This window comes from Streptomyces sp. DS1-CR2, from assembly GCF_055760475.1.
On sequence record NZ_CM147085.1, the window covers coordinates 1 to 56,240 of the forward strand.

The window sequence follows — 56,240 nt, forward strand, 5'->3', positions numbered from 1 at the left end:
CTGCCATGACTCGATCCTCTCAAATGATCGAGTCCCTATCGAACCCGGAACGGTTCAGTTCGAGAGCGGTGAGGACGGCCAGGGTGCGCTGCCGTTCGTCGAGTCTGGTCCTGCGGCGTTCCCAGTCGGTGCGGGCGGATTCGGTGGCAGACTCCTTGAGAAGAGAAGGAGTTGCCATGGGCTTTGGCTTCCGGGTCGGTGTGCCGGGAATGAGTGTGCGGGTCTCAACACGAGGTGTGCGTACGTCGGTCGGTCCCCGCGCGGCACGCATCAGCGTCGGCAGCGGCGGAGCCCGTATCTCGTCCGGCCTCGGCCCCTTCTACGCCTCAAGCTCGCTGCGCGGCGGAGGCAGCCGCCGCGGCACGAGTACCCGCCGCACAGCCTCGCGCCCCAGATCCGTGGCACCTTCGGCGGCGCAGCTCGACCGGGCACGTCGACAGGCGGAGCGCGCACAGCAAGATGCCCAGCGGGATGCAGCTATTGCCCAGTTGACGGAGCTTCGCCGGCAGATGACCAGCGTGCATCTGCAGTCCTTCCCAATGGCGCACCAGCCCGTCGTGCCTGGGCCTCCCTCGCTGGGCCTGCCCTGGGCCCAAGCCGAGGCTCAGGCGTTCCATCTGCAAGGAGTGAGCCATTTCGCCCGCGCCGAACGCAGCGCGGCCAAGTCCCGTGCGGCCTTGGAGGCGCCCTCCTTCCTGTCCGCCGAACAGGCACGCCTGCGTGCGGCGCACGCATCACTGTGCGCCGAGGCGGAACACTGGTGGCAGGCGCTCACGGCGAACGACGAGGAGACCGTCTGCGAGGCGGTGAACACCGCATTCTCCGACAATCCGGCCGCTGGGTGCGCGGTCGGGGTCGACGGCTCGGTGCTGTCGGTCGTCATGCGCCAGCAGGATCTCGACGCGATGCCCACCCAGACCCCGGGCCTCACGCCCAGCGGGCGCCCCACCCTCAAGAACCTCACCAAACGAGACCGGACCCTGTGGTGGCTCACCTCCATGGGCTCCAACATCGTCGCCACCCTCAAGGAAGGATTCGCCACCGCACCCGGCATCACTGCCGTCGATCTCGCTGTTCTCACCCGCCTCCCTGACACCCAGCTCCTCGGCTTTGTGGCCTACGGGCGCTGGACCCGCCAAGCCGTCGCGTCGACACCTTGGCACGAACCCGAGGACGCCCTGCGGTTCTTGGACATCGGGCAGGACGTGGCGTGTTCGGTCACCACGACGGCCTCCGGGACCTTCTCCAGCACAATCAAGCCGCTCGACATCAGCCGCACCTCCGGACTCCAGGACCTGCTCGATCACGCCCAAGAAGACCCGGACACACCGGAACCTTCCCTGGCCGACCTGGACATCAGCCTCGGTGCCAACAGCACGCCAAGTGGCCGTACGCCGGCCACTGGATCTGATCCGTATCGAATCCGCACCTTCGCGGAATGGCAAAGCGACACGGGGACTTCATCGATCTCCCCTCGTCCTCCGAACTCGGCCCCGCAACCACACCGCGAGCCGGCCACGTCTCTCATCCCCGGCCAGACAGTGGTGCTGCCGGAAGAGGCCTGGCAAGGAATGCTCATCGCGTTCACCTTTGCCGGAGCGGACGCCGACCTGACCCTCTTCCTTACCGGCACGGACGGCCGCGTGTCCGACGACCAGGACTTCGTCTTCTACAACCAGCCCTCTGCCGCCAACGGCGCGTCCCGCCTCCTGGGCAAGCAGGCCGAAGGCCCTCACGTCACCGAGAAGGCTGCCGTACACCTCACTGCCCTGCCCGAGCACGTGCAACGCGTCGTCGTCTCGATCAACATGGACGTGGATACCGGCCTGACCTGTGCCGCCCTCACCCACGCGGCGCTCTACATGGACTGTGCCACCGGCGCCGCCTGGACCTTCCGGCCCCCAGCAGATCCCAACGTCCGCGCCATGGTCATCGCCGAGCTCTACCGCCACCACTCAAACGGCCAACCCATCTGGAAACTACGGGCTATCGGGCAAGGCTGGGCTGACGGCCTCGACGGACTCGCCCGCGCACACGGAGTCGACATCGAGTAACCAGCCCCGCTCCACCGTCGAGACGCTCGAAGCCGTCCTCCCTGAAGCCCAAGCGAAGGATCGACGACACCCGGTGGGTCCTCACCGCACCAGCACTACTGCAACATCAAACGCCCCCTTGAGAACCAGGCCGTGGGGGTTCTCCGTACCAGCCGTGAGGTTCAAGGCCCGAGCCCTTACCCACGGTCGCCAAGACCAGGACCGTCAAGACACCCGGCCCGACCGTCACCGTCCGCCAGGCCGCCGGGACCAGCAACAGCCATGGCAGCAGCGGCAGGCGCTCCATCGTCTCCCACGCGGGCAACGGCTACCAGGCGGGACAGTTCTGCCGGAACAGCGATCACGGAACCCTGACGACCACCGCCAGCGGTGCACGGATCAAGTGCGCCTACAGCGCGAACGCGTGGCATTGGACGTACTCCTGAAGGGGCACGGGCGAACGGACAGGCCTTCGGTCCGGACGGAATACCCCTGGCCCGCGATCACTCCCAGGTGCAGCCGACGTCTTGGTGATCGGTGTGATGCCGCATCCAGACCACGACATCGCAGACCCGCAGCACGCTGACCGCCTCGGTTAGTCCGGCAGCCTGCCTCAGGATCAGCAGCTCACGTTGGAGGGCGTAGCCGTCGGCGCGTAGGGCGCTGTGCATGGCGTGCCAGAAGGAGCGTGGCTGGCCAACGGCGCAGCGTACGACGCGGTCGTAGACGGGCAGTAGTCGGGGTCGTTTGCGGGCGAGGAGTTTGCCGGCGGTGACCCATCCGATGCCTGGCTGGTCACGGAGTACGTGCCATGCTTTGTGTGCCGGTGAGCCGGGAGCCAGGTCGGCTTCCGTGGCGTCGGCCATGTCCAGGTCCCGGGGAATGGCACGAAGCAGCGTGGAAAGTTGTGTCCCGGCGTGGCCTTCCAGAAGATCCAGTGCGGCAGCCGCGGGAACGGTGACTGACAGGGTCTGCACTGCGATGAGGTCCTCGGCAGTTACCGTGTCGGCGACTGCTGGGTGGTCACCTCCACCGCCCAGGGCCTGGAATCGGGCTCCTGTGAACGCAGCGGCCCCTGGAGGTCGGTCCATGCCGAAGTAGCGGCGCAGGTCCGCGACGGAGCCCGCGGCGGCGACAAGGGCATGGAGCCGTTCCGCAAAAGGATGGGGAAGGTCGGGCAAGGACACCAGCGGCTCCAGATCAGGCAGGTCGACGTGCAGCACTCGGAGCCACTTCATCTCTTTCGCGACGGTCGCATTGGGTAAACGCTGCTTTTGGTCAGCAGCGAGGCGTCACCATGAGGGGATGACCGAGACGAACGGCATGCAGCGAGCACCAGCCATCAGCCTGTCCAAGGTGCAAGAACGTGCGCCTGACCTGGTCAGCCTGTACAAGGTCGCGGGCGACAGTATCCGCGGGCACGGGCTGGAGGGCGTGCGGGCCGCGGTGTATCTCGTGCTGGACCGGTCCGGGTCGATGCGGCCCTACTACCGGGACGGGACCATGCAGCATCTGGCCGAGCAGGTCCTGTCGCTGTCGGCTCATCTCGACGACGATGGGATCGTGCCGGTGGTGTTCTTCTCCACGGATGTCGACGGGTCCACTGACCTGGCGCTCGGCGGGCACCGCGGCCGCGTCAACAAGCTGCACGAGAACCTCGGTCATATGGGGCGCACCAACTACCACTGGGCCATGGACGAGGTCATCGACCACTACACGAAGTCCGGCAGCCGCTCCCCCGCCCTGGTCATCTTCCAGACCGACGGCGGGCCCACCAGCAAGCTCGCCGCCGAACGCTACCTATGCAAAGCAGCACGCCTCCCCCTTTTCTGGCAGTTCGTTGGCTTCGGTGACCCTGACAGCAACGAGTTCACGTTCTTGCGAAAGCTGGATACTCTTGCCGTGCCAACTTGCCGCGTCGTCGACAACGCCGGCTTTTTCCACGCCGGCCGCGCCCCGAAGGCCACTGCCGACCACCGGCTCTTCGACCAGTTGCTCCAGGAATTTCCCGACTGGCTGGCCGCCGCCCGAACCGCCCGCATCGTGCAGTGAAGTCTCAGACGGCGCCAGCCCTTACCGGCTGGGCAGGAGGCAGTCAGCCCCAACGACGGCGCGCCGCCCGTGAGCTTGAACTCGGGACCATCCCCGCGGGTGCGGGGAGCACTTCGGATTGCCGGGCGTGAGCACGCCGTCGGCGGGACCATCCCCGCGGGTGCGGGGAGCACCTCGTCCCGCGCTCCATGCCCAAGGTGGGGGAGGGACCATCCCCGCGGGTGCGGGGAGCACCCGAGGTAGTGGACTCCGTTGCCGTCGCCGATGGGACCATCCCCGCGGGTGAGGGGAGCACATCGTCTGGGACCTGCTCATCCCGTACTCGTGGGGACCATCCCCGCGGGTGCGGGGAGCACCTGTTCCGCTCGATCGTGAGTCGGGCCCGGCCGGGACCATCCCCGCGGGTGCGGGGAGCACTTCACGGCCCACGGCATGAGCGAGCGCGTCTTGGGACCATCCCCGCGGGTGCGGGGAGCACCAGCGATGAACGGCAGTTACCGCCCCCGCCCAGGGACCATCCCCGCGGGTGCGGGGAGCACCAGAACCGGGCCTACTTGGGCGCGCTCCTGGTGGGACCATCCCCGCGGGTGCGGGGAGCACGCTCGCGCGGACTGCGCTCGGCCGCCGTCTGCAGGACCATCCCCGCGGGTGCGGGGAGCACCGGTGGTGCCCGTCGACCAGCCACGGCTGCCCGGGACCATCCCCGCGGGTGCGGGGAGCACCCGACCCGCCCCGGACTTCCCCGCCCGTGGCCGGGGACCATCCCCGCGGGTGCGGGGAGCACAGGATCTGCACCGCGCGGCGCTGCCACTGCTCGGGACCATCCCCGCGGGTGCGGGGAGCACCCTGGGAGTTCGTCATCGTCGCCCTCAGCAGCGGGACCATCCCCGCGGGTGCGGGGAGCACAGCAGGCGGGCCCGTGCGCTTATCGGCGACCCGGGACCATCCCCGCGGGTGCGGGGAGCACGAACTCCTGGAGGCGGACAAGGCCCCGCCTGGGGGACCATCCCCGCGGGTGCGGGGAGCACGACGGACAGCCGAGCCTGAATAAGGACGGTTCGGGACCATCCCCGCGGGGTGCGGGGAGCACGGGCCCAGTACAACGTCGGGCCCGGTGCCGTATGGACCATCCCCGCGGGTGCGGGGAGCACCTCCGCAACCGGATTGACGTGATCCGGTACCCGGGACCATCCCCGCGGGTGCGGGGAGCACTCGCCCCGCCGCTGGTGCTGTGCGCGGCCTGGAGGACCATCCCCGCGGGTGCGGGGAGCACCCGAGCACGAGCGCGGAGCCGAACACCGTGAAGGGACCATCCCCGCGGGTGCGGGGAGCACTGAATCGGGTTCCGGTGATGTCCGCGGCCCTGAGGACCATCCCCGCGGGTGCGGGGAGCACGGACCGAAGGTCTTGCCTGTGGCGCTGTCCCGGGGACCATCCCCGCGGGTGCGGGGAGCACACCGCCAGCAACGGCCCAGACAAGCCCGCCACGGGACCATCCCCGCGGGTGCGGGGAGCACGGGGACATTGAAAGAGACCTCTCTCACGGCGTGGGACCATCCCCGCGGGTGCGGGGAGCACGAGCCATGACTACGCCGCAGCCTGATCAGGAGGGGACCATCCCCGCGGGTGCGGGGAGCACGGGCGGGCGAACGAGTCGGAGGTGCTCGCCTCGGGACCATCCCCGCGGGTGCGGGGAGCACTCTTCGCGACCTGCGGCTTTGCTTTGGCGGCAGGCTGTTCTGAGATAGTTTCAGCGAGTCCGACATAGCACGCAAAGGCCCTATCTGGCTGGCTATCCCTTGCCGAAGCGGCGTCGTTTGGACGCGTTGCTCCAGCCCTTCTTCAGCGCTGGTGTGCTCGAAGTACCGTTCTGGCTCGGGCGGCGGATCAGGCTCAGGCCTTCGTGGTCGACCAGTTGCCAGGCATGGTCATGGGTGCGGAAGGTGAAGCCTTGCTCGTTGTTGGTTGTGTGGGCGAGGAGGCCACGGCCTTGATCTGCGTATTGCTGTACCTCGTCCCACAGCAGGTCGCGGATTCTGGCGGAGGGGTTGCCGATGAAGACGCCGGCAGAGATCTCGAGGAGCCAGCGGGTGAGAAAGCCGCGTAGTCCGGCCGGACAGTTGGTGAGAACGATGACAGTCACCAGACCGTCTCCACCCCGTCAGGGAATTCGTCGGTTCCGCCGTAGTTGCGGCCTGCCGCAACTACGCGGTCGTGGTCGGTTTGTAGCGTGACGACGTCCGTGGTGTCGCTGGTGGGGGATGTTTGAGGCGCGTGAGGGATGAGAAGGCGCTTGATGTCGTTGACGCAGCGGTCGAGCAGGGCGGTTTCGTTGAGTCGATCACGCAGTGCGCGACGCGTGCGGGGGCCGACGTCCTCTTCGTCCTCGGCTGCGGTGTCGAAGGCGACGGGGATGCCGATCTCGGTCTTGTAGAGGTCGGCGATGTCGAGGACGAAGGACAGTTCGTGGCCGGAGTGTACGAAGCCGAGTGCGGGGCTGCACCCGAGGGACGTGACGACGGCATGGGCGATGCCGTACATGCATTGGGCTGCGGCGGTGATGGCCTGGTTGACGGGGTCGCCGCTGGTGAAGTCACCTGGGGTGTAGCGGCGGCCGTGCCAGGGGATGCCGGTGCGTGCTGACTGGGTGCGGTAGCAGTCTTTGAGGCGGCGTCCTTCGTGGCCGAGGAGTTCTTTGCGGGTGAGGTCGGAGGGGTCCTCGTCGGGGAAGCGCAGGCGGTACATGGCGCGGGCGACGGCGAGTCGGCTGCGTGTGTTGGCCCATTGCGTGGCTTGTGCTTCGGCGAGGGCGGATGAGCGGGTCAGGGCGCGGCCGGAGGCGTAGTAGCGCACGCCGTGTTCACCCACCCAGCAGACGGCGGCGCCTGTTTCTCCAAGGACGCTCATCGCCTGGTGGGTGATGCGGGTGCCGGGACCAAGAAGCAGGGTGCTGATGGTGGCCGAGGGGATGTGGGTGGTGCCGTCTGCGTCTTGGGCGGTGATGGCGTTGGCGTCGCGGTGGACGGTGCAGCGTTCGAGGTAGACGAAGGACAGTCGCTCGCCGGTGCGCGTGAGTTGGCGCGGGGTGAGGGCGGTGCGGCGGGAGACGGTGGTCATGGTGTCGCCTGTCGGGGCAGGGGTGCGAGGGTGAGCAGGCCGCAGCCGTAGGCCTTTGCTTTGCCGAGTCCTTGGGTGAGGGTGCGGCGCAGGAGGTCGGGGTCGGTGACCTCGAGGCGGCCGTCGAAGGTGACGGTGACGAGGCTGACGGGCGGTTTACGGCCGGCGGGTGCGGTGGCTCGGGTCTTGTCGAAGGCGAGGTTGCGCTTGTCGTGGACGGTGAGTTCGTAGCGGTCACCGTGGTGCGGTTGTTGGGTGTGAGTGGTGCCGTGCGGCAGAAGACGCCGGTCGTCGGGCTTTTGCAGGATGCGGAAGCCGCAGGGTTCCTGGCGTTTGAGGAGCCAGCCCATTTGGTGCACGGGGGTGAGGTGGGCGGTGCGTTTGGTCGGCTCGTCGTCCTTGCGGCGGATGTGGTGGACGGGGTTGGCCGTGAGGCGGAACGCCCACTGACCGCCGACTGTGAGGCGGTCGAGGAAGGGGACGTAAGGGCGGCTCTCCCATCCGGGGGCAGCGGGTTCGGCGGCGGCGGGCCAGCCGGCCTGTTCGACGAGGTGGGTCAGGTCCGGCCGGTCGGGGCTGACGAGGTAGAGCATGACCTCGGCGTGTTGGGTGTGGTCCAGGCGCCACAGGACGCGTGGGCCGCCGCGCTGGGGGGTGCTGGGCAGCAGGGTGGGGAAGGACGACATGACGGCGGCGTGCATCACCTGCGGTGAGGACAGGAGCCGGCGGGCTCCGGGGCGTGCGGTGTTCACGCGGAAGCGGGTGAGGAACATCAGGCGCTCTCTTCCTCGAGGCCGTCGAACGGGTCGTGCGCGGGCAGTTGGCGTCCGGTGGCGATGGTGAGGTGCACGCGGTCGGTGACGACGGTGCGCAGGGCGTGGCGGCGGTGGGCGGCGGCGAAGCTGAGGGGCTGGTCGCGCAGGGTGTCGGTGTCGGTTTCGTTGCTGTGTGCCTCGCGCAGCACGGTCAGTTCGATGCCGCTCTGGTCGCGGTGCTGCCTGCGGTACCAGCCGGAGGCTTGCCAGGGCTCGGTGCGCAGGGCGTCCTCGAGGGTGGTGTCCGTGTGGAGGTTGAGGTCGACGGGTTGGGCGGGTGGGCAGGAGCGGCGGCCGAGGAAGGGTGCGTAGACGGGGTTGCGCAGTGCGGCGTGGAGGGTGGCGAGGAGGGTGGTGTCGTTGCCTTCGAGGGCGGCGACGAAGACGGCGTCGGCGAGGTAAAAGCGTTCGGACAGGGGCATGGATTTGCCGCTGACGGCGTGGTTGGCGGTGTGGAAGTCGCGTGTGCGGGTGCCGGGTTGGTCGATGCGGACGCCGAATCTGAGGGCTGCCAGGGGCTGCAGCCGGGCGTCGTCGCCGCGTTCGATGCCGGCGGCTGCGGCGAGCATGCCGATGATGCCGCTTTTGGTGGGGGCGGATTCGGTGGTGCGCCGGGTGAAGCGGGCGGAGGCCCCCCAGGACTGCAGGGGGCCTGCGAGGCGGAGGGTGAGCACGCTCATGCGGGCTTCTCCAGGCGGTCGGTGACGGTCTGGCCCACCGCGGTCAGGAGTGCGCTGAGGCTGGGTGTTTCGGTGCCGATGCCGGAGAGTTCGGTGGTGTTCGGGCCGACGCGCAGGACCCAGGTATGGGTGGAGTCGGCGTTGCCGTAGGCGCGTTCGAGGTCGGGGATGTACTGCGCGAGGCGGTCGCAGGCCTCGCGGACGTGGCCGCCCAGGTCGCCGCGGACGGGCTCTTCGAATGCGGCGACGAAGCTGACGGGGCGGGTGGTGCGCAGAGTGACGATCACGGCGTCGGGCAGGGTGTGGTGACCGAAGGTGTTGATCTTCCCGGTGGGCAGGGAGGCGATGAAGCCGTGGACAAAGGCTTCGACGGCCCGGCGCACCAGGGTGGTGGGGTGTTCTTCTTCGCGCAGGCCGTGGCCGAGGTTGGCGGCGAGCTGGTGGACGGAGAGGGCGGCGTAGCGGTAGAGGGTGGCGGAGTTGAAGTCGACGGTGCCGATCATTCCAGCGCCGGTCTCGGCGTCGGTGTTGGTGTCATCGACGGCGGTGTAGTAGTCGGATTCGGCCTCAACGCGGTGCACGCTGAGGGCGTGGGCGACCTGGACTGCGGCATCGACGCCGAGGTCGGCGGCGTCGGCAACCATGCGGCCGAACAAGGAGATGTCGACCGAGTGGTGAGTATCGGCGATCTCCTTGGCGCGGTCCTTGTTCTTCTTCTCCTTGAGGAAGCCGGTGATGTCGGCAGCGCCGTCCAGGGCAAGGCGGGCGAGACCGTCGAGCTGACGGGCGCTGAGGAAGACGAGGTATTTCGCCTCGGGTGCCGGCTCGGGCTCGCCGTCCTTCGCGGCGGCGGCCTTGCGCTTGGGGGTCTCGGTCTTGAGGCCGGTTGCCTTCATCGTCTCGTCCGCAATGCGCAGGGCGCTCTCGGCCTCCAGGGAGGGGTCCAGGGCCCTGATCCGTTCAGCGACGGCTTCCACGATCTTCTTGGTGCGCACCCCGAGTTCGCCGGGGTCCAGGAGGTGCTCGTCGCGGAAGTAGGTGCGGGTGGCGCGCTTCCATGCCTGGCTGGAGACGCGTGCGCGGGGAACGCCCCCGTATACCGCGCTCTTGGGTGCGCCGGTGTCGTCGCGGTTGAGGTTGCTGGGCGGGACGGTCTGCAGGGCGTGGACGTCGAGGAAGATGCGGTTCACGAGGAGTCCTATTCGGTGTCCGGGGTGCGGGTGTCGTCGCCGGCGCTCGGCGCGGTGCCGCCGGGGATAGGCCGGTCGGGGCGGGTGTGGAAGGAGCGGCCCCATTCGCGGCGCACGAGGTCGGGCCCGCCCGGGTGTTGCCAGGTGTAGAGCTGTCCGGCGAGCAAGGCGTAGTCGAGAGCGATGCCGTCACGGCGCAGCAGGAGGACGATGTCGCGCAGGCGCTGGGCAAGGGCGGTCAGGTCGGGCGCGGTCCCGGCGCGGACAAGCCGTTTACGCAGGGGTTCGTCGATCTCGCCCAAGGTCATCATGCGGCGCACGGCGGCTCCGAGCCCGCGGCCGTTGTCCGGCCGGTCGGCCTGGTGCATACCGGTCGGACGGGACTGCTGGTGCAGGGCCCACAGAGTGAGGGCGGCATGCAAGGCGTCTTCGGCACGCACGAGTTCGCCCTCGGTCAAGGGCCGGGTTCCTGCCGGGGGCTGATGCAGGGGGGCGGTGTCGATGAGGCCCCACAGGTCGGGCAGCTGCCCGACCTCGCGGCCGGCGCCACGGCGCAGCCGGGCAAGGTCAGCCACTTCGCGGGACCGGTCGGCAAGGTAGCCGCGTTGCAGGCGGGTCAGGTGCTGTGCGGCGAGGTCGGTGACCTGATTGCGTGGACGAACGGGCCCGGGGGTCGTGGTCATGCGGGTGCCTTCGCAGTGTCGGGTGCGGGCGCCGGGCCCGCGTCGGATGTGGCGCCGGACGGCTGGGACTGGCCGAGGGCTTTGGTCAGTGCGCTGCGGAACCATCGGTCGGCAAGGGCCGAGTTAAGCCACTCGGTGCCCCTTATCAGCTCGATGATCCTGCCCTGCCAGGCGGCCTCCCCGGCTGGGTCCATGAGCCTCTTCCCCAGCCGGACGGCGATCTCGTACACCTGCTGCTGCCACACCAGCCGCTGCTCGTGGGGGTCGTCGGCCTGCGCGAGGTGATGGAGCCAGTGCCGATTGGGGCTCTCGAAAGCGGCGTAGGCGTGCTCGCGTGCGATGGCGCGCGGTCCTTCGCCATCCAGACCGGCGGCGCGGGCCAAGTTCGTGGCCAGATCACCGAGGGCGTTCACCGCACGGTCAGCGTCACCGACGGCGGCGATGGCCTGCTCGGCGTAACGGCGGTCCTGATCGTGCAAGAGGACGACGGCCATGGCGACGTGGTCGTCGACGATCTCGTCAATCACGGACTGCTGGGTACCGTACTGCGCAGCGACGACCCGGGCGCGAACGAGGAACCCGCGCTCAAGCTCTCCTTCGGTGACCAGCCGGGCCACCCACTCCAACACCGCCGGCCGCAAGAAGGCCGCAGCTTCACCGCCCTGACCGCGGGCCGGCTCCGTAGCGACCAGGGAAGCGATCCCCCGCCAGGCGGCACGCTCGGGATCGTGCTCGCGCGGCAGGTAGACCGGGCTCTCACCGAGCTTCTTCTCCTGGATGGTGCTGCGCCGCCAGGCAGTCATGGGTTCACGGTGCTGCCGGTTACGCGCGTGGAGGGGGTCGCCGTAGCCGAGGACGACCCCAGTAACCCCGTGCTCGTCGAAGTGCAGCCGCAGACGACGGCTCTGCCAGGTGTACAGATCACGGACCCCGGTGGGCGCACGGTCAACGCCGCCCGGGCCGCACGGCTCGCGCCGCCAGGCCGGCGCATCGTCAGCATCGATCTCAAAGTTAGCGGTGTCGGCGGCCACGAGATTCAGCAGCAGCGTCTCGCGCAGGGTGCGGCCCTCGACGAATACGCCGCCGAGATTGCCGGCCCAGCCGACCCCCAGCGGATAGACCTTTCCGCTCCTGGCTCGCCCGTCACCCACAGCCCCGGTCTTGATACCGGAGGTATCAAACGCATGAGCATGAACGGTCCAACGGGCGGCCTCAGCGAACGTGAGCCGCTCCACGCCGGGCATCCGGGCCGAGAAGAACGGCTCCCCGTTGGGGACGTCGGCCACGATCCGATTCAGGGAGAACACCTCGTCCTTCGCCGTCCGCAGGCTGGCGGTCTGGAAAAACGGCCTCACCGTATCCAGCAGATCGAACCGGACGGCATGGGTATCCAGATACGGGCCCACCGGCGTGAAGCACTGCTCATCGCCCCACAGATCGGACCAGTCGTCGATGTCGCCCGGCCCCTCCAGCGCGTCATGGGCCACCGCCAACAGCAGGCGCAGCAGAGCGAACTCCTGGGTTGGCAGGTCACCGACGATCCTTCGCAGCCGGCCCGCCTGCTCGAACACCTCCCGCAGCGACACCTCCCGCTGCATGCCGTCACGGTCCAGGACAGGGATCCACGGCCTCGTAGTGAGGTCGAACGACAAGCCACTGCTGCCAGGGCCGGGATGGGGTTCAGGCACGGGTCACCTCGAGACCATCGCTTGTGCTGTAGCGGAGAGCGAAGCCTGCCAGGCGGGTCTGACAGTCCTCGTCGAGTGCGAGGATCAGTTGGCCCGCGAGCCAGTGACTGTCCTTCATCTGCCAAGCAGGAACGTAGAGTTCCTCCAGTTCACTGATCGCCCGGTCCATCGTCTCGGAGTTGCTGAACTGCATCGGCAGCCGCAGTCCGCAGGATGCGGCCGCGCGGGCAGCCGCGGGGGTCGGCACCTGGTCGGTGGGCAGTTCGAGTCCTGCGAGTGTGCGGCCGTCACGGTCTGCAGCGAGCCAGGGCACTGTGGTCAGGGTGTTGTCGGAGCGGCGTTGCACGACGATGACTTCCAGGCTCTCGCGGCTGTCGCGCACCTGTGCCCGACCCTGGCGGGTGTCATCAGCGTCACCGACCCCGGCGGCTACCCAGCCGAACAGCGGCCGGCCGGGGCGGGCCGCTGCATCGAGACGGAAGACCGCGGCACGCTCAGCCTGACCGGCGCGGTGCTCCAGATGCTGCAGCCGGGCGGCCTCAACGTCCTGCACCCACTCACTCGGGACGTCGGCCTGCTCGGCATAGGCGTGCTGCACCAGTCGGCTGATGTCGGCCGGCAGCCGCACTGGGCGTGCGTCTTTGTCGTCCAGGTGGGGCAGCAGCGCGGCCGCTGAGCGCAGCAGGGCATAAGCCCCGTACACGGCGACAGACCCGCGCACCGGCTTGGGCACCACCTGGGCCCAGTCGACGCCGGTAACCAGGCAGCGGGGTATGCGCAACCGCTCGGGGCGGTCGGCCTGTGCCCTGTCGGAGCGCAGGTGGCGGTGGAGGCGGCCCATGCGCTGCAGCAGCAAGTCGACCGGGCATAGATCGCTGACCAGCAGATCGAAGTCGACGTCCAGAGACTGTTCGGCCACCTGGCTGGCGACCACGATGTGCCGGTCCGGCCGCCGCATCGCCTTGGCCGGCGGCCCGAAGCGGCGCAGCAGGTCGGCGTCCTTGGCAGCCCGGTCGACGTCGATGAAACAGGAGTGCGCCACGCTCACCTGCGCATCCCCGAACCGCTCACGTAGTGCCGCTGCCGTGTCCAGGACACGGCGCACGGTGTTGCGCACGACGAGAGCACAGCCGCCATGCGCGAGTCCACTCTGCAACCGGCCGGCAAGAACATCCAGATCATCATCGATCGGCTCCACCTGCACAGCCGTACCGCGGCCCGACGCGGCAGGACGACACAACACCGGCAACCCGCCCGGCGCGACCGCCGTCACCAGCGGATACTCACCGGCCTCGGCAACGGCGCCAAAATCGGCAGCCTGCTGCGCTGCGGCCGTGCCCGCATACGCCGCGGCCAGCTCGCGGCGCCGACCGGCCGGCAAGGTCGCCGACAGCACCACCACCGGCACCCGATAAGCGCCCAGCCAGGACAGCACCCGGTCCAGGTAGACGCTCATGTACGTGTCGTAGGCGTGCGCCTCGTCGATCACAACGACCTTGCCCGCCAGCGCGAGATGACGCAGCGCCAAGTGACGGCTCTTTAGTCCCGCAAACAGCAGCTGATCGACCGTTCCCGCAACGAAAGAGGACAACATGGCCTTCTTCCGGCCCCGCAGCCAGGCATGCGCCACCAGCTCCGGACCCGCGGAACGTGTGGAGTGGGAGGGCCTCCACAGATCCGCTTCGGCCATCTCGTCCACGTCGATAGCCTCAACTCTGGGGCTATGCCGCATCAATTGGGCGAAGTCCTCGTTCAAAGCCGCCTTGGAGTGGGCCAGAAGCACCGAGTAGCGCACGCCTTCAGGCGCGGGCAGACGCTCCAGCCAGTCCAACAGCCGGGGAAACATTGCGTTTCCGGTGGCCATGGTCGGCAGCGCGAAGAACACGCCGCCCGCACCGGACCGCGCAGCGAATACCTCCGCGGCCGCGAGCGCGGCCTCTGTCTTGCCCTCCCCCATCGGCGCCTCAATCACCAACAGGCCCGGCTCGCTCATCGTCCGCGCGAGCTCGACAGCCCTCTCCTGAACCGGTCGGACCCCGGCACCAGGCGGCAGGGCGAAGCGGGATCCGAACAGCTCCTGAACGTCCCCGGTGGGCATCTGGGCTTGCCAGCCGCCGGGCAGGTCCAACCCTCTCCAGGCCGCGGCGATGCGTTCCGCACCGGAGCGAGGAACATCCTCGGGAAAATACGGGAACAGGTCAGGATTGCTCGCTATCCAATCGCTCACGATCACCAACGCCGTGAGCAGAACCTGCGCCGGCTGTGGAAGCTTCACCGACCGCCACGCGCCCAGGCGTTCACCTGCACCGAACTCGTCCGCGCACGCCTCGAGCAGCTCCTCCTGCACCCGCCGCCACAGCGCAGAACTCGCGCCCGGGCTTCGCAGCAACTCGGGCCGGGCATCCAGTGCAGTGATCTGGCCGTGCTCCGGCGGCACCCCGTGATGGCCCCCCACCACCACCGTGAACTGCCCCGACTGTCTGCGGGTCCAGCCGTGGCGCTCCTCGAGCCACTCCCCCAGCAGCACCTGCCCGGCCAACCCGTGCGGGGCCAGCTTCCGGTCCGCGCCCATGGCCGGCCCTGACCACATCTGCAGGCCATGGCCCCGCATGACGTCGGCCAGCGAATCGACCTGGCAGGCGAAAGCCGGCGTCGCCTTCCCGATGTCGTGAATCCCTGCCAGCCACACAGCAAGCCGTCGGGCATCCGCCTCTCCCCCGGGCAGGACACCCGCGATCAACCGCCGCACGGAAGACGGCAGCCACTCATCCCACAACCGCCCCGCCACAGCGGCACTGTCCTCCATGTGCCGCCACAACGGGAGCCACCCCTCTGCATCCCGGTCGTGCTTCGCCCACACACTGAGCACCGGGCCACCCAGTCTCGCCCGTAACCCGGCACGAACCCCCACACCAGTCATGCCAGATGAATATCCCCAACAGCCCCACGATGTAGGCAGATTCACAAAAATAAGCCGGAAACGTCCCCCGCACCGAACCCGCCTCACTCACAACAGGCAACACGTAAAGTCACTCCCCCACCCACAAACAGCCAGACGAAGGAATGGGGGCAATGTCCTGAATGTCAAGGTCATCAAAAGTTGCCGAAAACAAGCCCACCCACGCTCAATAACGCAGGTCAGAAAGAGTGCTCCCCGCACCCGCGGGGATGGTCCCCGCTTGAAGCCTGCGCTGTCACCGAGGCCCTGGTGCTCCCCGCACCCGCGGGGATGGTCCCACCATCAGGCAGGACATCCGCCTCAGCAGCGAGTGCTCCCCGCACCCGCGGGGATGGTCCCTCCACATCGGCGCCCATCCCCGGGCCTCTCTCGTGCTCCCCGCACCCGCGGGGATGGTCCCCGGATTGACGTGATCCGGACCCGTTATCGGCTGTGCTCCCCGCACCCGCGGGGATGGTCCCGGCCGCGAGCCGATGTCCGCCGCCGAGCGGATGTGCTCCCCGCACCCGCGGGGATGGTCCCCCGGTGTGCGCATGGTGTCTGGCGCAAGAGAAGTGCTCCCCGCACCCGCGGGGATGGTCCCCAGACGCTGCCCGCCTCCACGAGGATCACGACGTGCTCCCCGCACCCGCGGGGATGGTCCCAGCGGGAAGCCTGGCACCGAGAACAGGAAGACGTGCTCCCCGCACCCGCGGGGATGGTCCCCACCTCGCCCAGACCCGGCCCCGCGCGCTCGCGTGCTCCCCGCACCCGCGGGGATGGTCCCGGGTACGGCTCCTTGGTCACCGGGTCGATGGGGTGCTCCCCGCACCCGCGGGGATGGTCCCTCGAATGCCACGCAGCACTACTGCTGCACGGCGTGCTCCCCGCACCCGCGGGGATGGTCCCGCGGCCCGGGTTGGGGCGATCAGGTCGGGATAGTGCTCCCCGCACCCGCGGGGATGGTCCCTTGGCGTCGGATAGCGCGGACTTGTACTCCTTGTGCTCCCCGCACCCGCGGGGATGGTCCCGACGCCTACCGGCGCGCGTTCTACGGGCAGCCGTGCTCCCCGCACCCGCGGGGATGGTCCCGAGGTCGGTGATCTCTGTGAGCCGACCCGTCTGTGCTCCCCGCACCGGCGGGGATGGTCCCGACGGGTCGACCTTGCCGGGCTGGACTTCCTTGTGCTCCCCGCACCCGCGGGGATGGTCCCGTTGAAGCGCCCGCGGACCTTGGCCAGGTTCGGGTGCTCCCCGCACCCGCGGGGATGGTCCCCCGCTCGTCACCGCGGACCCGACTCCGGCCGTGTGCTCCCCGCACCCGCGGGGATGGTCCCGTCGGCTTCGGCGTCGGCTTCGGGCTCGTCGGGTGCTCCCCGCACCCGCGGGGATGGTCCCTCGCCCAGGCCGCCTGAGGAGCCCTTGAGTTCGTGCTCCCCGCACCCGCGGGGATGGTCCCGCGCTATGCGGATGCTCGCCGACGCCGACGGCGTGCTCCCCGCACCCGCGGGGATGGTCCCGGCAGTTTCCTCGACCGGGCGGACGTCATGCGGTGCTCCCCGCACCCGCGGGGATGGTCCCGGCATATGCGATCAAGGCTTGGGGAGGTCGGTGTGCTCCCCGCACCCGCGGGGATGGTCCAGTTCGAGCAGGCCGAGCAGCGTGTGCATGCGGGTGCTCCCCGCACCCGCGGGGATGGTCCCGACCAGCACGACACGACCCCGGCCCCCGGCTGGTGCTCCCCGCACCCGCGGGGATGGTCCCAACGTCTCGCACGCGCAGCTGGCGCCCGTTGGGTGCTCCCCGCACCCGCGGGGATGGTCCCGAGCAGTGGCAGCGCCGCGCCGTGCAGATCCTGTGCTCCCCGCACCCGCGGGGTGGTCCCACTGAGGGCCGCGTCACCGTTCGGCTGGATGACCTCGATGCCGGCGGCGGCGATCTGGGGTGCGGGGTGCGGCTCAAGGGGCGGACATTGACGGTGGCTGGGTTGTCGGCCGGTCAGGTGCGACTGGTCTCCGAGGACAGGCATGCCGCAACGAGCCGTGAAGGGCTGTTGTGCCTCCGGTCGAGTGATCAGCAGCCATGGGCGCGCAGCGTGCAGGGGGCGGACGTCCAGACGTGATTACTGTGCGTATATGGTCGTTGTCGAGCAGACCCGTCTTGCCCTGGTCCTCAACGGCGGCGTCAGCCTCGCCGTCTGGATGGGCGGTGTGACGCACGAGCTGGACCTCTTGCGCCGGGCATCCCGCAGCCTGGACTCCGGACGGCCGGAATCCGTCGCGTCCGGGGACCAAAGGTGCTTCGAACTATGGACGGACGTGCTGCGCCGGGCGCACACCCGTCTGGTCGTGGACGTCATCGCGGGCACCTCCGCGGGTGGGCTGAACGGCTCGCTGCTCGCCGCCGCCATCGGCCGGGGTACCGCATTGCCCAATCTGCGGGAGACCTGGCAGACCGCAGCCGCGCTCACCGACGACCGGCTGTTGAAGGAGCCTCCCTACAACAGTCTCCTGGACGGAGGGTATTTCGAGGACGAGGTCGGCAGGATCCTGGGCGGGATGTGCGGCAGTGATCTCGAGGCCGAGCCGGTGACCCTCTTCGTCACCGCGACCGCACTCGACGGCCTGCCAGAATATCTCCAGGACAGTTTCGGCGGCCGGTTCCAGGTCGCCGACCATCGCCGCATCTACAAGTTCCAGCATGACCCGAAAGCCGTCATCTTCCGCAAGGCAGGCTCCGACTGCGATGAGTGGAAACCGCAGGTCGACGTCCACAGAGACTTCCTCGACGACACCATCCTCAAGCGGCTGCGGCTAGCCGCCCGCGCCTCGGCCGGTTTCCCCGTCGCCTTCGCACCTGTGGACGAGTCGCCCCTGCTGCAGCAGCGCGTACAGCCCGCCCCGGAGATCCCCAGCAGAGGCAGGGACCGGGCCAGCTGGATCATCGACGGTGGGGTACTCAACAACGCCCCCTTCGGACCCGTCCTGGAGGCTATCGGCGACCGGCGCATGGACGGCCCCGTCAGGCGAGTCGTGATCTACGTCGTGCCCTCCAACGGAGTCACCGACCCGCACGTGCGGGACAGACCGCCAGGCAAGACGACCGAATGGCCGTCGGTACTCGGCACGGCCATCAGCTATCCACGCGAAGCCGACTTCCGCACCGGCACCGCTGAGCTCCAGGAGCGGATGAACCATGAGTCTTTCGACCGCCACCTGGAACTCTTCCGCCACCAGATCGACAACGAAGAGAGGGAAGGGGAGGACGCCGACGAGGCCCAGCACGCAGATGCAGATCACGACAAGCACAGGGCACAGCTGCATCTGGATCCCGCAGGGCTGGGCTCCCTGGCCGAATCACTGTTCCCTCAGTACCGCAAGAGCCGGGTCAGAGGAGCGCTGTGGAAGGTGCGGCAGTTGCGCGAGGAGGGACGCGGTGTACGGTCCCTCGCCCGTATCCGGCGCGAGGACGTCAACTCGGTCCTCGGCACGCTCCTTTGGGTACCTGAGTCCCCTGAGGCCCTGAAATCCCAAAGCTTCGACCCGTGGGTGTGGGGCGCGAGCGTGGCCGAACGCCTGATGTGGACCCTGGCTGGCGACATCGAACAACGGCTCAGGGACCGTGCCACCGGGGCAAAATCTCCTGCGTGCGCGGAGAACGAGGCGGACGCCGAACATCGCCGAAAGCAGCAGCAGGACCTAACCGAGGGTCTGAACAAGCTGAGTTGCTGCGTCCGGACCGTCCGAGCAGTCCAAGACGCCGTCTTCAGCCTGATCCGCAACGTGGCCGAGGCCAGCGGTGCCCCGGACAGACGCCTCGACCCGGAACAGGGGCCCACTGCTTTGCTGAACGCCGTCTACGAGGATCTCGGCCTGAGGAAGGTCCTGGGCGACCAGGTAAAGGATGCCATTAAGAGATCATCTCAATTGGTGAGTCTGCGGTAGCAGATGAGGGTGCAGGCGATGCTGGTGAAGGCCAGGAAGTGGATGGCCTGCCGCTCGTAGCGACGGTGGAGACGTCGGCAGCCGGCGAGCCAGGCCATGGTGCGTTCGATGGTCCACCGGTGGCGCCCCAGCTTCTGTGACGTCTCAACTCCCTTGCGGGCGATGCGCGGTGTTATGTGGCGTAGGCGGAGCCATTGCCGCAGGTGACGGTTGTCGTAGGCTTTGTCGGCGTGAAGCTTGGCGGGGCGCCGACGGCGTGGACCGCGCCGGGATCTGATCGGTGGGATGCCGCGCACGAGCGGTTCGAGGGCCTGGCTGTCATGAAGGTTGGCGCCGGAGATGCCGACGGAAAGCGGCAGTCCGGTCCGCTCGGTGATCAAGTGGATCTTCGAGCCGTACTTGCCCCGATCTACAGGATTCGGACCCGTCAGGTCCCCTTTTTCAGGGCCCGCATGTTCACCGAGTCGATTGCGCATCGTGACCAGTCCAGCTCGCCTCGAGCCCCCAGCTCATCCAGGACCAGACGATGCAGTTTCGCCCAGACCCGTTGTCGGCTCCACTCCATGAACCGGCGGTGAGCCGTGGCCCCCGATGGCCCGAACACGGGCGGGACCTGCGACCACGTGCACCCGGTCGTGGCCACGAAGACAATCGCCGCCAACACCTCACGGTCCCCATGACGGCGCCGGCCACCACCCTGCGGCCGAGTCGGCGCCTCCGGCACCACCCGCTGGAACAACTCCCACAGCCCATCTGGGACCAGACGCTCAGTCAGCAACACAGCACCAGACTACCGGCATCACCAATTGAGATGATCTCTAAGAGATCATCTCAATTGGTGAGTCTGCGGTAGCAGATGAGGGTGCAGGCGATGCTGGTGAAGGCCAGGAAGTGGATGGCCTGCCGCTCGTAGCGACGGTGGAGACGTCGGCAGCCGGCGAGCCAGGCCATGGTGCGTTCGATGGTCCACCGGTGGCGCCCCAGCTTCTGTGACGTCTCAACTCCCTTGCGGGCGATGCGCGGTGTTATGTGGCGTAGGCGGAGCCATTGCCGCAGGTGACGGTTGTCGTAGGCTTTGTCGGCGTGAAGCTTGGCGGGGCGCCGACGGCGTGGACCGCGCCGGGATCTGATCGGTGGGATGCCGCGCACGAGCGGTTCGAGGGCCTGGCTGTCATGAAGGTTGGCGCCGGAGATGCCGACGGAAAGCGGCAGTCCGGTCCGCTCGGTGATCAAGTGGATCTTCGAGCCGTACTTGCCCCGATCTACAGGATTCGGACCCGTCAGGTCCCCTTTTTCAGGGCCCGCATGTTCACCGAGTCGATTGCGCATCGTGACCAGTCCAGCTCGCCTCGAGCCCCCAGCTCATCCAGGACCAGACGATGCAGTTTCGCCCAGACCCGTTGTCGGCTCCACTCCATGAACCGGCGGTGAGCCGTGGCCCCCGATGGCCCGAACACGGGCGGGACCTGCGACCACGTGCACCCGGTCGTGGCCACGAAGACAATCGCCGCCAACACCTCACGGTCCCCATGACGGCGCCGGCCACCACCCTGCGGCCGAGTCGGCGCCTCCGGCACCACCCGCTGGAACAACTCCCACAGCCCATCTGGGACCAGACGCTCAGTCAGCAACACAGCACCAGACTACCGGCATCACCAATTGAGATGATCTCTAAGGCGTACGACACGGCGCTCGCTGCGGTCTACGGCAGCCGCCCCGCCTCGGACCAGCAGGCAGTCAGGACGCTGAAGGTGTGCCTCACCGTCGAGGTGGTCGCTCAGGCATGCGCCTCACCAGAGGAACTGGCCGCACATACCCCGCAGTTCGAGTTTCTCCGGCTCGGCCCCGACGACCACAGTCCCCTCTTCCCACAAGACGAATACGCGCCCCTCGGCGACCGAAAGCTCTACGGCATCCGGCTCAACCACTTCGGCGCGTTCGCCAAGCCCGAGTGGCGCGCCTCCGACTTCACCTGGGGACGGCTCGACGCCGCCCACCACCTGCTACGGCTGTTCATCCCCGACCACCAGGAACGGCAGCGCCTCGAAACCAAGCTGCACGAGGAAATCCTCAGCGCCGAGATCGGCAAGAACCAGATGGGCCTCAACCTCAAGGCATTGGCTGAACCCGACGACTCCAAACTGTTCGTAAGTTACCTGGCTACCAAGAGCGGTCGGAACACGTTCAGCAGGATCGTGGAAGGGGCACTCAGCATACTGTCGGGCAAGGGATCCCAAATCCGCAACGGCTGGGACCGGGCAGGCAGGACCGTGTTCTGGCGAAGCTTCGGTCGCCGGATCAAGCTCAGACCGCACAGAACCTCGCCGCGGCAGTGGGGGGCCTGGTTCAATCAGCTGCCGCTGTGGCCCTCAAGGCTGGTCTCCTCACCAGCACGGTGGCTGTGGTGGTGGCGTGTCAGGAAGAATCCGAAGCACACCATGGCGATCACAGTGTGGACGGCCTTCCTGGCCCTCGCCTCAGTCATCGCTATCCCCCTGGGCCTTGCCGAGCTGGTCCGCTACCTCGTGAAGGCCCACTGGAGATGGAAGCTCCTACTACTCGCAGCGCCCCTCGGCATGCTCTTGCTGATCGCCCTTGAATACATGCTCACAGCCCTCTACTACCAGATCAAAATTGCCCGCCGCCGGCACGACAAGCCGGGTACCACCTGACGAGGCACCGCGGCGGCGACGGCCACGAGGTCGAGGTGGACGAAGGGATTGTCGACGGCGGTTACCGCCGACACCTCGTCGAGCAGGGCCTTGCGGCGGTCGGCCTCGGTGGCGTGTGCCGACGCCCGGCGGTCAGCTTCGGCTTGGCGCGCGACCGCGCCCTGGTTGGCTTCCGCGAGCGCGGCCAGCCCGCCGGAGAGTGCGGCGACGGGGATCTGCCCCAGCCGGGCGAGCACGTTGCCGACTGCGGGGCGTGCCTGGGGCGCCTTGTAGAGGCATTCCGTGATCAGCGCGGCCAGGAGCGGGGGCGCGGCAGTGAGCGGGGGCAGGGTTCCGTGCAGGTGCTGCTCCTGGTAGTCGTGCTCGGCCGGTCCGATGAAGGGCCTGGTGCCCTCCAAGAGCTCGTAGGCCAGGACGCCCAAGGCGTAGATGTCGGTCGCGCCGGTGGCCCGCTGTCCGCGTACAAGCTCATGCACATAGGCGGGTACGGACTCACATACACACTCGATCGGGTTGATCTTGGGCGTGTCGTGCGCGAGTTGTGAGTACGGGGACTGCGGGCGGGACAGCCATCGCGCGAGGTGAGAGGAGGCGAAGGGTGTCCCGTCTCGATGATCCTGCACTCGGAGCGTTGGATGGATCTGCGCCGTTTCCGCGCTCTGCATGAGGCAGGGCTGAGTATCTCCGCCATCGCTCGGGAGACCGGGCTGAACTGGCGGACCGTGAAGAAGTACATTGAGGCTCCGCCGCCGGTGGTTCCTCCGAAAGGTCCGTCGCGCAAGGGCTGCCACGGGCAGGTGATCGAGCCGTTCAAGCCGGTGATCGATGCCTGGTTGCGGGCCGACATCACGCTGAAGGGGACGGTGGTCCACGAACGGCTCGTCGACCAGTACGGATTCACCGGCAACTACCAGCGAGTGAAGCTCTATTTGCAGCAGGCTCGGCCGCGGGTGATGGACGAGCTCGGGATCAGTCCCGACGAACTCACCGGCCTGCACCGGCGGTTCGAGGTGATTCCCGGGGCTCAGGCCCAGGTCGACTGGGGAGACGAGGGAGACATCCTCTCCGCGGCGGGGATCAAGAAGGTCTACTCCTTCCACATGGTCCTGTCCTACTCGCGGGATCCCTTTTGCTGCTTCACCACGTCGATCGATCTCGCGACGTTCTGGGACTGCCATCGGCGGGCGTTCGCGCACTTCGGAGGGGTCCCGAAGACGATTGTCTATGACCGGACCAAGACCGTCGTGCGCCGCCACGTCGCGCCGGGCGAGGCGGTCCCGCTGCACCCGGAGGCGGTCGCGTTCGCCGGACACTACAACTTCGACATCGACGTCCTGGCCGCCTACCGGCCGCAGGGCAAAGGGCGGGTCGAGCGGCAGGTCACCATCGTCCGCGATCACGTGCTGGCCGGCCGGTCCTTCGGCTCTCTCATCGAGCTCGACGCGGCCTTTGTGAACTGGGTGCCGTTGCGGCGAGCGCGGGTCCACCGCACGCACCTGGAGGTCATCGGCCTGCGGGCCGAGCGGGATCACGCTGCATTGCGGGCCCTGCCGAAGCGGCCCTATCTCGTCGCCGACCGGCACCTGCGGCACGTCGGTAAGGACTGCCTGGTCGCCTTCGAGGCCAGCCTGTATTCGGTGCCGGCGCGAAGAGTCCGCCCGAGGCAGCTGGTCGAGGTCAGGGCCGGCGGCGACACCGTCTCCCTGCATCTGCTGGCGCCGGACCTCAGCGGGTCCACGCTGCTGGCCGTCCACCCGCGGGCGCATGCCCGCGGGACCTGGGTCGTGGACGACTCTCACTGGGACGGCCTGCCCGATGGCACGGGCCGTCGCACCACCACCCAGGTTCCCGACTTTGCCGTCCGGCCCCGGCAGGCCGCCCCCTCTGACAGCCCCCTGCAGAACCTGCTCAACCGGTCTGCCGCCGCCCAAGTCCCGGTTGGGAAACGGCCGTTGTCGTTCTACGACGACATCGCCGGCACCCGTCCCAAGCCCCGTCGCCACATCACCCCGGACTCGAAGGACACCGCGTGAGTGAACTGGTCACCGCCCGACTGCGGTCCACCGCCACCAAGCTCGGCCTGCCCCACACCGCCACCAGCCTGGAGCATCTGATCCAACGGGCAGACGCCAGCAAGATGGGCTATCTCGACTTTCTCGACCTGGCGCTGTCCGAAGAGCTCGCCATCCGTGACGACCGCAGATTCCACACCGGACTGCGGCTCTCCCGTCTGCCGCACCACAAGACCCTGGACGAGTACGACTTCTCTTTCCAGCCAGACCTCGACCCCCGCAAGATCCGAGACCTGGCCACCTTGTCGTTCGTCGAGACGAAGACCAACGTTGCCCTGCTGGGACCGCCTGGCGTCGGCAAGACCCACATCGCCGTCGGCCTGGCCGTCGCGGCCTGCCGGGCCGGCTTCACCGTCTACTTCACCAGCCTCGACGACATGGTCCGCCAGCTCAAAGAGGCCGACTCCATCGGCCGCCTGCCCACCAAGATGCGGCTCTACCAGCGGCCCGACGTCCTCGTGGTCGACGAGGTCGGCTACCTCCCGCTCGACCGCGACGAGGCCAACCTCGTCTTCCAGCTGATCTCGAAACGCTACGAAAAGGGCTCGGTCATCCTGACCTCGAACAAGACCTTCGGCAAAGCGCACATGTTCCGGCGAACCCATGCCAGGTGCTGCCGAAACTTCACGGGTTCGATGCCGTCGAAGAGACTGCCCAGTCGCCTCGATGTTCGCGCCACGCGGTCCTGAGTGCTTCGAGCTCGGTGCGAGGGAAGTGCTCACCCCACTTGCCGCGGTATGCGCTCTCGCCATATTCCTTCACGACCTCGTCGAAGCAACGGATCACTGCTCGGGCAAGGACGTCGATGTTCTGCTGGGTGGACCAGATCTCGGTCCCCGTGTTGTCGTGGTCACTGCCGTGGGCCAGCTCCAGTAGGCGGATCCACACGTTGGTGCCTTCGCGGTAGAAGATCCATCGGAAGGCGGTGGGCTCGGCCTCGAACTGTGCTCGGCACTCTGTCTCGCCGACGGTCAGACGTGTTACTGCCGTCAAGAGATCTTCGGGGGCAGCGGTGATATAGGACGCCGTGACTTCGGCTTCTGCCCGGTGGTCACTGACGATGCAGTCGGCCCAACCATGTCCGGACAGGACCCAGGCGAGTCGCAGGTGGGCCACCTCGTTCCCCTCCTCCAGTCACGAGTTCCCTGCGTTGATCACGGAGGGCCCCTCGCACACATCCGAGTCTGGGGGACAGCGAGAGTACTGACCAGCGGATTCTCTGACACTGGCCGACGCTCAGCGATCGGGCAGGCGCCCGGGGTCGACGTGGTCGGCGAGATAGATCAGGGTGGCTTGCGGGTCCATGCCGAAGGCCGCGGCGACGAGCTTGGGGTCCATGGTGTTCACCAGGTCGACGAGCCGGGTGCTGCGGATCATACGGGGTGGGAAGCCGCAGTCGTCAAGGACGTGGGAAAGATAGGCAGTTGAGGCCGGGCTCCGGCCGGCCTTGGTTCCTTTGGTGACCATGACGTGCGGGTTGTCCGTCCGCCATGCCCCGCGGTGGGCCAGGCACCGCTGCACCACCGTCCACGAGGCGGGGTCCAGGGGGACGGGATGCGGCCGCTTCCCGAGCCGGACAGTGTGGGCCTGCTGGTTGATGTCGTCGGTCTTCAGCATCCGCATCTCGGAGCTGGAGGCGCCATGCAGCAGAGCGAGCATGCCCATCACCGCTTCATGCGGGTGCACGTGCTTGTCGGTTGTCCACCGCCTAAACAGCTCGCGCTGCTGGTCGAGGGCGAGGGTCTGGCCGCGGAAGCCGTTCGTCCCCTTCGCGACCAGCTCGCGGGTGGGATCGACCAGCAGCATCTTCTGGGACCGCGCGAAGCAGAAGAACTGCCGCAGCACGGTCAGTCGCCGCTTGCGTCCCTTGGGCAGGGTGGACAGGAACGCTTCAACGTCGTGCACGTCGACGAGCGCCCAGTCGTTCTTGTCCCGTTCGTCGACCAGGAAGAGCGCGAGGTCACGCAGGGTGGCCAGGGCGGTCTCCAGGGTGTGATTGCTGCGAGGGCGGGTGCCCGCTCGGCGGGCTCGGTCCTGGGCCCGCATCCGGGAGGCGTTGAAGGCGGCGACGGCTTGCCGCAGCGGTTCGGGGACGGCCTGGATGCGTCGTTGCCGGCGGTCGGCGGCCAGCCGTTCGGCCTGGTCGGTGGGCAGTGCCAGGTGGTGGAGGGTGAAGAAATCCTCGAGTGTGCGGGCGAAAGAGCCCATCGACCGTCCGGGCCTGCGGGATCTTTCCAACAGGGCCTGGGGTGAGGTGGAGTGCCCGTCTTCCAGGAGTCGGCCGAGGTCGGTGACGAAGCCGCAGGCTCTGGCGATGCAGTGCCGGGCGGCGACATGAGCGACGAAGTCCCCCAGCCAGGAAGGCGGGTCGGCGAGCCGGTCGCGGAGGTGTTCCCCACGGATGAAGGGACGGCCAGGGTGCTTTTGCCAGCAGGCCGAGCACAGCCCCAATCCCGCATGCCGCCGCACCTGCCCGCACTCCCGGCAGGTCCTCGGAGGCTGCTTCTCCTGCCGGGGCCGTGAACAGTGGCCGCACCAGCCGGTCGCCTCACGCAGATAGCCGGGCCGGTGGCAGCGTGGACAGGTCTGCTGGGCTGCCCGCTGGTCGGCCTTGCGCCGGCAGTCTCGGCACAGACGGTTCTGCGACGACCGGACGGGGTGGCCGCATTCCTCGCATACGCGTGAGCAGATGATGCACCGGCCGGTGTCCTGCTGCAGGACGCGGTTCGCGCCCGCAACCGGGGCAAACCGCCCTGGCTGCCTGCTCGTTCAGCCGGCGCCAGCACCGGCAGCAGTGCTGGCGGTCGAGATATCCGACGGCGGCACCGCAGGTGACACAGTCCCGTTGCTTCTTGCCCATCGCCGCCCGCCGGTCACAAAGGCGGCATCGACCGGCCCCTTGCGGAGACGGCCTGCGGCAGGTCAGCGACTGGACGAGGAGGTGCGAGGGGCCGTTCGACGGGGGTGGTGTCGACCTCGATCAGGTCGTTAGGAGTGCACTCCAGCGCGGTGCACAACGCGGCCAGCGTGGTCATCTTCACCTGCGAGGGTTCCTTGGTGAACAGCGCGGACACCGAAGCCGATGACAGTTCCAGGCCGGCCTTCTCGGCCAGCAGCCGCCGCAGTTCTGTCCCGGTCCACACCTCGCGCTGGGCGGCGGCCATCCGCAGCCGCCATTGGATCTTCATGCCGTGGTGTCCTTTCCGGTCAGCTCGGCCAGAGTGCTGGCGACCGCGCGTTGATAGGCGTCCTCGATGAAGGTCGCGGAAGGCCGGACATATCGCATGGTCGAGCTGACGGTCCAGTGACCGAGCATCTGCTGGATCGCGACGAGATCGACGCCACGTTCGTAGTTGTGCGTCGCGCAAGCTCGTCGCAGAGCATGCGGGCTGAACCGCTCTGATGCCGGGCGTCCTTCGAGTTCCATCAGATAGCGGAGCCGGTTGCGGATGGTCCCGCGATGCAGGCTGCCGCCGGACTCATCAGCGAAGAGCACCGGCGAGTCGGGGAACTTGGGCCGCACGTCCTCCAGGAACCACCGCAGCACCAGGTCCAGGCCGTCGAGCATGGGCACCCACCGAGGCCGCGGCCCGGACGTGTGGGCTCCCTTGCCGAAGCGGACGTGGAGCTTGCCGAACGGGCCGCGGGTGAAGTGCAGGTCCGGCTTCTCCAACAGCGATGCCTCCTCCGAGCGGAGCCCGGCGTGATACAGCGTCCGGAACATCGCATAGTCCCTCGCCGCGGGTCCGTACTTCCTCGCGGTCGCGATCCTCTGCTTCATGAAGGAGAAGAAGTCGTTCACCCGCTCCGGTGTCGGCGGCGGCAGCAGGGCCGGCGAGTCGTCCCCGACATGACGGGAGGCGTTGAACTCGTCGACCGGGCAGACCAGTCGGACGCCGAATGCGGTCTCGATCTCGGCCGCCTTGCGGGCCTGCAGGAACCGGTGGAAGCCCTTGAAGATCTGCACATACTCGCGTCGGGTCGACGTCTTGCGGCCCTGAACGGCCAGGTCACCCACCACGCGGTCGATGTCCTCGGGCGTGACTTCCCACGCAGGCCGTCCCAGTGCGGTGAGTGTCCGCTCCAGCAGGCCGATGTCGTTGTCGATGGTCACCGGGCTGAACCCGCGGGCCCGCCACGAGGCGACGAACGCGTCCACGCACATGGTCTGGAACTGCCACGGGTCCGTGGTCAGCGGCTCCTGCGGGATGGCTCCTCCCGTGATGACCTGCAATCTCGCCTCGGCCACCGGCACACCTTCCTCGAACCTGAACGGTCAAGGCAGCACCTTGAAAACCAGGCTGCTACCACGAGAACCAACGAAGACCGCATGCACGGGATACGGCCAGGTGACAGCGGCAACCCTTGTGAGGGAACAAGTGCCAGCCCCAGATGGCTGGACCAAGACCTTCACCGATCCCCGCCTCTGCGCGGCCATCGTCGACCGCCTCACCTCCAACGGCACAATCATCGAGACCGGCACCGACTCCTACCGTCTCGCCAGCACCCGAGCACGAGCCGAAGAACCTGCCAAGGCCGGCTGATTCACTGGAAGCCGACTCGGCCCGACCGTGCATCTGGCCGGGGATAGGGTCGTCGGATGCGCCAGTTCACGGATAGTGAAGCCTTGTCAGGGATCGTGCATGAGGCACTGGGGGCGGAGGCCCGCGTTGTCGGAGTGGACCGGTTGCGCGGCGGGAGCAAGAAGGGGGTCTACCGGGTTCATACGAGGGGATCATGTGCAGCGAGTGTGATCGTCTACAGCTGGGCCGAGGCCGAGAACTTCTGGCCAGCTGCGGAAGCCATCGACGCGGCCCACCCGTTTGCTCCCGCCTCCGGGTTGGTCCCCTTCCTAGCGGCCCAGCGGAGACTGGACGGCCTTGGAGTCCGGGTTCCAGGGGTGCTTCTCGCTGACGACGGCCGACGCCGCTACCCGGCGGACGTGGCAGTTGTCGAGGACGTTGCCGGCGACACTCTGGAAACGCTCCTGAAGACGGATCCCGCACGCGCGGCACACGCCTTGAGTGAGCTGGCCTCAATGCTCGACGTGATGCACCAGCAGCACAGTCAGCACTACGGCAGGGTGGACGTGCTCGAACGGGGCGACAGAGCGAGTGGCGATTCATGCGAGCAACTGGTGCTCGAACGTGCCATCGAGGATCTCGCTGAGGCTGCCGAACGCGCCCCCAGCATCGGATCAGCCGCAGCTTCTTTGCACGATCGCTTGCAGGAGCTGGCCACACGAGTGGCTCCGCGCACGCAGCACGGACTGATCCACGGTGAACTCGGGCCCGACCATGTCCTAGTCGATGCCTCCGGCCACCCTGTCCTCATCGACATCGAGGGCCTGATGTTCTTCGATGTCGAGTGGGAGCACGTGTTCCTGCAGCTTCGTTTCGGTGACCAGTACCCAGCCTTGTCCCGCCCCGGACTCGATCCAGCACGGCTCGATCTCTACATGCTCGCGATGCGTCTCTCACTGGTGGCCGGCCCCCTTCGCCTGCTCGATGGCGACTTCCCGCACCGCACGGTGATGCAGGAAATCGCCGAGCACAACGCGAAGGAAGCGCTGGCTCTGTTGGTCTCATAGCACCACGTCCGCTACATCCGCATCGCTTCCACCGCTACATGCCTCGACGGCCAGCCGCCCTGACGGGCGGCTGGCCGTCCCACGTTCCCGCACTCACTTGGCAGTGCCGTCATTTCTCCTCGACACTCGCGAACCGGCTGATCGACAACTGACTCCAGAACCGGTCGACAATCGCTGTTCCTGGAGATGAACGAAGCCAGGATGCGGACGACTCAGCGAGTGGTGCCACAGTCGCTATGTCCGGAGCCTCGCCGACGTCACGGTTGCAGGCAGGCCTCTGCGCATCGACTTGTCCGTGCGCCGTCTGTACTGCGAAAACACAGCTTGCCCGAAGGTGACCTTCGCTGAGCAGGTGCCGGGGCTGACCGAGCGCTACCAGCGGCGGACACCAATGTTGCAGCACTTGGTGGAGGACGTCGGCGTGGTGCTGGCTGGCCGGGGCGGCTCCCGGATGCTGCGGATCTTGAACATCAGGCTCTCTCGGGTTGCCGTCCTGTCCCAGCTGATGCGAGTGCCGCTTCCGCCACTGGTCACGCCCCGGGTGCTGGGGGTGGACGACTTCGCGCTCTACGGCGGCACCTACGGCACCCTGCTTGTCGACGCCACCACACGACTCCCGCTCACACTCTGGGAAGGACGCGACGCAGAGCAGTTCGCCCGGTGGCTTCGCCAACACCCCGGCGTTGAGATCGCCTGCCGCGACGGATCGCTCACCTACCGACAGGGCATCAATATCGGCGCCCCCGAAGCTGTGCAGGTCAGCGACCGTTTTCACCTCTGGCAGGGCCTCTCCCGCCGCGTTCAGGACATCGCCTCCGCCCACCGCGGATGCCTGCCCGCAGCGCTGCCCACGGTCAGTGCGAGCAATCCCGCTCCGCCCGAGGAGCCCGCCGGGGGCCCCGCGGTGGACACTCGGGCCGGGCGACATGCCCAGAGACTGTTCGAGGCTGTCCAAGCCCTGATCCGCACCGGCCGGAACCACAGTTCCGTGGCCCGCGAGCTCGGCCTGGACCGCCGAACCGTCGGCAAGTACGCCCGAGCTCACACCTGGCAAGAAGTGATGCGCCGGCCGCCCCGCAAACCCTCCACGCTGGACCCTTACCTCGACCACCTGCGGCAACGCTGGGACGAAGGACAACACAGCGCGAAGATCCTGCACGAAGAACTGCAGGCCAAGGGCTACCTCGGCCACTACCAGCGCGTGAAGATGGCCGTCGCACCCCTCAGACAGGGCCTGCCCCTGGACGAGCCGCGCGAGCGGCCGCCCTCACCTCGCGAAACCGCCCGATGGATCACCACCCACCCGCACCGCCGCAATCCGCACATCAACGAGCGCCTGCCCCGGCTCCTCGATCAATGCCCTGAACTCAAGCTCACCCACGACCTGGTCCGCCGCTTCGCCACCATGCTCAACAACCATGACGCGGCATCCCTCCCAGCGTGGCTGGACGACCTCGCGAACACGGGGCTGGCTCCGCTGACCGGCCTTGCCGGAGCCCTGCGCGAGGATCGACATGCCGTCACCCAAGGGATCACCACCCCTTACAACTCCGGGGTCAACGAGGGCCGTATCACCGACGTCAAGCTGCAGAAACGCCTCATGGCCGGACGCGCTGGCGTCTTACTTCTCCGCCACCGCGTCGTTCTGATCGCCCACCTGCGCCGACGCTATGCGGACCGGCCGAGCGTGTCACTGAAATGATCTCCGGCTACGGAAATCTTGCCAGAGCCACGTTCACGTGTACGCCGACAGCGGCCAGCCCGCGGACGAGCGGTTAGAGCGTTTTGCCCGAACAAGGAGCCCGTCTCCGGCACGCTCCGCGCCATCAACGCTCGTGCGACGGGATCCAAGTTTCCCACCTGCATGGCCTCCGTATGGCGAATTACCGGTGCGGCGAGGAGACGTCCCTCGCTGACCGGGGCGGCCTCCGCCGCCACAAGCAGCCGCAGGAGTAACGAGGCGACGCCGTTCGTCCCACCAGGGCGGGCCCAGTCCTGGCCGGCACCGCGACCCTGCAGCGCTGCCGCCCGTCCTACCGCGAGAGGAGCTGTCCATGCCCACCGCCGACGCCCTCACGATCGAGACCTTCTCCGGCGTCGGGAGACGTCGCGAAGGTCTGCACATAGTCGATGGCTGTCTGCAGCGCATCTTTCAGTGGAGCGATGTCCCGCGCGACCTGGGCGAGGAGCATGCCGCCCTGGAAGGCCGCAAGGAGCAGCGTGGCCAGCCGTGCAGGATCTGCCTCAGGGCTGATGCGGCCGAGTTGCTGCATGCGCTCGATTCCATCGCGGAAGATGTCCCTCCACTGATCGAACGCGCTCGCGAGCTCGTCGTGAACGTCAAGGTCCGTCTTGATGATCTCGCTCGCCAGGGAGCCGAGACTGCAGCCTTCCTGGTAGGCGCGCTCGTAGCCGACGTAGAAATCCGCCCACGCCCGCAATGCGTCGAGGTTGTCGAAGCGGGCGAATCGCTCACCGCGGTGGAACGTGAGGACGCGCTCGGCCTGCCAGGCGATCACGGCCAGGACGAGGCTCTCCTTGGTCGAGAAGTAGTGGTTGAGCTGCGATCCGCTGACGCCGGCGGCGCGGCGGAGCTGCTCGTTGTTCGTGGCGTGGACGCCGTTGGTGTAGATGAGCTCCGCGGCGTGCTCCAGGATGCGGGCCCGCGTGGCCTGTCCCTTGCCGGTGAGCTTGTGGGGGTCCCGGGCTCCTGTCGTGGGTTTCATGCTTAGACGATACCTCGATTGGGCTTGACAGCCCAGTCACGAGCAGTGTTCACTCAGAACTGGGCCGACAAGCCCAAAATGTCCCAAGCGCAACCCGGGCTGACGACGCCCACTCACCGGAGGTTGATTCGCCATGTCACGACTGAACGCTCCCTCTCCCGACGACGCCCCCGAGGCGACGAAGGGCATCCTCCACAACGTCGGCGCGCAGTTCGGCTTCGTCCCGAACACGTTCGCGACTCTCGCGTCGAACCCCACCGTCCTCGACGTCGTCATGACACTGCAGGGCACCTTGAGCCGGGTTCTGGACGCGAAGACGCGGCACACCATCGCGCTTGCCGTCTCAGAAGCCAACGGTTGCGATTACTGTCTGGCGTTGCACAGCTACGTATCGTCCGAACTCGGTGGCATGTCGAGCGAGGACATCGACCTGGCCCGGGCCGGCAGGTCGACCGACCCCAAGCGCGCCGCGGTCGCGCGTTTCGCTCAGCAGGTAGTGGACTTCCGCGGTCAGGTCAGCGACGCCGACCTGGCGGAGGTGCGAAGTGCGGGATACACCGACCAGCAGATCCTGTCGATCGTCACCGTGGCGGTGCAGGTCCTACTGACCAACTTCATCAACAACGTCAATCAGACCGACATGGACTTCCCCGACGTCTCCCCGATCGGTACGACGCGATAAGCGTCGGCGCCCCTGCCGAGGCGGTGCATCGAGCCGCTCGATCCACCAATCTCTTTAACGATCATCCAGGAAAGGTTCGTTATGCAGGGCTCTGAGGTCTATGAGAAGTTCATGGCGCTGCACACCCGCGACGGTGATCTCGTCATGCCGAACGCCAGCCCGATCTCGCGCTTCGACACGGACCAGCTGTTCACCTTCATCTAAACACCCACCCGGAAACCAAAACCCACCACACATACGAGGAAGAAGCATTTCAATGAAAGCCATTGTGGTAACCGACCCGGCCGCGGGAACGGCCGGGATGACGCTGACGGAGCGGCCTGAGCCGTCCGCATCGATCAATGACGTCATCGTTCAGATTCATGCATCGGGCTTCGTCCCGACGGAGATGGAGTGGCCATCGACCTGGACCGATCGCGCCGGCCGTGACAAGACACCGTCGATCCCCGGCCACGAGCTGGCCGGAGTGGTCACCGCACTCGGCTACGGCACGACGGGGCTGTCGGTCGGGCAGCGGGTGTTCGGCCTCGCCGACTGGCACCGTGACGGCACCCTGGCGGAGTACGTGGCGATCGAAGCACGCAACCTCGCACCGCTGCCCGGCGACGTCGACTTCACGGTAGGCGCGTCCCTGCCCATCTCAGGTCTGACCGCGTGGCAGGGGCTGTTCCAGCACGGCCGCCTTCAGTCTGGCCAGACCGTCCTCGCCCATGGCGCGGCCGGGGCAGTCGGGACGATGGTGACCCAGCTCGCACGTGAGGCCGGCGCTTACGTCATCGGCACCGGACGCGCCGCCGACCGTGAGAAGGCACTCGACTTCGGCGCGCATGAGTTCGTCGACCTCGAGAATGACGCGCTGAAAGACGTCGGCGGCGTCGATCTGGTCTTCGATGTCATCGGTGGCGACGTTCAGAAGCGGTCCGCTGCCCTGGTCAAGGCTGGAGGAACGCTGGTGTCCATCGTCGGCCCGGTCGAGGCGCGACCCGCTGACGGCCTGGCGGTGGACTTCGTTGTCGAGGTCGACCGTGCCGAACTGGGTGAGATCGTGCAGCGGGTGCGGGACGGACGGCTGCGGACAAACATCGGTGACGTCGCGAGCTTGGATGATGCCGTTGGTGCCCTTAACCCGACCACGCGACGCCGCGGGAAGACAGTCATCCGCGTACGCCCGTAGCGAGTGACGGCCACAGTCCGACTGGCAGGTCATGGGCCTGGTGTGCGTGGCGGTTCGGGTACTTGCGCCGGTCGATGGCCGATGACCATGGCGTAGATCATCGGGCAGGTCCGGTTCCGGCGGGATGCCGGGTTCGACTGCACCCGCGACGCGACCGGCCCCCGGCCTACGATCCGTCAGCAGGTCGGCACGCTGTGGCGGGGACCTGATGTCACCGGCTCGGATGCCATACGAGTATTTGCCGCCGTGTCGGTGTACGCGGATTTGGCCGCCCGCGTCGCGCCGCCCGCGTAGCTGTCTCTGTACCCCCGTCGGCTTCCGTCACTGTTGCCGGCGTGCGGGCGCCACCGTTCGTGGCGGCCATTCGGGAGACGCCGCCTTGGGCCTTGGCCGGGCGGTCAGGGCACTCGGATCGATAGAGGAGTTGATCACCTTGGACGGACAAGAGCTGCAGAAGATCGCGCGCGACTGCACTGTGGAACTGCCCGGCACCGACCTGGAGCATCGTTTCGGCCCCGACTGGGCGCTCTACAAGGTGCGCGGCAAGGTCTTCATGCTCATGACCGACATGCCGGGGCGCCCCGTCGTGATCCTGAAAGCTGATCCGGACGACGCCGCAGCCCTGCGTGAGCAGTACGGAGACATTACCCCCGGCTATCACATGAACAAGAGGCACTGGATCACGGCTGAAGGCGGGGGCACCATCGACGAGAAGCTAGTGAAGGAGCTCGTGATCGACTCCTACCGTCTCGTGGTCGGCGGGCTTCCCAAGTCCGAGCAGCCCGTGGATCCGCGCACCTACGGCCGCCGCGCCTGACCTTCGTCCTGCCCATCAGCGGCGAGAAGCTCCAGGACGGAGCGCGCGACACGGTACTGGCGCTGCCCGGGGTCAGCCGCAGGCGCCCGTTCACCGAGCAGCTGGACGCATACAAGGTGGCGGGCAAGGTCTTCCTGATCGTCACGGACGACCCGGACGAACGCATCGTCACCCTCAAGGCAGAACCGGAGTACGGGCGGCTGCTGCAACACAGCCCGGTGCGACAGGACGGTCAGGGCCCTGCGACGACTGGGCCAGCGCGCCTGAGCCGTCCCCTTTCGGTGTCAGGTGGCGGTGGTCTACGGCGTCTCCTGATCGTGCTGGTAGGCGGCGAGGAGGAAGAGCCAGATCTCGCTGCTGGTGGGGAAGGGGGCGATCGCGTGCCTGAGCCGTTTGAGCGGGATTTCGCCGGCGACTGCAATGGTTGCCGAGTGCAGGAGCTCGCTGACGCCGGGGCCGACGAAGGTCACTCCGAGGAGGACTTCCCGGTCGAGGTCGACGACCAGCCTGGCGTGGCCCTGGTAGCCGTCGGCGTAGAGATTGGCGCCCTGGGCAGCGTTGAAGTCAAGGTCGACGGTCTTGACGCGGTACCCGGAGCGTTCCGCCTGCTCGGCGCTCAGGCCCACCGCGGCCGCCTCGGGGTCGCTGAAGAAGACCTGGGGTACGGCGTGCTGGTCGGCGGTTGTGGCGTGGTCGCCCCAGGGCGTGTCGTCGAGCGGGCGGCCGGCGGCGCGGGCGCCGATGGCGTCGCCTGCGGTCCGCGCTTGGTATTTCCCCTGATGGGTGAGCAAGGCACGATGGTTGACGTCGCCGAGGGCGTACAGCCAGTCGCCGTCGACCCCCTGCACCAGGCAGGTGGTGTCCACATCGAGCCAGGAGCCGGGGGTGAGGCCGACCGTGTCCAGGCCGATGTCGTCGGTGGCGGGGGTGCGGCCGGTGGCGCACAAGACCTCGTCGGCCTCCAGCTCGCCGCCGTCGTCGAGGGTGAGGGTGACCGGCCCCTGCGGGTCCGGGCGGCGCAGGGCGGTCACCTGCACGCCGATCCGCACATCCGCACCCGACTCTCTCAATCCCTCAGCGACCAGTTCGCCGGCGAAGCGTTCCAGGCGGGGGATCAGGCGGCGCCGGGCGAGCAGGGTGACCTGGGAGCCGAGGCCCTGCCAGAGGGTGGCCATCTCGATGCCGACTCCGCCGCCGCCGATGATGGCGAGGCGCGTGGGCACGGTGCTGGATTCGGTGCCCTGCCGGCTCGTCCATGGACGGGCCTCGGCGATGCCCGGGATGTCGGGCAACGCCGGTCGGCTGCCGGTGGCGATGGCCACTGCGTGCCGGGCCGTGAGGGTCTGCCGGGCGCCGTCGTCACGGGTGACGCTGACGCGTCGGGGCCCGTCGAAACGGCCGTGGCCACGAAAAAGGTCGGCTCCGATGGACTTGAGGAACAGAGCCTGTCTGGTGTCGTCCCAATCGGAGACAGAGCGGTTGCGACGGGCGAAGACGCCATCGGCGTCGACCCGACCGGTGACAGCCTGCCGGGCACCGTCCACGCGCCGCGCGTCGGCGAGCGCGATGACCGGCCGCAGCAGCGCCTTACTGGGCACGCACGCCCAGTACGCGCAGTCACCGCCGACCAGTTCCCGTTCCACGACCGCTACGGAGAGGCCGGCGGCGCGGGCGCGGTCGGCGACGTTCGCACCGGCCGGGCCTGCGCCCAGCACGACCACGTCGTAAGCCACCCCTGTCCGGGTTTCGTGCGATTCGCTCATGTCCTTCCTCGCATTCCAGGGAGTGCCTGACGACGGTCGAGGCGGTGGTGATGCTGCCCGTCGGGCCTGGTGGATCGGGCCTGGGGTTCCCAGACCAGGCCAGGGCACGTCGGTCAGGCGTCGGTGTGCGGGGTGACGACCGGCCATTCGGTGTCGGTATCGACGAGGACGTTGAAGTAGCTCGTGAGGATGTTCAACGCCAGATTGCCCGCGACCTAGGCGATCTGGCGTCGGTGACGTCCACGGCCCGGGCAGCCTTGAGCTGCGTTTCACCGAGGTGGCCGCGGGCAATCGCGTGGGACGGGTCCGGCACTGCGGCGGCGTGCGGGTCGGCGGACTCCGCGTGGCGGGCACACTCCAGCCCCCCCCGGCGCCGACCTTGGCGACGCGCGCCCTATGTAGGTGTGGGCGAAGAGGCAGTAGGTGCAATTGTTGTACGCCGCCGTGTCGATCGCCAGCCGTTCCCCGACCGGGGCCGGGATCATGGTCCCCGGCCCGCCGCGAGGGCAGCACCCTCCCGGCGATCACCCACGAGCAGCCGGACACCATCACCCAGACCGGCGGCCGACCCGTCTACCCATGGCCCAGCGGGATGTCCGCCTCGGAGAACCACAGGTCACACTGGACTGGCTCGCCCGGCCGATACGTCGTCCGGGACACCGGGTCCACCGGCAAACACGCCGGTCCGAGCTCACGCGCAACACGTTCCTTGAGGATCGTCCTCCCCCGCTGCCAGCCGATCCGCTCCACAATCACCGTCGCCGGCATCGTCGGCGTCTCCCGCAAAAGCTTGCGGATCTGCACCCTGACCGCGTCCACCGCCGAGCCCTTCAGCGGACGCTCGTACTTCGGCGGCCGGCCGGCGCAGACCACGGTCTGCGGCCGGCCCTGCGGGACAGGTGGTCCGATGTCGCATCAAAAAGTCGACGACCGCCAACTCTTCGCGATGCTCCGCGACGGCACCTTCTACGAACCCCAGCCCGCCCCATCAGCTTGACGAAACCCATAGGGGCACACCCCCGCCGCTCGAAGACGGCCGGTATTGCCCCGAATGCCCCACCGGCATCAGTCAGCAGTACCCGACCCTGCGCCAGGCCATCTTCGGACGCCGCCCGGGAACGTAAGTAGCCCGGCCCCGTGGAGTCTTAACCCACCTCCTTTGGTGCCATCAACGCCGTTGCGCCCAGATCGCTTTGAGGGGAACCGACGAGATGCGGCTCGTGGCCAGGCCACGCTCTCAGGAGCCTTCTCCTGCCCAGATGCTGTGGTGCGCGATGTCCTGGAGAATAGAAATCGCCGACTTCGGAGAAATGGGGGCACGGCATGCCCATCGTTTCGCGCGGATTCCACGGACGAGCGCGGGATACACGGCGCAAACTGCCTCCTGGGCAGTACGAAACCACCGACTTCCCCGTTCTGTCCGCGGGACCCACTCCCACGGTGGAGCTTGACGAGTGGGAGTTCACCATCCGCACGGAGACGGGTGCACGGCGGAGCTGGAACTGGGCACAGCTCACGGCGTTGCCCAGCCAGACCTCAACTGTTGACCTGCACTGTGTCACCAAGTGGTCGAAGTTCGACACGGAGTGGCAGGGAGTCTCCTTGGACGTCCTTCTTGAGGACGTGGAGACCAGTGCCGATTACGCGCTCGTTCATTCCTACGGCGATTACTCCACCAACGTGCCCCTGGAGGACCTTCTCGACGGGCAGGCATGGATCGCGTACCGCTATGACGGCGAGGAACTCGCGCCGGAGCACGGCGGGCCCGCCAGGCTGCTGATTCCGCACTTGTACTTGTGGAAGTCCGCCAAGTGGGTGCACAGCATCCAGCTGCTCGTCGAAGAAGAACGGGGTTTTTGGGAGAACATCGGCTACCACGATTATGGGGACCCATGGCGCGAACAGCGGTACCAAGGCGACTAGGCGACCGGTTGCGCTGGAGGACAGCCCGCCTCACCGATGGGCGCGTCGAGTCGCGCGCTGCGCGCACCCTCGTCTTCGAGGTGCCCGGCTGGCCGGGGCACCTGGCGGGGCAGCATGTGGATGTGCGACTCACGGCGGAGGACGGCTACAGTACGCAGCGCAGTTACTCGCTGGCCTCGGCACCCGACGGCGAGAGTGTCGAGCTGACCGTTCAGCGTGTCAGTGACGGCGAGGTCTCTCCGTATCTGACGGACGAACTCGCCATGGGCGATGTGCTGGAACTGCGCGGACCGGTGGGCGGCTGGTTCGTGTGGCGCCCAGAGCAGAAGGAACCGATTCTGCTGGTGGGCGGCGGCTCCGGCCTGGTGCCCTTGATGGCGATGATCCGTATGCGCCGCGCGGTCGGCAGTCGTACGCCCTTCCGTTTGGTGTACTCCATACGCAGCCCCGAGGATCAGCTCTACGAATCCGAGTTGAGACAGGACGAGCCGGGCCTCGACAAGACGTACGTCTATTCCCGCTCCGCCCCACCACAGTGGCCGCTTCCTCCAGGGCAGATCACCGCTTCGGACCTGTCAAGCGCCAGGTGGCCACCGGACTTCGAACCCACTTGCTACGTCTGCGGTTCCACCGGCTTCGTCGAGAAGGCCTCGGGCCTGCTGGTGGCACTCGGCCACCACCCTGGCCGTATCCGCACCGAGCGTTTCGGCCCCAGCAAATGAGGAGACGCTGAAACACCACGACCGTAAGTCTTGGCGTCAACGCGCGCCGTCGGCCTCGCAGAGAGCCAGGTTCCACGTGGTCGTCCATAATGGCTGGTATACGCGCCAGTGGCGGGGTTGCCCGGCTGGCGACCTACAGCGGCGACAGCCCAGCAGTCACCGCGCTACCTGCACAGACGCGCCCCTTGTGGTGCCTGCCGCGTTCGGTCTCTTCCTGGGACACACCCATGATCCCGGTCGGACAGGCCCCGGGCGCATCGGTACGACAGGGAGCTGAATCGCTATGACCCTGATGCCTGACTTCTTCGACGGCAACGCCGCCGCCGGGGACCTCGAGTCCCTGTTCGGGACCGACATGACCATGGCGTCCGGACGATGCCATGGCTGCGGGGAACAGATGCTGCTTGCCCAGACGCATGCCTTCCTCGGTGGCCCCGGGACGGTGCTGCGCTGTCCCGGGTGCGACAGCGTTCTCCTTCGCCTGGTCCGCTCTCCCACCCAGTTGTGGCTCGATGCCGGCGGCCTGGATTACCTCAAGATCCCAACACCGCAATGACCTGCGTACCACAAGGTCGCAAGTCGGCTCGGGAGACTCCATGGCAGACATGAACGAGCGCCTGCAAGGTCTGGCCTCGCGGGTACGCACCCCCGACGTCGTCGATGCCATGGGACGGATGCATCGCCATAGGTGTCACATCAACGACCTGGTGAGTCCAACTCCGGGCCGGGTCCTGCTAGGGCCCGCGGTGACGGTCTCGTACCTGCCTTCATGCGAGGAAACGCTCCCACCCGAGCAGTTCAACTTCTTCCGGCTGTTCAATGACGCCATCGGAGACGGCGCACAGGGGCGCGTGCTGGTCCTGGCCAGCAACGGGCATGCCGACGTCTCACTCGGAGGCGGAACAAAGCTGTCGCAGGTGGCAGCACGAGGTCTTGCGGGCATCTTGGCCGACGGTCGTCTCCGGGACTTCACCGAAATCGCGAGTTACGACTTCGCCGTCTACTGCTGGGGGCAGACGACCAAATGGGGCGGCGACGTGGTAGCGCCGTTCGAGGCCAACCGGACGGTCGTCGTAGCGGGCGTGACCGTCCGCCCCGGTGATTACGTGTTCGCGGATACGTCCGGCGCTGCCGTCATCCCCGCTGCACAGGTCCTCAGCGTTTTCGAAGAAGCCAACCGCGTCGCACAGGACGAAGCAGCCTTTGTCGAGAGAGTGCGCCAAGGAAACCCCGCCGACGACAGGTCTGAGCAGTAACACGTCCCTACTCGCTGATCGCAAGGTCAGCGGCACTTATAGGAACCACCAGTCATCTTTAGACGGTGTCCTATGTGGTGAGGCGGGCGTATCGCTTGTAGCAGCACAGGGCTGCGGCGAGGCCGAGGAAGGCCAGGTAGTTGCGGGGGTGGCGTTCGTAGCGTGGGCTGAGCCGTCGGTAGCCCGACAGCCACGACGTTGGGTCGGCCGCGCGGTGAGGTGCCCGCCGAGGCAGGTCCTGTTCCGCGCGGCCTCCCGCCGAACCGGACATGACGGTTTCCCGGTCATCCGGCTCTCCAGTGACTACCGCGTGACTGTTTTGGCAGGCCGTTGTGAGTGGATTCGGTCATGGCAGGTGTCGCAGGCCACGACGGTCTTGCGACGCCGATGCAGCATGACGCGCGCCCAGTCGGAGGGCTGCCATCCGGCATGCGCGAGATCGGCGAGGGCGCGGACATGGTGCACTTGCACGTTGCCCTTGCTTCCGCAGATCTCGCAGGTGTCCGCCAGGAGCCTCGCGATGAGTTCCTTCTGCGGATAGTCCACCCGGACCGGTTCGCGGTCGGTGATCTCTGCCGTCCGCTGCCGCTGGAGTGGAATTCCACCGAACCGCGCTACCAGTGGCTTCCTGTTCTTCCGCTCGATGCGGGCCTCGAAACAGACTCGGGGTCCGTTGGGGGTGTCGATTCGGGCCTTGTGCTTAGCGGCCATCTTCGGCACCGATGAGCGGTGCTTGGCCGCAAGAGTCTTGAGCATGGACGTCTCCATGACCCATTGCAGCCGATGCAGCCGGAAGGCATCTCCGGCGAGCAGGTAGTACTGGGCTATGCCCCGGTAAACGGCACCGAACGTCGCAACGATCGCGTGATCACTGCTGTTGATCAGGGCCTTTCTCTTCGCGGGTTTCCCGCGGGCAAGATACGGGGCGCACTTGGCTTTGATCACGTCCCGGGGGACACGGAGTGCGATCTGACCGTTGACGCGTCGGTAACGGCCGGTCTTCTTCGTATCGTTGTGCTGGGTCGTGATCTCGTAACCGAGAAACCGAGCTGCCCCGGTTCGGGCATGAGTGATCAAGGTCTTGTCCTGGGACAGCTCCAGCCTGAGTTCATCACGCAGGAACTGGGCCAGGCGCTGCTTGATCTGCTCGGCCTCGGCTTTCGGTCCGGCGAAGCCCAGGAGATGATCGTCCGCGTAGCGGATATAGCGCAGCCTCCGATATCCCGGGTCATTCGGGTCCGAGCTCGGCAGGCTGACCATCCGCTTGCGCAGCATGCGGGCCTGGGCCCGGTCGCCGCGCCGGCGGGCTTTCGCCAGCAGATTCTGCATCTTCAGATAGGCCGGGTTACGGGCCCGGCGATCTCCTCGGGTGTACTCCGGAATCAGAACTGTCTCGACGAACTCATCGAGCCTGTGCAGGTAGATGTTGGACAGGATCGGGGAGGCCACTCCGCCTTGCGGCGCTCCGGAGAGCGTGGCCCCCCACCTCCAGTCCTCCAGGTATCCGGCATTGAGCATGTTGCGCACCAGCCGCAGAAACCGCTGGTCATGGATCTTCTCGCCGAGTACCGACAGTAGGACCTGGTGGTCCAGGCTGCCGAAGCAGTCGGCGATGTCCCCTTCGATGAACCAGGAAGTCCCGGTCCAGGTGTGGTCCACCTCCCGCAATGCGGTATGGCAACCTCGACGGGGACGGAACCCATGAGAGCGGTCGGAGAATGTTGGCTCGTAATACGCCTCCAATAACAGACGGACCACTTCACCGACGAGCTTGTCCGACCAGGTCGGTAGCCCCAGCGGACGCATCTTCCCGTTCTTCTTCGGGATATGGATGCGACGCACCGGACGGAACCGATAGCGCTCGTGACGCATCGCCTCGACGATCCGGCTGATCTTCCGTTGGGACATGCCGTCCACGGTTTCCGACGTGACCCCGGGCGTCATCGCGCCATGGTTGGCGTAGATGCGTCCGTAGGCCAGAAGATACAACTGCGGGTTGAACAGCTGCCGATACAGTTCATCGCACGGCAGGTTGCGCCTGCCGCGTTCACGCAGGACACCCAGCACCGTTGTGGCACTCTGCATTTCGCATACCTCCCGGGTTTCAAGGTGTCCGAATCACCTAGCCCCCTTCGCCCTGCGGACGGCTTTCCCGTCCTCCCTGGCCGGGCGTTAATCCGGCGACTACTACGGGGCCTCCGTCGCCCTAGGACTCGCATCCCGTAGGCGATAGCGCGGCGCCGGTTTCAGTTGCCTTTCCGGCGGATGGGATCTTGCATCTTCTGGAGATTGGGCTTCAAACAATCCAGTCTTCGCCATATCGCGCGGGCCACCCAGCACCCCGTCCCTGACAACTGGGCCCGGTCACTGGTTTTCTGACATGCTGTTGTCCCCTTCACCTTTCGGATCCAGGTAAGTCATCGGGCCCAGGAACCTCCTTCCGAGTTCCTCCCGGCTCAGCCGGGGATACAAACAGAGCGCCTCGTGGCGCACATGGTGCGTTCGATGGTCCACCGGTGGCGCCCCAGCTTCTGTGACGTCTCAACTCCCTTGCGAGCGATGCGCGGGGTTATGCGGCGTAGGCGGAGCCATTGCCGCACTTTCCTAGGTCCTGATCTCGATGCCCGGCATCGGGATCAGGACCGCGGCCCGCATCCTCATCGACGTCGGCGATGGATCTGGCTTTGCCACCGCCGACCACCTCGGCGCCTACGCCGGCCCGGCGCCGGTCACCCGGAACTCCGGCTCGTCCGTCCGCGGCGAACACCCCTCCAGGCGCGGCAACAAAGCAACTCAAGCGGGCCTTCTACCTTGCCGCGTTCGCCTCGCTCTCGCAGCCCGAGTCACGCGCCTACCACGACCGCAAGCGACGAGAAGGAAAACACCACATCGCCGCCCTTATCGCACTCGCCCGACGCCGCATCGATGTCCTCTTCGCCATGCTCCGCGACGGCACCTTCTACCAACCGTCCACACCGGCTACGGCTTGACGAAAGCCATAGAGGCACCTTTTCACGGCTCGCATGTTCACCGAGTCGATCGCGCACCGCGACCAGTCCAGCTCGCCTCGAGCCCCCAGCTCGTCCAGGACCAGACGATGCAGTTTCGCCCAGACCCGTTGTCGGCTCCACTCCATGAACCGGCGGTGAGCCGTGGCCCCGGATGGCCCGAACACGGGCGGTACCTGCGACCACGTGTACCCGGTCGTGGCCAACACCTCACGGTCCCCACGACGGCGCCGGCCACCACCCTGCGGCCGCGTCGGCGCCTCCGGCACCACCCGCTGGAACAACTCCCATAGTCCATCAGAAGCTGTTGTCTTTCCGGATGCATTCCCTGAGTTTCCGCTGGTCGGGCATGGTTCTGGCGTCGTCGTGGGAGGGGTCGGGTGTTCTGTCGGCCTCGATGATGCGGGGGCGCTGGTGGCGTCGGTGATGGGCATGCTGGAGGAGCGGGAGGCGGCCGCCCGAGTTCGGGTGGAGGAGCTCCAGACGGAGGCGGACCGGGTTCTGGCCGAACTCGGTGCGGCCGAAGCGGTGCTGGAGCGTCGCGTGATCGCTCGGGCGGAGCTGGCCGAGGCCCTGGCCGCTGGAAGCGATGCGGTGGACGAGCCTGCCTTGTTGGCGGCGGCCCCGGTGCCGGTGATCACGGCGGTGAAGGTCCCGGTTGCCGGATCGGTCGTGCCGCAGCGCGAAGAGGGGGCGACGACGCGGGCTCTCGCGCCGGACTATCGGCGGATTGTGGAGTTGTTGGAGGTCGAACTCACAGGTGGCGGGGAGGGGTTGTCGGTGAAGGAGATGACGGCCCGGCTCGGGCTCGAGTTGGTGCCGGCGAAGATCGAGGGGGTGCGGTCGAAGGCGAAGCGGCTGGTCGAGCGGGGCTGGCTGTCCCTTGCGCCGTCGGGCTCGTTTATGCCGCGAGCGTCGTGCGCTCCTGGCGCCGCGTCCTGATGGTCCGCTCGGCGGCGGCGGTGCGGGCCAGGCGGCGGGTCATGAGTATGGTCTGCGAGAAGTAGATGAACGCTTCGCTGCTGTCGGGCCGGGTTTCGTAGTCCCGGGCCAGGCGCCTCGTGCGCAACAGCCACCCCAGAGTGCGCTCGACCACCCACCGTCTCGGCAGCACCACGAACCCCTGCATGTCGTCACTGCGTTTGACGATCTGCAGGGTGAGCTGCAGTTTCTCCTTGGCCCAGTCGACCAGGGCTCCGGTGTATCCGCCGTCGGCCCACACCAGAGTGATCTTCCGGAATCGTGTCCGCAGGCGGGGCAGCATGGCGCGTGCTGCGTGGCGGTCGGTGACGTCCGCGGCGGTCACCAGCACCATCAGGATCAGGCCGAGGCAGTCAGTGATGACGTGCCGACGCCTGCCGTTGACATTCTTCCCGCCGTCGTAGCCGCGTGAGCCGGCGGGCACCGACGCGGCACCCTTGACCGACTGCGAGTCGATGATCGCCGCGGTCGGCTCACGGTCGCGGCCCTCGGCCTCGCGGGCTTTCCCGCGCAGCCGGTCGTGCAATTCCTTGGCCAGGCCGGCCTTGCGCCACCTGCGAAAGAAGGCGTAGACGCGGTCCCAGGTGGGGAAGTCCGCGGGAACCGAGCGCCACTTGATGCCGTTGTCGGTGACGTAGAAGACCGCATCGAGCATCTGCCGGTGGCAGTAGCCTTCCGGCTGGCCGCCCCGGCCCTCCAGCCATGCGGGCACCGGCAGCGCGTCACGCACCACCGCCCACTCGGCGTCGGTCATGTCCGATGGGTATACCGGCGTCCGGTCCGGCCGGTCGGCCGCGTTCCCGAACCGGTGAGCGAGGCAATCGCACGCCGACGGCGCCGAGTTGAACTCCAGGGGCGAAACCGCGTACAACTTGCTCAACAGGGCCTCCAGGATCACGAGTTGGTGTCGCAACCCTCGTGCTGCACCGGAGGCCCTGTCTTCATGCGGCCACCGCCCAAGATCACCCGCCAGGGTTCCCCGTTCGACCAGAACCGCCCTCGTGATCGATAGAGATACGGCTTCTAAGGGACCAGACGCTCAGTCAGCAACACGGCACCAGGCTACCGGCATCGCCAATTGAGATGATCTCTAAGACGGTGTCCTATATGGTGAGGCTGGGTAGTGATCCTCAACATGGTTCAGGGGACGTGGAGTTGGATTGTTCCGGACGGGCTGTGGGAGATCGCCAGGCCGTTGATTCCGGCAGATCGGGTGCGGCCGCAGGGTGGCGGAAAGCGGAACACGCCTGATGAGACGCTGTTCGCCGCGATCATCTACGTACTGGTCAGCGGTTGCGCCTGGCGGGCGTTGCCGCCCTGTTTCGGGGTGTCGAAGTCGACGGTGCACCGGCGGTTCCTGATCTGGTCGAGAGCCGGTGTGTGGGGTCGGCTGCACGAGGCGGTTGTGCACCGGCTGGACGATGCCGGCCTCGTCGATGTCTCCCGTGTCGTGCTGGATTCCGCGCACGTGCGGGCAAAAAAGGGGGCGAACACGCAGGTCCGAGCCCCGTGGACCGGGGCAAGCCGGGTTCCAAGATGCACATCCTGTCGGACGCGAACGGACTGCCCCTCATCGTCGGTCTCTCCGCCGCCAACGTCCACGACAGCCTCGCACTGAAACCCATGGTCGAGGGTCACCAAACGAGACATGACCCCTACCGCGGACGCTACTTCAAGCCACAACGCCTTCACGCCGACAAGGCCTACGACATCCCTCACCTGCGGCGATGGCTCTGGGGCAAGCACATCGGGGTCCGCATCGCCCGCAAGGGTGTCGAGTCCAGCGAACGATTAGGGCGCCGCAGGTGGGTGATCGAGCGGACGATGTCGTGGCTGACGGGCTACCGCAGACTCAACCCTCGTTACGAGCGCCAACTCGCCAACTACCTGGCCCTTCTCGGCCTCGCCGCAGCCCTCTGCTGCTACAAACGGCTCCTCAGACTCACCATGTAGGACACCGTCTAAGGTGTGACCCACACGCCCTCGACCGGGCTGAGCTCGGGTGCGTACGGCTGGGTATGGATTCGCGGGACCGCATAGGTGAAATACCCCCTGACCAGCCAAGTCGGTCAGGGGGCAGCAGGGTACCGCCGTCCGCGCCCAGCCCTGTCGAGGGGTAACGTCTCGGGCGCCGGTCGGTATGGAAAGAGCCCGCAGACCGCGCTGTGCGCTGTACCGGGCGTCATCCTGTGCGTCGGATGACCAGTACAGCCACATCATCAATGTGGTCCACCGCGATCGCTGCGTCGAGGATTCGGTCAGCGGTCGCCTCTGCGTTCAGCCCGGCGTGGAGGGCTTTGCCAGCCAGTGATCCGGCCAACTCCAGCCCGGCATCCAACGTCAAGCCGGGCGCTTCCACCACGCCGTCGGTGACCATGACCAGCGCGCTGTCCTCGTCCAGGGTGAAGGTCACCTCGGCGTAATCGGCCTCGGGCACGACTCCCAGAACCGGCCCTCCCGGCAGCTCGCGGACGTCGTGACTGCCGTCCTTGTGCGCACACAGCAGCGGCACGTGGCCGGCGCTGGTGCCAGTGACCTTTCCGTCGGGGGTATCGAGATGCAGCATGGTGCAGCTGGCGAAGCGTGCGACGCCCATCGTGACGAGCAACTCGTTGGTGCGCTTCAGAATGGTTCCCGGATCTGGTTCGTGGGCGGCGATCGCGCGCACGGACGAGCGCACTTGTCCCATAAGAGCGGCAGCGTCCACGTCGTGCCCTTGAGCGTCACCGATCTCCAGGGCGACCGCGCCGTCGGGCATGACGAAGGCGTCGTACCAGTCTCCGCCGATGTCGAGCCCGTCCTGGCTCGGTCGGTAGCGAGCGGCGACCTCCAGGCCTGGAAGGTGCTCCGGTAGCGTGGGGAGCATGCTCTGCTGAAGCGCCGTAGCCAGCTCGATACGTGCCTTTTGCAATCTGATGCGTTTCAGTGCCTGGCCGGCTAGGTCAGTCAGAGTGGTCATGAGGGCACGCTCATGCGGGGACGAGTGGTGCTCGCTGTCGTAGGTCACCCCCCAGGCCCCGAGCGGTTGATCGCCGAGCGGGCTGAGGGGGCTTGTTGAGACAGCAAAGTTGGCGCCGATCTGGTCGATCCACGGCAATGTGACACTGTGCGACCAGCGGCGGATGTATTCATTCTGGTTGGGAATGAACTGTGGCTTGCCGGTTCGGATCGCATATGTGAGCGGGTTCGGAGCGTCCAGAGTCAGGTCTTGCAGAGCTTTGGCCACCGGCAGCGGGATCCCGGCATCGGAGAAGGCGCGCAGGCGGCCTTCGTCGACGAGCACCAGCGCGGCGCCGGTACCACCGAAGGTCGCAGCGAGCCGGGTCAGGACGACCTGCTGCAGTTCTTGCTCCGTGGCTGCGGTGATCAGGGCGGAGGAGAAGTCGGCGACCTCGTCGGCGCGCTGTCGCTCAGCGCTCAGCGCGACCAGCGCTCTCCGTCGGCGCGCTTGCCGCTGAGTGTCGTCTCGGACCACCGCGAAGGTCCGCTCTGGGCCGCCGTATCCCAGCTTGATCCGACGGGCCTGGCAGGTCAGATGGTGCCAGTCGTCGTTCTCAGTGAGGTACCGCAACCCGATCCAGGGCGACTGGGTGGCGGCCGTACGCACGAGCCGCCGCAGGGCCTTCCGGTCATCCGGGTGGGTTCGCCGCACTACGCTGGACAAGGACGCCGAGGCCTCCGAGAACAGCAACGCCAGGGCGGGTGCGCCGCCCATCCACTCCACCTGGTGGTCATGGGGTGCGCACATGCACAGACCGAGATTGGCGGCCTTGGCCGCCAATCGGAACGTAATCAGCAGACCACTCAAGTCGTTCTCAGCGTGCAACGAGTGCACCCACACGAGCTGCTCGCCACCCGTGGGATCGTTCACTGCCTGCGCCTCGATCAAGCAGATAACGGATGCTTGGCCCGGCCCGGGGAACTCCAGCACCCTCATCACGACCGTCCTCGTCGCGGCGGCGTGGGCCACGAGACTCTCGGCTGACAGCCGCTGGCTCGCGGGCAACAGATCACCGAAGTCACGACCCACGCATTGCTCCGCTGACCTGCCCAGCGTCCTCGCCATCGCGGCATTGAGGCTGCGGATACCACCGTCCATGGTCAGAAGAGCCGACGGACCAGCGCTTCGAAGGAGTTCGTCCGAGGCCTCCATCTGCCGCTCCCTGACAGCCGGCGAGCGATGCTTATGTCCTTATTCATCGTATTCCGGCTCCCCGGGGTTCGTGTTGCCCAATCAAGGAACCCGACTGTCCTCCGCTCCCACAGGCGCTGTCCGTCGCAATCTCGGGGGCGAACCTGCACGACAGCCAAGCCCTGATCCCCCTCGTGCAAGTGATACCGCCGATCCGCTCCCGCCGCGGACGCCGACGACGCAAGCCCGCAAAGCAACACGCCGACAACGGCTACGACTGCCCCCACCTCCGACGATGGTTACACCAGCGCGGCACGCAGCACCGCATCGCGCGGAAATGAATCGATTCCTCACAGCGACTGGGCCGCCACCGCTGGACCGTCGAACGCACCACGGCCAGGCTTGCTGGCTGCGGCCGCCTTTACCGATGCTACGAGCCCAAAGTCCAGCACTTCCTCGCCTTCACAAGCATCGACTGCACCCTCATGTGCTACCGCCGACTCACCAAACGAGATGACTTCTTTAGCGGCGCTGGCGACTGAGAGGGCGATAAGAGCCTGTTCCCTACACTTGGCCCTGATCTGCTCCACCTGGTGATGGGCCGCCTACTGCGGGATTCGCGCGGACGGCCTCGCTGGCGGCCTTTGACCGCTGGCCCCCTGTCTCGCTGAAAGGGGTTCTGGAAAGCGACTCGAACTCCCGCGGAGGGGCCGAAGGCGCTTTTCGACGCGTCGGTGGGGTGGCTGCGCGAGCGTCGGGTGATTCTGCCCGGCGTGACGACGCTCGCCCGGCTGGTCGCGTCGGTGCGGGAGGCGGCGAACCAGCGGCTGTGGGGCGGCCTCTACGGGCTGTTGAGCACTGGTCAGCGGGTGTTCCTCGATTCCCTGCTGATCGTGCCGCCGGGGTGCGGGTGTCGGAGCTGGACTCGACGCCCACCAGCTGTTCACCTTCGTCTAAGCACCCATCCAGAAACCAGAACCCGCAACGCATACGAGGGAAGAGGGCAATCTCGATGAAAGCCATTGTGGTGACCGACCGGGCCGCGGGAACGGCCGGGATGACGCTGACGGAGCGGCCTGAGCCGCCCGCATCGATCAACGACGTCATCGTTCAGATTCATGCATCGGGCTTCGTCCCGACTGAGATGGAGTGGCCATCGACCTGGATCGATCGCGCCGGCCGTGACAAGACACCGTCGATCCCCGGCCACGAGGGGCCTTCCCCCGTGAAGGTGGGCACGCGGTTATTGATCACGCGGCGAGCGTGAGTTTAGCGGTGTGGTGTCGGTGTTCGTATTCGTTGGGGCTGAGGTGGCCGTTGGCGGAGTGCCGACGGCGGGTGTTGTAGCGGGTCAGCCAGGCGAAGACGGTCCTGCGGCAGGTGCTCGCGTCGCCGTAGTCGTGGGCGCCCTGGAGGGTCTCGCGTTTCAGGGACGCGTGGAAGCTTTCGCAGCCACGTCTCGAGGGCGTCGGCCGTGCGGCCGGGCAGCACGTCGAGCCGCTCGTGGGTCACGGCGTTGATGATCACGGTGGCGTAGCGGTGGCGCCGGCGCAGAGCGAAGTCGTCGACGCCGATCACGCGGGGCGCCCACCCGACAGGCAACGGGATCCGCAACAAGGTGCGCAGGGCCGTATGACGCGACAGGCTCACCGCGAGTACCGCCAGCAAACGCGCCCCGGCTCGGCCCGCTAACTCCTTGACTACGGCCTTGACTTGCCTGGTCAGGCGGGCCGTTCGCCGCTGGTAGCGGTCCAGGACGCCGGGTACCTGCTCGCGGAAGGTGTGCCGGCAGCCGCGCGTGGGGCACACCAGGCGCCGCACCCGCACACGGACCACCACCCGACGATCATCGACCGGCACGTCGGCCGCGGTCCGCCACTGATATCCGTGCACCCGCCCGGACGACGCCCCGCACACCGGGCAGACCGCGGCCTCCGTCGGAGTCCGAGCCTGCACCACGATCTGCTCGCCCTCGTCGGCGATCTCCTCTATTACCAGCGGGGACAGCCCCGAAAACACTGTCTGCACAAGCTCGTTGACATCCTTCACGGGACTATCAACGACCCTCACGACTCTCCGTCACCACCGCAAGTGAGACAGGGCCGTTGACCGTGCAGACCCGAAACACGCCCTGCTCTTACGGTCCCTATGGCACGGCACGTCGGCAATGCTCCGACGGTGAGGTTCGTCATGTGATTGCTCACCGTTGGCTGGTCGGGTCCGTATGCGGGTTGCGTGCAGCGAGGACAGTGAACAGGGTGGCGATAACGGCAAGGGTGCCGTATCCGAGCGCGATCTGTGGTAGCGAGAAGGCGTTCGAGAGCTGGCCGAAGAGGAGGCTAATGAAGGCAGCACCGCTGTAGCAGAGGAGGTAGACCGCGCTGAAGATCGACGCTCGGTCGGCCAGGGCGCTGCCGTACAGTAGGCCGCGGGTGGCGGCGCTGACGGCGATGCCTTGACCGACGCCGGTGACGATGGTTGCAGCGATGAACAACGGCAGTGTGCCGATGGCTATGGCTGTAATGATGCCGACCCACCCGGTCAGGAAGACGATCATGCCGATGCGTTGGGCCACCGCTGGTGTGAACCGGCCGCCGATGGGAGCGCCGAGAACGCTGGGGGCCATGTAGGCGGCGAACACCAGTCCGAGGATGAGCGGGCTGTGGGTGTGGAGTTGATCTTCGACCAGCGCGGGCATGAAGGACTGGTAGAAAGCCCCGGACGCATAGGCGGCCACGAACACCGTAGCCGCGGCAGGGAGCAGGCGCCTGACCCGAGCCGGTACGCGGACCCGGGGTAGCAGTGATCGCCAAGTGCCCGGCGTCGGCTTCGCGGTTTCCGGGCTGACGACGATGAGTGCGGCAGACAGTACGAGGAGACCTGCGCAGACCAGGTAGATGAGCTCGCGTGGCCAGGGGGCGAACTGGACCAGAGCGCCGGCGGCGATGGCGCCGAGGGTGAGGCCGAGCATGGGTCCCTGACTGGACGCGACGGAGGCCAACCATGCCGGCCTGGTGGGCGCGGCGTCGACGATGTAGGAGGTGAGGCTGCTGCTGGCCAACCCCGTACCGACGCCCATCAGGAGCCGACCGGCCAGCAGAGTGCCGATGTCGTGCACGCTCAGCAGCACCAGACAGCCCAGAAGGAGCAGACCGAGGCTGGCGATCGCGGTGCGCCGTCGGCCCAGATGATTGGACAGCCGTCCCAGCACCAACAGTGCGGCGATAATGCCGACCGAGTATGTGACGAAGGCCAGCGAGATGCCGGCGTTGGTGAACCCGTCCTCAGCCCGATAGGTGTTGAACAGGGGGATCGGTGCGGCCGACGCGGCAAACGAGGCCACCAGGGAGACGATCGCAGATGAGAACGCCAGCCGGAGCGTTCTGCCCTGGCGAGGCCGGCTGATCACTGGTGACACGTCTGCGTCGTCAGGGGGGGGCGCGTTCAGTCGCGACATAACGGATCAACCTCTGGTAGCTGTGCGAGTAGTCACCCAGCCCAGGTCGGGCCGAGCATTCTTGTGGGCTTGGCAGCCCACTCTGTGTCGGTGGAGGCCGGCTGTCCGGCGTCCGTGTGCGGGCGCCGGGCAGCCGAGTCCCCCGGAACCGGGCAGGCGCGCCGATCGCGCCTGCCCGGTTCGTCACATGTGGGTGAAGATCTTCTCGGCATCGAAGCGCGAGACCGGCTGGCGAGAGACGCGCGTCTCGTCCGGGTACCCGAGCACGACGAGCAGCGTCGTGGTGAAGTCGGTGTCGGTTAGGCCGAACGCTTCGTCGATCGTCGCGCGGTCGAACCCTTCCAGCGGGGTGGCGTCGACTCCGAGAGAAGCGGCGGCCATCATGGTCGCGCCGACCACGAGGTACGTGTTCTTCTCCAGCCAGTGGAGCACGTCGCCGCCATAGTTCTCCGACTGGATCTTCACGAAGCCGGACGCTCCAGCCTCCCATCCCTTCTGGATCTCCGAGTCCGCGAATCGACCGTCCGCGCGCTCCTTCGCGAAGATCTCCTGCAAGTGCTCGTCGGGAATCGTCTTGCGGGTCGTGAACACGATCGCGTGCGACGCGTTCCGCACCTTCTCCGCGTTGTCCTCGAAGCGGCCGACAAGAGCGTCCGCAAGCTTGTCCTTGCCGGCCTGCGACTCCAGCACATGGAAGTGGTTCGGCTGGATGTTGATCGTCGTCGGCGAGGTGCGTAGGTAGCGCAGCAGGAGCTGGAAGGTTTCCTCCGGGACCTTCTTGTTCGGGTCGAAGTAGCGGGTGAGGTGCTTGGTGATCAGATTGTCGAGATCCATGCTTGGCTTTCGTTTCGTTGCCGGAGAGATCGGGTCAGGAGGCGGTTTCTGGGCGTTGGAGTCACGTCAGTACGTGGTGAACATCGCTTTCATTGGGGCGACCTCCGTGCCAGTCGACGCGGTCGCGACGTCGGTGGTTACGCGCCCGCACCGGGAATGTCGACGACGGTGTCGTTGACGTTGTTGAGGTAGTTCGTGAGCAGCGTGACGACCACGACGGTGACGACCGCCTGGATCTCGGGGTCCGTGTACCCGGCCTCGCGGATCGCGGCGATGTCCTCGTCGCCCACCTGACCGCGGGTCTCGATCACCTGCTGGGAGAAGCGAGCGACGGCGGCACGCTTGGGATCGGTGGAGCCGCCGGTGCGGGCCAGCTCGATCTCCTCGGTGGACATGCCTCCGAGGTTCGCGGAGATGTATCCGTGCAGCGCCGAGCAGTAGTCGCAGTCGTTGGAGTGGGACGTGGCCAGCGCGATCGTGTGGCGGGTCTTCGCGTCGAGGAGCTTCGCGATGCTGCCCTGCAGGCCCATCACGATCTCGAGGACGGTCGGGTTGGCGGCGAGCGTGGTGAACATGCCCGGAGCGAAGCCGAACTGCTTGGCGATGGCGTCGAGTGTGCTCTGCGTCTTGGCGTCGATGTCGGCGAGCTCGGGCGTGGCGAGACGAGACATGGTAGGCGTCCTCCGGTCGGCATCAGTTTGGGCTAAGCAGCCCACTCGTAGTGAATACGACGAGGAGTGGGCTGTCAAGCCCAATCCGATTCAATGAGGATGGCGGCGAGGTGGAGGGCGGCCTGGTAGGCGATGGCGATTTTGTCGGTTCGTGTGGCCAGGCCGCGCCACTGCTTGAGGCGGTTGACGCACCGCCCGACGGTGTTGCGCTGCTTGTAGGTATCCGCGTCGAAGCCGGGCGAGCGTCCGCCTTGGCGGCTCCGGCGCAGACGGTGGCCGATCTGGTCCGACGGCTGCGGGATGACCGCGCGGATCCGCCTGCGGTGCAGGTGGCCGCGGATCGCACGGGATGGGTAGGCACGGTCGGCCAGGACCATGGCGGGGCGGGTGCGAGGCCGGCCAGGGCCGGTTCTCGGCACCCGGATGCGGGCCATGACCGTCTCGAAGGCAGGCGCCTCACCGGCCTGGCCCGCGGTGACGGCCAGAGCCAGGGGCCGTGCATGGCCGTCTGTGGCCAGATGGATCTTGGTGCTCAGCCCGCCCCGGGAGCGTCCGAGCGCGTGATCGGCCGGCTCGTTGCGGCTGTCCGCCCCCTTTTGAGTGCTCCGGCGGCGTGCTGGTGGGCCTGCACGACGGTGGAGTCGACCGACACGGTCCAGCCGACGTCGTCAGCTGCATCGGCTGCCGCGAGAAGGGCAGCAAGGATCTTCTCCCACGTGCAGTCGACGGCCCACCTGATCAGCTTTTGTGAGCCGTCTGGAACGCGCCGAGCTCGTCGGGCAGGTCCCGCCAGGGCGAGTTGGTGCGGTACTTCCACGCGATCGCCTCGAGCGTGCGACAGTGATTCCTTTTCCACTCTCAGGCTGAGGCGAGGTGAAGGGTGAGGACCGCCTTCACGATGTTGGTGATCCGGTTGGTGCTGCAGCGGAGCTTGCGCAGGAGTCGCCAGCTCTTGAGCGTGGCCATGGCCTGCTCGCCGACGCATCGGATCTTGGCGTGAGTGGTGTTGTGGCGTCGTTGCCACCGCTTGAGGCGGCGCCCCTTGAACGGGACTCGGACGTTGCGGGCCGCGCCTTGGTATGCCTTATCGGCCCAGCACTTGAGGCCGACCCCGGCGAGCGCGTCGATGATGCCGTGCTCACGTGCCGCCGTCAGGTCGTGCGTCGCGCCGGGCAGCGCGGGCGATGCCCACAGCAGCCGTCCGAACGGATCGGTCAGAACCTGAACGTTCATGCCGTGGTGCCGCTTCTTGCCGGAGTAGTAGGGCCGGTCGGCGGCGATCCGGTCGATCGACAGCACGGTGCCGTCCAGGATCACGTACGCCTTCGTACGAGCCGTCACCATCGCCTCGTCGAGCGTCGGGGCTTGTGCGGCCAGCACCTCGATCGCTTCGCGGATGTAGCGGCAGACGGTGGCGATCCCGCTGCCGGCCCGCGAGCTGAGCGTAAGTGTCACCGCACCGCAGGTGGGCCAGGGCGAGCAGAGCTTGACGTCCCACAGTCAGCCGCCGCCATCGGGTCCCGATCTCCCGGCGTCGAGTCGCCGGTTCACGGCTCAGGTTGAACCGTTCCGGGTTCGATAGGGACTCGATCATTTGAGAGGATCGAGTCATGGCACGTCCTTCCCAGTACCCGCTTGAGCTGCGCCGTCGTGCGGTGCGGATGGTCGCCGAGGTGCGGCCCGAGTATGAAACCGAGTGGGCCGCGATGAAAGCGGTCGCCCAGAAACTGGGCATCGGCACGACCGAGACGCTGCGCAAGTGGGTGCGGCAGGACCAGATCGATGCAGGTGCCCGTCCGGGCACTACGACGGAGGAGTCCGCGCAGGTCAAGGCGATGAAGAAGGAGATCGCCGAACTCAAGCGGGCGAACGAGATCTTGAAGGCTGCGGCGTCTTTCTTCGCGGCCGAGCTCGACCGGCCACACACACGCTCGTAGCGTTCATCGACGAGTACAAGGGCCGCTTCGGCGGCGTCGAGCCGATCTGCCGGGTCCTCACCGACCACGACTGCAAGATCGCCCCGTCCACCTACTACGCCCACCACAAACGCCAGGCCAAGCCTGCGGCCCGCACCCTCCGCGACGCCGAGCTGAAGGACCTGATCACCCAGACGTACGAGGCCAACTACCGTGTCTACGGTGCCCGGAAGATCTGGCGGCACCTGAACCGCCAGGATGTCGCGGTGGCCCGCTGCACCGTCGAACGCCTCATGCGTGACCTCGGGATCACCGGCGCGGTCCGCGGCAAGCGGGTGATCACCACGATTCCCGACGTGAGCGCGGAGCGGGCCCCGGACCTCGTGGACCGTGACTTCGTCGCCCCGGCCCCGAACCGTTGCTGGGTCGCCGACTTCACCCACGTCGCCACGTTCGCCGGCGTCGTCTACGTCGCCTTCGTCGTGGACACCTTCTCCCGCCGCATCGTCGGCTGGTCAGCGGCCATCTCGAAGGAGACACGGCTCGTCCTGGACGCTCTCGAGATGGCCCTGTGGCAACGTGATCGCGACCAACACCCCTATCGGAAGGGCGAGTTGATACATCACTCCGATGCCGGGTCGCAGTACACATCGTTCGCACTTGCCGAGCACCTCGAGAAGGCCGGCATCGCCGCGTCGATCGGA

The 56,240-nt window shown here is 67.3% G+C and carries 45 protein-coding genes, 13 pseudogenes and 3 CRISPR repeat arrays (1 of these 61 running past the window's edge); of the genes and pseudogenes, 25 read left to right on the forward strand and 33 right to left on the reverse strand.

Annotated features, from left to right (window positions below; translation table 11 throughout):
• Nucleotides 1–19: 19 nt before the first annotated feature.
• Nucleotides 20–178, reverse strand: a complete 159-nt coding sequence (locus ACY0PA_RS00005; RefSeq protein WP_473082731.1) for a hypothetical protein — start codon at nt 176–178, stop codon at nt 20–22.
• Between the two features lie 331 nt (nt 179–509).
• Here ACY0PA_RS00005 and ACY0PA_RS00010 point away from each other — a divergent pair, with 331 nt between their 5' ends.
• Nucleotides 510–2,054: a TerD family protein gene (locus tag ACY0PA_RS00010; protein WP_473082732.1), complete on the forward strand. Its 1,545-nt coding sequence runs from the start codon at nt 510–512 to the stop codon at nt 2,052–2,054.
• A gap of 161 nt (nt 2,055–2,215) precedes the next feature.
• Nucleotides 2,216–2,479: pseudogene (locus ACY0PA_RS00015) on the forward strand (hypothetical protein); the annotation flags it as partial.
• Between the two features lie 57 nt (nt 2,480–2,536).
• On the opposite strand, the gene ACY0PA_RS00020 reads toward ACY0PA_RS00015, so the two are convergent.
• On the reverse strand, nt 2,537–3,256 hold the full coding sequence (locus tag ACY0PA_RS00020; protein WP_473082733.1) for a DUF6308 family protein: 720 nt from the start codon (nt 3,254–3,256) through the stop codon (nt 2,537–2,539).
• Nucleotides 3,257–3,338: 82 nt separating this feature from the next.
• Here ACY0PA_RS00020 and ACY0PA_RS00025 point away from each other — a divergent pair, with 82 nt between their 5' ends.
• The gene (locus ACY0PA_RS00025) at nt 3,339–4,085 is read left to right on the forward strand and encodes a vWA domain-containing protein (RefSeq protein ID WP_473082734.1); all 747 of its coding nucleotides are present in this window, start codon (nt 3,339–3,341) and stop codon (nt 4,083–4,085) included.
• Between the two features lie 83 nt (nt 4,086–4,168).
• A CRISPR array of direct repeats spans nt 4,169–5,114; the repeat unit is 29 nt; unit sequence GGGACCATCCCCGCGGGTGCGGGGAGCAC.
• 93 nt (nt 5,115–5,207) lie between these two features.
• Nucleotides 5,208–5,785: direct repeats of the CRISPR family, unit length 29 nt; unit sequence GGGACCATCCCCGCGGGTGCGGGGAGCAC.
• Nucleotides 5,786–5,877: 92 nt separating this feature from the next.
• Here ACY0PA_RS00025 and cas2e read toward each other — a convergent pair.
• The 8 genes from cas2e to cas3 form a co-directional block, all read right to left on the reverse strand.
• A complete protein-coding gene (gene cas2e, locus ACY0PA_RS00030; RefSeq protein WP_473082735.1) occupies nt 5,878–6,228 on the reverse strand; it encodes a type I-E CRISPR-associated endoribonuclease Cas2e in 351 nt (116 codons plus the stop codon).
• Nucleotides 6,225–7,202 carry a type I-E CRISPR-associated endonuclease Cas1e gene (gene cas1e / locus ACY0PA_RS00035; protein ID WP_473082736.1) on the reverse strand — a complete coding sequence of 326 codons (978 nt, stop codon included), beginning with the start codon at nt 7,200–7,202 and terminating at the stop codon, nt 6,225–6,227. The genes cas2e and cas1e overlap by 4 nt, the downstream gene beginning before the upstream one ends.
• Nucleotides 7,199–7,975: a type I-E CRISPR-associated protein Cas6/Cse3/CasE gene (gene cas6e, locus ACY0PA_RS00040; protein ID WP_473082737.1), complete on the reverse strand. Its 777-nt coding sequence runs from the start codon at nt 7,973–7,975 to the stop codon at nt 7,199–7,201. The genes cas1e and cas6e overlap by 4 nt, the downstream gene beginning before the upstream one ends.
• The gene (gene cas5e, locus ACY0PA_RS00045) at nt 7,975–8,697 is read right to left on the reverse strand and encodes a type I-E CRISPR-associated protein Cas5/CasD (RefSeq protein ID WP_473082738.1); all 723 of its coding nucleotides are present in this window, start codon (nt 8,695–8,697) and stop codon (nt 7,975–7,977) included. Before cas5e ends, cas6e begins: the two co-directional genes overlap by 1 nt.
• On the reverse strand, nt 8,694–9,887 hold the full coding sequence (gene cas7e / locus ACY0PA_RS00050) for a type I-E CRISPR-associated protein Cas7/Cse4/CasC (protein WP_473082739.1): 1,194 nt from the start codon (nt 9,885–9,887) through the stop codon (nt 8,694–8,696). Before cas7e ends, cas5e begins: the two co-directional genes overlap by 4 nt.
• A gap of 8 nt (nt 9,888–9,895) precedes the next feature.
• Nucleotides 9,896–10,570 (reverse strand): type I-E CRISPR-associated protein Cse2/CasB, encoded by a 675-nt coding sequence (gene casB / locus ACY0PA_RS00055; protein ID WP_473082740.1) that lies wholly within the window; start codon nt 10,568–10,570, stop codon nt 9,896–9,898.
• Entirely contained in the window at nt 10,567–12,168 is a 1,602-nt protein-coding gene (gene casA / locus ACY0PA_RS00060) for a type I-E CRISPR-associated protein Cse1/CasA (RefSeq protein ID WP_473082741.1), read from the reverse strand. The genes casB and casA overlap by 4 nt, the downstream gene beginning before the upstream one ends.
• 82 nt (nt 12,169–12,250) lie before the next feature.
• Complete coding sequence (gene cas3 / locus ACY0PA_RS00065) at nt 12,251–15,064, reverse strand: CRISPR-associated helicase Cas3' (protein WP_473082742.1); 2,814 nt, start codon at nt 15,062–15,064, stop codon at nt 12,251–12,253.
• A 341-nt stretch (nt 15,065–15,405) separates the two neighbouring features.
• A CRISPR array of direct repeats spans nt 15,406–17,082; the repeat unit is 29 nt; unit sequence GTGCTCCCCGCACCCGCGGGGATGGTCCC.
• A 249-nt stretch (nt 17,083–17,331) separates the two neighbouring features.
• On the opposite strand from cas3, the gene ACY0PA_RS00070 reads away from it, so the two are divergent.
• On the forward strand, nt 17,332–19,140 hold the full coding sequence (locus ACY0PA_RS00070; RefSeq protein ID WP_473082743.1) for a patatin-like phospholipase family protein: 1,809 nt from the start codon (nt 17,332–17,334) through the stop codon (nt 19,138–19,140).
• Here the strand turns inward: ACY0PA_RS00070 and ACY0PA_RS00075 are convergent.
• Nucleotides 19,119–19,915 (reverse strand): IS5 family transposase gene (locus tag ACY0PA_RS00075; protein ID WP_376692667.1). Its coding sequence is split into 2 segments (ribosomal slippage): nt 19,119–19,580 and nt 19,583–19,915, totalling 795 coding nucleotides; the frame shifts between segments, so codons are not numbered across the junction. The genes ACY0PA_RS00070 and ACY0PA_RS00075 overlap by 22 nt on opposite strands.
• A 56-nt stretch (nt 19,916–19,971) precedes the next feature.
• A protein-coding gene (locus ACY0PA_RS00080; protein ID WP_376692667.1) for an IS5 family transposase occupies nt 19,972–20,768 on the reverse strand; the annotation gives its coding sequence in 2 pieces (ribosomal slippage) (nt 19,972–20,433 and nt 20,436–20,768; 795 coding nt in all).
• 36 nt (nt 20,769–20,804) lie between these two features.
• On the opposite strand from ACY0PA_RS00080, the gene ACY0PA_RS00085 reads away from it, so the two are divergent.
• Nucleotides 20,805–21,812 (forward strand): DUF3376 domain-containing protein, encoded by a 1,008-nt coding sequence (locus tag ACY0PA_RS00085; protein ID WP_473082744.1) that lies wholly within the window; start codon nt 20,805–20,807, stop codon nt 21,810–21,812.
• Here the strand turns inward: ACY0PA_RS00085 and ACY0PA_RS00090 are convergent.
• Nucleotides 21,761–22,435 (reverse strand): protein kinase, encoded by a 675-nt coding sequence (locus tag ACY0PA_RS00090; protein WP_473082745.1) that lies wholly within the window; start codon nt 22,433–22,435, stop codon nt 21,761–21,763. The two genes, ACY0PA_RS00085 and ACY0PA_RS00090, sit on opposite strands and share 52 nt — an antisense overlap.
• A gap of 12 nt (nt 22,436–22,447) precedes the next feature.
• On the opposite strand from ACY0PA_RS00090, the gene istA reads away from it, so the two are divergent.
• Together istA and istB are read left to right on the forward strand one after the other, a co-directional pair.
• Nucleotides 22,448–23,845 (forward strand): IS21 family transposase, encoded by a 1,398-nt coding sequence (gene istA / locus ACY0PA_RS00095; RefSeq protein ID WP_473082746.1) that lies wholly within the window; start codon nt 22,448–22,450, stop codon nt 23,843–23,845.
• Nucleotides 23,842–24,573, forward strand: coding sequence for an IS21-like element helper ATPase IstB (istB, locus tag ACY0PA_RS00100; RefSeq protein WP_473082747.1), 732 nt, complete (start codon nt 23,842–23,844; stop codon nt 24,571–24,573). Before istA ends, istB begins: the two co-directional genes overlap by 4 nt.
• On the opposite strand, the gene ACY0PA_RS00105 is transcribed toward istB, so the two are convergent.
• From ACY0PA_RS00105 to ACY0PA_RS00120, 4 genes are all read right to left on the reverse strand, one after another.
• Complete coding sequence (locus ACY0PA_RS00105) at nt 24,509–25,000, reverse strand: hypothetical protein (protein WP_473082748.1); 492 nt, start codon at nt 24,998–25,000, stop codon at nt 24,509–24,511. The two genes, istB and ACY0PA_RS00105, sit on opposite strands and share 65 nt — an antisense overlap.
• Before the next feature lie 120 nt (nt 25,001–25,120).
• Entirely contained in the window at nt 25,121–26,092 is a 972-nt protein-coding gene (locus ACY0PA_RS00110) for a site-specific integrase (RefSeq protein WP_473082749.1), read from the reverse strand.
• 665 nt (nt 26,093–26,757) lie between these two features.
• Nucleotides 26,758–27,072 (reverse strand): helix-turn-helix domain-containing protein, encoded by a 315-nt coding sequence (locus ACY0PA_RS00115; protein ID WP_388398995.1) that lies wholly within the window; start codon nt 27,070–27,072, stop codon nt 26,758–26,760.
• Entirely contained in the window at nt 27,069–28,133 is a 1,065-nt protein-coding gene (locus ACY0PA_RS00120) for a tyrosine-type recombinase/integrase (protein WP_473082750.1), read from the reverse strand. The genes ACY0PA_RS00115 and ACY0PA_RS00120 overlap by 4 nt, the downstream gene beginning before the upstream one ends.
• 145 nt (nt 28,134–28,278) lie before the next feature.
• Between ACY0PA_RS00120 and ACY0PA_RS00125 the strand changes: the two are divergent.
• The 3 genes and pseudogenes from ACY0PA_RS00125 to ACY0PA_RS00135 form a co-directional block, all read left to right on the forward strand.
• Nucleotides 28,279–28,428 (forward strand): annotated as a pseudogene (locus tag ACY0PA_RS00125) (ATP-binding protein); the annotation flags it as partial.
• Nucleotides 28,429–28,484: 56 nt separating this feature from the next.
• Complete coding sequence (locus tag ACY0PA_RS00130) at nt 28,485–29,474, forward strand: phosphotransferase family protein (RefSeq protein WP_473082751.1); 990 nt, start codon at nt 28,485–28,487, stop codon at nt 29,472–29,474.
• A gap of 208 nt (nt 29,475–29,682) precedes the next feature.
• Nucleotides 29,683–31,176: pseudogene (locus tag ACY0PA_RS00135) on the forward strand (ISL3 family transposase); the annotation flags it as partial.
• Between the two features lie 331 nt (nt 31,177–31,507).
• Here the strand turns inward: ACY0PA_RS00135 and ACY0PA_RS00140 are convergent.
• Entirely contained in the window at nt 31,508–32,200 is a 693-nt protein-coding gene (locus ACY0PA_RS00140) for a TetR/AcrR family transcriptional regulator (RefSeq protein WP_473082752.1), read from the reverse strand.
• Between the two features lie 133 nt (nt 32,201–32,333).
• Here ACY0PA_RS00140 and ACY0PA_RS00145 point away from each other — a divergent pair, with 133 nt between their 5' ends.
• The 4 genes from ACY0PA_RS00145 to ACY0PA_RS00160 all read left to right on the forward strand — a co-directional run bounded on the left by ACY0PA_RS00145 (nt 32,334) and on the right by ACY0PA_RS00160 (nt 34,873).
• Nucleotides 32,334–32,882, forward strand: coding sequence for a carboxymuconolactone decarboxylase family protein (locus ACY0PA_RS00145; RefSeq protein ID WP_473082753.1), 549 nt, complete (start codon nt 32,334–32,336; stop codon nt 32,880–32,882).
• 81 nt (nt 32,883–32,963) lie between these two features.
• Nucleotides 32,964–33,086, forward strand: a complete 123-nt coding sequence (locus ACY0PA_RS00150; protein WP_473082754.1) for a hypothetical protein — start codon at nt 32,964–32,966, stop codon at nt 33,084–33,086.
• Nucleotides 33,087–33,138: 52 nt separating this feature from the next.
• A complete protein-coding gene (locus ACY0PA_RS00155) occupies nt 33,139–34,056 on the forward strand; it encodes an NADP-dependent oxidoreductase (RefSeq protein WP_473082755.1) in 918 nt (305 codons plus the stop codon).
• 433 nt (nt 34,057–34,489) lie between these two features.
• Entirely contained in the window at nt 34,490–34,873 is a 384-nt protein-coding gene (locus ACY0PA_RS00160; protein WP_473086192.1) for an MmcQ/YjbR family DNA-binding protein, read from the forward strand.
• Between the two features lie 299 nt (nt 34,874–35,172).
• Here ACY0PA_RS00160 and ACY0PA_RS00165 read toward each other — a convergent pair whose 3' ends face one another.
• Together ACY0PA_RS00165 and ACY0PA_RS00170 are read right to left on the reverse strand one after the other, a co-directional pair.
• Nucleotides 35,173–36,636 carry a dihydrolipoyl dehydrogenase family protein gene (locus ACY0PA_RS00165; RefSeq protein ID WP_473082756.1) on the reverse strand — a complete coding sequence of 488 codons (1,464 nt, stop codon included), beginning with the start codon at nt 36,634–36,636 and terminating at the stop codon, nt 35,173–35,175.
• Nucleotides 36,637–37,209: 573 nt separating this feature from the next.
• The gene (locus ACY0PA_RS00170; RefSeq protein ID WP_473082757.1) at nt 37,210–37,440 is read right to left on the reverse strand and encodes a hypothetical protein; all 231 of its coding nucleotides are present in this window, start codon (nt 37,438–37,440) and stop codon (nt 37,210–37,212) included.
• Between the two features lie 519 nt (nt 37,441–37,959).
• On the opposite strand from ACY0PA_RS00170, the gene ACY0PA_RS00175 reads away from it, so the two are divergent.
• The 4 genes from ACY0PA_RS00175 to ACY0PA_RS00190 all read left to right on the forward strand — a co-directional run bounded on the left by ACY0PA_RS00175 (nt 37,960) and on the right by ACY0PA_RS00190 (nt 40,537).
• Nucleotides 37,960–38,559, forward strand: coding sequence for a molybdopterin-dependent oxidoreductase (locus ACY0PA_RS00175; protein WP_473082758.1), 600 nt, complete (start codon nt 37,960–37,962; stop codon nt 38,557–38,559).
• Entirely contained in the window at nt 38,529–39,281 is a 753-nt protein-coding gene (locus ACY0PA_RS00180) for a ferredoxin reductase (RefSeq protein ID WP_473082759.1), read from the forward strand. The genes ACY0PA_RS00175 and ACY0PA_RS00180 overlap by 31 nt, the downstream gene beginning before the upstream one ends.
• A 283-nt stretch (nt 39,282–39,564) precedes the next feature.
• The gene (locus ACY0PA_RS00185; RefSeq protein WP_473082760.1) at nt 39,565–39,837 is read left to right on the forward strand and encodes a DUF6510 family protein; all 273 of its coding nucleotides are present in this window, start codon (nt 39,565–39,567) and stop codon (nt 39,835–39,837) included.
• Between the two features lie 40 nt (nt 39,838–39,877).
• A complete protein-coding gene (locus ACY0PA_RS00190; RefSeq protein ID WP_473082761.1) occupies nt 39,878–40,537 on the forward strand; it encodes an RraA family protein in 660 nt (219 codons plus the stop codon).
• Between the two features lie 70 nt (nt 40,538–40,607).
• Here the strand turns inward: ACY0PA_RS00190 and ACY0PA_RS00195 are convergent.
• From ACY0PA_RS00195 to ACY0PA_RS00205, 3 genes and pseudogenes are all read right to left on the reverse strand, one after another.
• Nucleotides 40,608–40,733: pseudogene (locus ACY0PA_RS00195) on the reverse strand (IS5/IS1182 family transposase); the annotation flags it as partial.
• 107 nt (nt 40,734–40,840) lie between these two features.
• Nucleotides 40,841–42,622 carry a reverse transcriptase domain-containing protein gene (locus ACY0PA_RS00200; RefSeq protein WP_473082762.1) on the reverse strand — a complete coding sequence of 594 codons (1,782 nt, stop codon included), beginning with the start codon at nt 42,620–42,622 and terminating at the stop codon, nt 40,841–40,843.
• A 407-nt stretch (nt 42,623–43,029) separates the two neighbouring features.
• Nucleotides 43,030–43,134: pseudogene (locus ACY0PA_RS00205) on the reverse strand (IS5/IS1182 family transposase); the annotation flags it as partial.
• 11 nt (nt 43,135–43,145) lie between these two features.
• Between ACY0PA_RS00205 and ACY0PA_RS00210 the strand changes: the two are divergent.
• Nucleotides 43,146–43,527 (forward strand): annotated as a pseudogene (locus ACY0PA_RS00210) (transposase); the annotation flags it as partial.
• A 5-nt stretch (nt 43,528–43,532) separates the two neighbouring features.
• On the opposite strand, the pseudogene ACY0PA_RS00215 reads toward ACY0PA_RS00210, so the two are convergent.
• Nucleotides 43,533–43,850, reverse strand: a pseudogene (locus tag ACY0PA_RS00215) (transposase); the annotation flags it as partial.
• A 121-nt stretch (nt 43,851–43,971) separates the two neighbouring features.
• Here ACY0PA_RS00215 and ACY0PA_RS00220 point away from each other — a divergent pair.
• Nucleotides 43,972–44,487: a hypothetical protein gene (locus ACY0PA_RS00220; protein WP_473082763.1), complete on the forward strand. Its 516-nt coding sequence runs from the start codon at nt 43,972–43,974 to the stop codon at nt 44,485–44,487.
• On the opposite strand, the gene ACY0PA_RS00225 is transcribed toward ACY0PA_RS00220, so the two are convergent.
• Nucleotides 44,447–45,280 carry an IS5 family transposase gene (locus ACY0PA_RS00225; protein ID WP_473082764.1) on the reverse strand — a complete coding sequence of 278 codons (834 nt, stop codon included), beginning with the start codon at nt 45,278–45,280 and terminating at the stop codon, nt 44,447–44,449. The two genes, ACY0PA_RS00220 and ACY0PA_RS00225, sit on opposite strands and share 41 nt — an antisense overlap.
• Nucleotides 45,281–45,661: 381 nt before the next feature.
• Between ACY0PA_RS00225 and ACY0PA_RS00230 the strand changes: the two genes are divergently transcribed.
• Nucleotides 45,662–46,479 (forward strand): IS5 family transposase gene (locus tag ACY0PA_RS00230; protein ID WP_473082765.1). Its coding sequence is split into 2 segments (ribosomal slippage): nt 45,662–46,001 and nt 46,001–46,479, totalling 819 coding nucleotides; the frame shifts between segments, so codons are not numbered across the junction.
• A 229-nt stretch (nt 46,480–46,708) separates the two neighbouring features.
• Here ACY0PA_RS00230 and ACY0PA_RS00235 read toward each other — a convergent pair.
• A complete protein-coding gene (locus tag ACY0PA_RS00235; RefSeq protein ID WP_473082766.1) occupies nt 46,709–48,679 on the reverse strand; it encodes a SpoIIE family protein phosphatase in 1,971 nt (656 codons plus the stop codon).
• Between the two features lie 116 nt (nt 48,680–48,795).
• On the opposite strand from ACY0PA_RS00235, the pseudogene ACY0PA_RS00240 reads away from it, so the two are divergent.
• From ACY0PA_RS00240 to ACY0PA_RS00250, 3 pseudogenes are all read left to right on the forward strand, one after another.
• Nucleotides 48,796–49,200 (forward strand): annotated as a pseudogene (locus ACY0PA_RS00240) (transposase); the annotation flags it as partial.
• Nucleotides 49,201–49,353: 153 nt separating this feature from the next.
• A pseudogene (locus tag ACY0PA_RS00245) lies at nt 49,354–49,583 on the forward strand (DUF4158 domain-containing protein); the annotation flags it as partial.
• 87 nt (nt 49,584–49,670) lie between these two features.
• Nucleotides 49,671–49,871: pseudogene (locus ACY0PA_RS00250) on the forward strand (NADP-dependent oxidoreductase); the annotation flags it as partial.
• 37 nt (nt 49,872–49,908) lie between these two features.
• Here ACY0PA_RS00250 and ACY0PA_RS00255 read toward each other — a convergent pair.
• From ACY0PA_RS00255 to ACY0PA_RS00285, 7 genes and pseudogenes are all read right to left on the reverse strand, one after another.
• Entirely contained in the window at nt 49,909–50,088 is a 180-nt protein-coding gene (locus ACY0PA_RS00255) for a hypothetical protein (RefSeq protein ID WP_473086193.1), read from the reverse strand.
• A gap of 1 nt (nt 50,089) precedes the next feature.
• Nucleotides 50,090–50,707: pseudogene (locus tag ACY0PA_RS00260) on the reverse strand (transposase family protein); the annotation flags it as partial.
• Between the two features lie 151 nt (nt 50,708–50,858).
• Nucleotides 50,859–52,001, reverse strand: coding sequence for an MFS transporter (locus tag ACY0PA_RS00265; protein WP_473082767.1), 1,143 nt, complete (start codon nt 51,999–52,001; stop codon nt 50,859–50,861).
• 297 nt (nt 52,002–52,298) lie between these two features.
• The gene (locus tag ACY0PA_RS00270) at nt 52,299–52,949 is read right to left on the reverse strand and encodes a nitroreductase family protein (RefSeq protein WP_473082768.1); all 651 of its coding nucleotides are present in this window, start codon (nt 52,947–52,949) and stop codon (nt 52,299–52,301) included.
• A 137-nt stretch (nt 52,950–53,086) separates the two neighbouring features.
• Nucleotides 53,087–53,620 carry a carboxymuconolactone decarboxylase family protein gene (locus ACY0PA_RS00275; RefSeq protein ID WP_473082769.1) on the reverse strand — a complete coding sequence of 178 codons (534 nt, stop codon included), beginning with the start codon at nt 53,618–53,620 and terminating at the stop codon, nt 53,087–53,089.
• A gap of 74 nt (nt 53,621–53,694) precedes the next feature.
• A pseudogene (locus ACY0PA_RS00280) lies at nt 53,695–54,466 on the reverse strand (IS5 family transposase); the annotation flags it as partial.
• 12 nt (nt 54,467–54,478) lie between these two features.
• Nucleotides 54,479–55,214 (reverse strand): annotated as a pseudogene (locus ACY0PA_RS00285) (transposase family protein).
• Nucleotides 55,215–55,230: 16 nt separating this feature from the next.
• Here ACY0PA_RS00285 and ACY0PA_RS00290 point away from each other — a divergent pair.
• A protein-coding gene (locus ACY0PA_RS00290; protein WP_473081889.1) for an IS3 family transposase occupies nt 55,231–56,240 on the forward strand; the annotation gives its coding sequence in 2 pieces (ribosomal slippage) (nt 55,231–55,513 and nt 55,513–56,240; 1,254 coding nt in all) (it continues 243 nt past the right edge of the window).

What these genes read in the sequence shown, in the direction of transcription:
- ACY0PA_RS00270 (WP_473082768.1), bottom strand. Translation starts at nt 52,949, where the DNA reads ATGGATCTCGACAATCTGATCACCAAGCACCTCACCCGCTACTTCGAC.
- ACY0PA_RS00150 (WP_473082754.1), top strand. Translation starts at nt 32,964, where the DNA reads ATGCAGGGCTCTGAGGTCTATGAGAAGTTCATGGCGCTGCACACCCGC.
- ACY0PA_RS00190 (WP_473082761.1), top strand. Translation starts at nt 39,878, where the DNA reads ATGGCAGACATGAACGAGCGCCTGCAAGGTCTGGCCTCGCGGGTACGC.
- ACY0PA_RS00155 (WP_473082755.1), top strand. Translation starts at nt 33,139, where the DNA reads ATGAAAGCCATTGTGGTAACCGACCCGGCCGCGGGAACGGCCGGGATG.
- cas6e (WP_473082737.1), bottom strand. Translation starts at nt 7,975, where the DNA reads ATGTTCCTCACCCGCTTCCGCGTGAACACCGCACGCCCCGGAGCCCGC.
- casB (WP_473082740.1), bottom strand. Translation starts at nt 10,570, where the DNA reads ATGACCACGACCCCCGGGCCCGTTCGTCCACGCAATCAGGTCACCGAC.
- ACY0PA_RS00225 (WP_473082764.1), bottom strand. Translation starts at nt 45,280, where the DNA reads ATGACCGACGCCGAGTGGGCGGTGGTGCGTGACGCGCTGCCGGTGCCC.
- ACY0PA_RS00115 (WP_388398995.1), bottom strand. Translation starts at nt 27,072, where the DNA reads ATGAAGATCCAATGGCGGCTGCGGATGGCCGCCGCCCAGCGCGAGGTG.
- ACY0PA_RS00235 (WP_473082766.1), bottom strand. Translation starts at nt 48,679, where the DNA reads ATGGAGGCCTCGGACGAACTCCTTCGAAGCGCTGGTCCGTCGGCTCTT.
- ACY0PA_RS00180 (WP_473082759.1), top strand. Translation starts at nt 38,529, where the DNA reads ATGGCGCGAACAGCGGTACCAAGGCGACTAGGCGACCGGTTGCGCTGG.
- istA (WP_473082746.1), top strand. Translation starts at nt 22,448, where the DNA reads ATGGATCTGCGCCGTTTCCGCGCTCTGCATGAGGCAGGGCTGAGTATC.
- ACY0PA_RS00165 (WP_473082756.1), bottom strand. Translation starts at nt 36,636, where the DNA reads ATGAGCGAATCGCACGAAACCCGGACAGGGGTGGCTTACGACGTGGTC.
- ACY0PA_RS00145 (WP_473082753.1), top strand. Translation starts at nt 32,334, where the DNA reads ATGTCACGACTGAACGCTCCCTCTCCCGACGACGCCCCCGAGGCGACG.
- ACY0PA_RS00130 (WP_473082751.1), top strand. Translation starts at nt 28,485, where the DNA reads ATGCGCCAGTTCACGGATAGTGAAGCCTTGTCAGGGATCGTGCATGAG.
- cas1e (WP_473082736.1), bottom strand. Translation starts at nt 7,202, where the DNA reads ATGACCACCGTCTCCCGCCGCACCGCCCTCACCCCGCGCCAACTCACG.
- ACY0PA_RS00175 (WP_473082758.1), top strand. Translation starts at nt 37,960, where the DNA reads ATGCCCATCGTTTCGCGCGGATTCCACGGACGAGCGCGGGATACACGG.
- ACY0PA_RS00085 (WP_473082744.1), top strand. Translation starts at nt 20,805, where the DNA reads ATGATCTCTAAGGCGTACGACACGGCGCTCGCTGCGGTCTACGGCAGC.
- ACY0PA_RS00110 (WP_473082749.1), bottom strand. Translation starts at nt 26,092, where the DNA reads ATGGGCTCTTTCGCCCGCACACTCGAGGATTTCTTCACCCTCCACCAC.
- casA (WP_473082741.1), bottom strand. Translation starts at nt 12,168, where the DNA reads ATGCAGCGGGAGGTGTCGCTGCGGGAGGTGTTCGAGCAGGCGGGCCGG.
- ACY0PA_RS00025 (WP_473082734.1), top strand. Translation starts at nt 3,339, where the DNA reads ATGACCGAGACGAACGGCATGCAGCGAGCACCAGCCATCAGCCTGTCC.
- ACY0PA_RS00275 (WP_473082769.1), bottom strand. Translation starts at nt 53,620, where the DNA reads ATGTCTCGTCTCGCCACGCCCGAGCTCGCCGACATCGACGCCAAGACG.
- ACY0PA_RS00220 (WP_473082763.1), top strand. Translation starts at nt 43,972, where the DNA reads ATGGGCATGCTGGAGGAGCGGGAGGCGGCCGCCCGAGTTCGGGTGGAG.
- ACY0PA_RS00070 (WP_473082743.1), top strand. Translation starts at nt 17,332, where the DNA reads ATGGTCGTTGTCGAGCAGACCCGTCTTGCCCTGGTCCTCAACGGCGGC.
- ACY0PA_RS00010 (WP_473082732.1), top strand. Translation starts at nt 510, where the DNA reads ATGACCAGCGTGCATCTGCAGTCCTTCCCAATGGCGCACCAGCCCGTC.
- ACY0PA_RS00005 (WP_473082731.1), bottom strand. Translation starts at nt 178, where the DNA reads ATGGCAACTCCTTCTCTTCTCAAGGAGTCTGCCACCGAATCCGCCCGC.
- ACY0PA_RS00140 (WP_473082752.1), bottom strand. Translation starts at nt 32,200, where the DNA reads ATGAAACCCACGACAGGAGCCCGGGACCCCCACAAGCTCACCGGCAAG.
- cas5e (WP_473082738.1), bottom strand. Translation starts at nt 8,697, where the DNA reads ATGAGCGTGCTCACCCTCCGCCTCGCAGGCCCCCTGCAGTCCTGGGGG.
- ACY0PA_RS00185 (WP_473082760.1), top strand. Translation starts at nt 39,565, where the DNA reads ATGACCCTGATGCCTGACTTCTTCGACGGCAACGCCGCCGCCGGGGAC.
- ACY0PA_RS00200 (WP_473082762.1), bottom strand. Translation starts at nt 42,622, where the DNA reads ATGCAGAGTGCCACAACGGTGCTGGGTGTCCTGCGTGAACGCGGCAGG.
- cas3 (WP_473082742.1), bottom strand. Translation starts at nt 15,064, where the DNA reads ATGGAGGACAGTGCCGCTGTGGCGGGGCGGTTGTGGGATGAGTGGCTG.